Origin of the sequence: Burkholderia sp. Ac-20392, assembly GCF_017104585.1 — a bacterium.
GTDB lineage: Bacteria > Pseudomonadota > Gammaproteobacteria > Burkholderiales > Burkholderiaceae > Burkholderia > Burkholderia lata.
The window spans coordinates 1-57003 of record NZ_JAAGPB010000013.1 but is presented as its reverse complement, the minus strand read 5'-3'; the positions used below and the strand labels follow the sequence as shown (position 1 = coordinate 57003).

Sequence of the window (57003 nt, the reverse complement as noted above, 5' to 3'; positions counted from 1 at the left end):
CGATCCCCTCTCATCGAAGCTGGCCGGGCGCGTGTCGCCGCACACGCGCCGGAAGCCGGGCGAGTCGATCGTCGCGCCCGCTGCGTGCGCACGCAGGCGGCCACGCAATGGACGTACTTGAAAGCCGGATATTTCTGGAGGCGAACGTCATGATCGATTCGGGAGCGCATCCGCCGCTGCGGGAGGGCGGCGTGTCGTGCTGGTCGGAGCAGATCCGGCATCGGTTCTTTCCGCTGGAGCTCAATGCCGGCGCGTCCGGCGAATTCGACGCAAACGTCGACGTGTTCGATCATGCGCGCTGCCGCGTGGCGCGCATTTCGGCAAGCGCGCATAGCGCCTCCATCGGGCGCGACGCGTGCAAGACGCTGAAGCACCGCTACGTCAAGGTGATCTGGCAACTGAGCGGCGTGGCGAGACTCGAGCAGGGCGCGAGCGAAGTGATCGTGCCGCCAGGACATTTCACGCTGTACGAGGCGAGCAGCCCGTACTGGATTCAAAGCGACGCACACGGCGAATTCGTGACGATGCTGTGCGAAGTGGCCGACCATGACGCGCTGCTGGCGTTGGCCCGGCACGCGATCGGCCGTGCGATGCCGACGACGGGCGGCGCGGCCGTGGCGCTCGCCAGCCTGCAGGCGATGATCGCCGAGGGCCGGCGCATGAATCCGCGCAGCCGCTTCGGCGTGCTGGAACTGGTGGCGACGTTGCTCTCCGAGGCGATCGATTTCACGGACGGCACGGCGCCCGCTTCGCGGCGCAAGATCCGCGAGACGTTGCTGCGCGACGCGCAGCAATACATTCATCGGCATCTGGACGACGGCGAACTGTCGCCCGATCGCATTGCCGCGGCATTGAAGGTGTGCCGCCGCACGCTCTACCAGGCGTTCGAATCGATCGGCGAGCGGCCGCAGGCGATGATCCAGCGGCTGCGGCTCGAGAAGTGCCACGAAGTGCTGTCGCAGACCGGTGCCGACGGGGCGAGCATTACGCGCCTCGCGCTGCAGTCGGGTTTTTCCGATCCGGCGTATTTCGCGCGCCTGTTTCGCCGGCGCTTCGGGGTCACGCCGTCGCAGTGTCGTGATGCGGGGATGCAGGTCGGGGGTGGTGCGGATTCGTCGGGTTAGTCGCGGTTGCATGCATTGGTCGCGATCCGATCCGATCGGAGGATGGCCGATGGCCTGTGACGACGAAGGCGGCAGAGCGGCCGGCTCCGCGCCCGCGTCGTCAGGCGATCCGGGCCCAGGATCGCCGACAGGATTCGCTGGGGCAGCGACCTAGAACCGCGTGCTGAACCCGACCCGCGCAATCGACTGCAGCGCGCCGCTCGACGCGCCGTTCGCATCCATCACGCCGTTGATCTGCGCGTTGCTGCCGTGGTTCGCGCGCTGATGCACGCCCGCCACGTACACCATCGTGCGTTTCGACAGCCAGTACTGGACGGCGGCCAGGAACTGATGCGCGTGCGCGTTGTCGAGCGTGTCGTTGCCTTTCATGTACGTGTAGCTCGCGCCGATCACCCACGCCGGCGACGGTCGCCACGCGGCGCCGGCTTCCGCCGACCACGCGCCCGCGCCGTTCTGTGCGTTGTGTACGGTCGTGACGAGCGCTTTCCCCGTGACCGTGCCGAGCGTGTAGTGCACACCCGCGCCCCAGTTGCGCACGCTGGTTGGCGGCAGCCCGTCCGTCGCACCGTACTTCTGGTTCGTATAGGCCGCGCCTGCGCCGAACGGGCCGTTGTCGTAGCTTGCGCCGACGCTCACCGTGTTGTTCGCGCCGACCGACCCGGCGACGTTCCCGAAGCCGTACAGCGCGCCGAAGGTCAGGCCCGACAGCGACGGGCTCGTGTACTTGACCGAATTCGCGACACGATTGCTGCCCGCGACGCGATCCCAGTCGAATGCGCCGGTCGGGTTGTTCGGCAACGCGAGCTTGTCGAACGGGCCGTTGCGAAAGCCGTACAGGCCGACGAGATCCTGCGCGATCTCGTTGCCGCTCGCGGCCAGCGCGTCGACCATGAACTCGTACTGGTTGCCGAGCGTCAGCTTGCCGTAGCGGTCGTTTTCCACGCCGACATAGGCCTGGCGCGCGAACAGCCCGCCGCCGATGATCGAGCCGTTGCCGAGCGAATACTGGTTGACGAGCCGGAAGATCGCGCGCGTGCCCGCGCCGAGATCCTCCTTGCCTTCGAAACCGAGCAGGTTCGGGAAGAAGATGTTGTCGTCGAACTTCGCGGCGCCGTGGCCGCCCTGATTGCTGACATAGCTGATGCCGGCGTCCATCAGCCCGAACATCGTCACGCTGCTCTGCGCGAACGATACGGCGGGAATGGCGCATGCCGCGAGCGCCAGAAGGGTCTTTTTCGTCATCTCCAATGTGCTCCTCACATGTTTCCGATCGGATCGGATATTTTTGATTGGACTACTGATTGATATGAACAAAGCTGAACCGGATGAATCCCGGGTCAGTGGCAACCTAAGAAAGTCGGTATGTGATGGGCATCGGCAGAAATCGCGAGCGAGCCTGCCGATGCTCGTCCAGCAGCGCGCTAGACCGTCGAATACCCGCCATCGACCGGCACGACCGCGCCGGTCACGAACGATGCACCGGGCGAGCACAGGAACAGGATCACGTCCGCGACTTCGTCGGCCGTGCCCCAGCGCCCGAGCGGCGTGCGTTCGAGGATGCGCCGCGACGCCTGCATGTCGGCCATCAGGCCGCTGCTGAGGGGCGTGTCGATCCAGCCGGGTGCGACCGCGTTCACGCGAATGCCGCGATCGGCCCACGCCTGTGCGAGCGAGCGCGTGAGCTGCGCAATGCCGCCCTTGCTCGCGCTGTACGCGGGACGGTCCTTGCTGCCGAAATACGTGTACATCGACGCGACATTGACGATGCTGCCGCCGTGCGCCGACAGCGCCGGCCGTGCGGCGTCGGACGCCCGCATCACCGACGTCAGGTTCACGTTGAGCACGAGCTCGAACTGGTCCATCCGGTATTCGTCCGCGTGCCGGCTGATGCCGACGCCGTTGACGAGCACGTCGAGCCGCGGCAGGGCCGCGATCGTGCGGGTCAGTGCATCGCTGTCGGTCACGTCGAGTTCCACGCAGCGGATGCCGGCATGCACGGGTGCGTGCGGGCCGGCCGCGTCGAGCCCGAGCGCGACGACCGACGCGCCGGCTTCCGCGAACCGTATCGCCGTGCGCGCACCGATACCCGACGTGCCGCCCGTCACGACGACGGACTGGCCCTCAAACGCCCACTGACGACTCATGCTCGACGCTCCCGATGGTGTGTGCGCGACGGGCCGGCCGTCGCGCGGGTGAAACGAGGATCTTGATCTGCGCGCGGTCGGCGAGCAGCGCGTCGAAGCCGTCGGCGACGGCGTCTTCGAGCGACACGGTGCGCGTGACGATCGACGTGAGGTCGAGCGCGCCCGACGCGACGATGCGCAGCAGATCTTCGTACGCATGCCGGTAGCCGACGCTCGCCGTGAAGGTCAGCTCGTCGTTGACCGCGCGGAACGCGTCGAAGCCGGCATGCGGCATCAGGCCGACCATCACGACGCGGCCGCCCTTGCGCAGCGCCTGCATCGCCGATTCGAACGTGGCCGGCAGGCCGGCCGCTTCGAAACTCGCGTCGACGCCGAGCCCGCCCGTGGTCGCCCGGATCGCGTCCTGCAGCGCGGGTGCACCGAGTGCGCGTGCATCGAACGTATGCGTTGCGCCGAAGCGCGTGGCCGCCTCGAGCCGTTCGGGCGACACGTCGACGGCCACGATCGTGGTCGCCCCCTGCAGCTTCGCGAGCATGATCAGCAGCAGCCCGATCGGCCCGAGCCCGAATACCGCGCAGGTCTCGCCGAGCCGCAGTTCGCCACGCCGCAACGCGTGCAGTGCGACGGCCGCCGGCTCCATCACCGCGGCCTGTTCGAGACTCACGCCGTCAGGCAGGCGATGCAGCATGTACGCGGGCACGACCGCGAAGTCGGCCATGCCGCCGTCGCCCATCAACCCCGCGAAGCCCATCGACACGCACAGGTTGTACGACCCCGTGCGGCAATACGCGCACTGGCTGCAGCGATACTCGGGCTCGACCGCGACGCGATCGCCCGCGCGCAGCGCCGTCACGCCTTCGCCGACTTCGACGACGGTGCCGCAGAACTCGTGGCCGAGCGTCAGCGGCGCGGTGCGGCGCGACAGCGGATGCGGCGTGTCGACCGGTATCGCGTGCGGGCCGTCCGCGTATTCGTGCAGATCGCTGCCGCAGATTCCGCAATACGCGACCGCGATGCGCACGTCGCCGGGGCCGACGCGCGGCGTGTCGATTTCCACGAGACGGACGTCGCGCGGGCCATGCCATTGAAGTGCCCGCATGTCAGCGACCTCCGAGGTTTTGTGCATCGAGACGGCTCGCGGCGGTGCCGGCGAGTGCGCGCTTGCGCAGCACGGCAGGCGCGGTTTCGACGAGGCCGAACGACAGCACGCACGCGAGGATCGCGCCGGCGGCCGACGTCCACATCGCGAACTGCAGGCCGTACCTGTCGGCCGCGAAGCCGGCGACGGTCGGCGCAACGAAGCCGCCGATCAGCTCGCCCGCACCCATGATCAGGCCGAGCGCGCTGGCGATCGCGCGCGGCGGCACCGTTTCCGCCGGGATGGTCGCCATGAACAGCGTGAAGCAGCCGAGGCCCGTGTACGTGGCGAACACGAGCGCGCCGAGCGCCCAGAGCGAGCCGGCATGGATCAGCACGACCGGGCACACGGCCGCGACCAGTGCGAACACGATCATCGTCGGCTTGCGGCCGATCCGGTCGGAGATCGCCGGCACCGCGAAGCCCCAGAACACCCATGCGGCGCCGAGGCAGGTCATCACGACGCCCATGTCGGACGGCGACAGATGGCGGCTTTCCACGAGGAACACCGGTGCGAACGAGATGATCACGATGAACCACGTGAGGAAGAAGCAGCTGATCAGCATGCAGAGCAGGATGTTGCGTTCCTTCAGCAACGCCCAGCGGCTGACTGCCGCGCCGCTTGCGGCCGGCGCGCCGGCGGGATCGGCCTGCGCGTGCCGCACGCCGCCGGGCGGCACTTCGCGCACCCAGCGCCAGATGCAGAACGCGATCAGGAAGCCCGGAACGCACGACACGTAGAATGCTTCGCGCCAGCCGTATGTGGTCGCGATGCCGATGACCACCGGCGGGCCGATCATCGCGCCGAGCAGGCCGGCGGCGGAGCCTTGCAACAGGCCCATGTTCAGCCCGCGGCGGCTCGGCGTCGAGCTTTCGACCATCAGCGATTGCGACAGCGGCAGCACGGGGCCTTCGGCGATGCCCATCAACGCGCGGAACGCGATCAGGCTCGCGAAGCCGCCGACGAGCCCCGACAGCGCCGAACACACGGAAAAACCGAGCACGGCCGCGATCAGCAGCGGCTTGCGCGTGCCGCGCGCGTCGGACCACGCACCCGTCGCGGCGCCGGACAATGCCCACGTGAGCGCGAGCGCGGACGACACCATGCCGAGCTGCGTATTCGTCAGGTGCAGCTCGGCCGACATGAACGGGAACAGGAACGACAGCGCGAGGCGGTCGAAGAACACGAAGCCGAACGTCATGAACAGGATCAACAGCAGCCTGTTCTCGTACGTCCAGGCGGATCGGGAGGAGGAAGGGGATGTCATGGTGAGCCTCGCCGCGCGTCAGCGGAACAGCTTCTCGATCGCTTGCGCGCCGAGGCCGACCTTCTCGTAATGCGCCTTGCACATCGCGATGTACGAGTGCACGTCGAAGTAGCCGTCGGGATTCCCTTCCTCGTCGAGCCAGATCAGCGGCCCCTTGACGATGAAGAACGCGCGCATCGGCTCCGGGTGATCGAACGCGACGAGCGTGTGACCTTCGCCCGGCGTCTCGTACACGAAATCGCCGCGCGTCGCGGTCCATTCGTGCTCCAGATAACCCCACTTGCCCGACAGCGTGTAAGCGAACACCTCGTGCGGGTGATAGTGCCGGTTCACGAGCCCGGCTTCCTTGGCCATCAGGATGTCGCACCATTTGTTCTGCGACGGCGAGATCCACAGCGGCCGTGACGAAACCGTTTCGGTGAACGGAACGTAATAGCGCTCGTCGTCGGTGGCCGCGTTCGCGATGTACGCTTCGGGCAACGCATCGGGCTTGAACGGATTGGCAATCGGTGGAATGTTTTGCCAGAATTCGGCTACGGCTTTGTCGACCACGGTTTGTCTCCTGGTGTATGAGTTGTCGTGGGCTCGACTTTAGCCAGCCGGTGCGCGCCGCTCTTGACTGGGTTGGCCGAATTGCTTGACCGCGCCGGACATTGCATCGCACCAAAATCCAGACGAACCATCCCCCAATCCGTGCTGCTCCGCACGACAGGCGCCAGCAGGAGGCGACGTGACGAATTCGACCGTTTTTTCCCGCACGCGAGGCTCGACGGCCGACGTGCCGGCGCGCGACAGGATGGCGTACTGGGACGCGTTCAATGCGGCGACGCTGGTCGGGCTGCGCTGTTCGTCGCTGTCGCCGGCCGGGCTCGAGGTCGAGAAGACCGATATCGCGCTGCCGGGCCTCGGCATCGCGGACATCAGCGGCCAGGATCACGTGATCGAGCGCAGCCCCGCGCTGGTGCGCCAGTTGCCGAAGGAGTCGCTGTTCGCGTGCCAGATCCTGAGCGGGCGCGCGTATTTCATCCAGCGCGACCGCTGCCTGCTCGCGGACGCCGGCGATGTCGTCGTCTACGACACGCGCGTGCCCTATCTGTTCGGATTCCTGACGCCGATGCGGCAGCTGCTGATCGATATTCCGATCACCACGTTCGACGACCGGCTCGATGCGGAACTGGCCGCGCTGCCGCTGCGGATCGCGCCGAAGCCGGGCGCGGGTGCGATGCTCGGCGCGACGTTGCGCGCGAGCGTCGAGCGCTTCATGAAGGATCCGGTCGAGCGTGACGCCGCGCGGTTCGCCGAACACACGCGCACGCTGATCGCGGAACTCATCGATGCGGAGGTGAACGGTGCGGGCGCGTCGCGTGCGTCGCTGTCGTATCTGCTGACCGCGAAGCAGTACATTACGACGCATCTCGGCGACCCGGAACTCGGGCCGCAGGCCGTCGCGGACGCGGTCGGGCTGTCGCTGCGGCATCTGAGCCGGCTCTTCGCGGCCGAAGGCGAGTCGATCACGCAGCACATCTGGTCGGAGCGGCTGTCGCATGCGCATCGCGAGCTGACCGATGCGCGGCTGCGCAAGACGAGCGTCGGCGAAATCGCGTTCCGCTGGGGCTTCTCGAGCCAGGCGCACTTCAGCCGTGCCATTCGCGAGCGCTACGGGGCGTCGCCGATGGCGCTGCGCGACGCGGCGCGCACGGCCGGGAGTTGATTCCGGCAAACGATGCGGATGGAGTGGCGGCGCGTGAAACACGCGCCGTTTTTTTATTGTCGTGAACGAAAGCGCCCGCGCGCCGTGTTGCGTTACTCCGCCAGCAGGAACTCGGCGCAGCGCTCCGCGATCATGATCGTCGGCGCGTTCGTGTTGCCGGACACGATGCGCGGCATCACCGACGCATCGCAGATCCGCAATCCGTCGACGCCTTGCACCGAGAGGCGCGGCGTGACGACCGCATGCTCGTCGTTGCCCATGCGACAGGTGCCGGCCGGGTGATAGACGGTTTTCGCGCGGTGCCGCACATAGTCGGCGAGTGCCGTGTCGGTCAACGTCTCGGCTTCGCGCACGATACGTGCAAGCGACGGCGCACGGATGATCTGCCGCGCGAGCGCGACGCCGCGCACGAGGCCCTCGACATCGGCCGGATCGGACAGCGCGCCGCTGTCGAACAGGATCGGCGCGGCCGGATCGTTGCCGCGCAGTTGCACCGAGCCGCGCGAGCGCGGCCTGAGCAGGCACGGGTTGATCGACAGGCCGTGGCCGGGCAGCGGCTCGCGATCGACGTCGCCGACGAGCGTCGGCAGCACATGGAACTGGATGTCCGGGCGGCCGCTGCCGGTGGTGTCGACGAACGCGCCGGATTCGACGACGTTCGACGTCAGCAGGCCCGTGCGGGACAGCATCCACTGCAGCCCGTGCCGTAACGCTTTCAGTCCGCGATCCTCACCCAGCAGGCTGACCGGCGCGTGGCTGCGGCCGTAGATCGAGACTTCGAGATGATCCTGGTAGTTCGCGCCGACGTCGCGGCTGTCGTGCAGCACGTCGATGCCGTGCGCGTGCAGGTGTGCGCCGGGCCCGATGCCCGACAGCATCAGCAGCTTCGGCGTGCTCAGCGCACCGGCCGCGAGCACGACGTCGGCGCGCGCGGCGGCCGAACCCGTCGCGCCGCTCTCCGTCCGCCACTCGACGCCGGTCGCGCGCCGGCCGTCGAACCGGATGCGCGTGACGCGGCAGCCGGTCAGCACGCGCAGGTTCGGGTGGCCGATCGCGTCGGCGAGATAGGTGGCCGCGGTGCTGCCGCGCTGTCCGTCGAAGATCGTCGTGTGGTAGAAGCCGACGCCATGTTGCGCGGCGCCGTTGAAATCGTCGTTGTACGCGATGCCGGTTTCCTGTGCGGCCTTCACGAACGCGAGGCTCAGCGGATGCCGGAAGCGCGTGTCGCCAACCTTGAGTGGCCCGTCGATGCCGTGAAACGGCTCGGAGAGCCGCAGGTGCGATTCGGCGCGCTTGAACACGGGCAGTACGTCGTCCCAGCCCCAGCCGGTGCAGCCGAGCGCGGCCCAGTCGTCGTAGTCGTCGCGCGTGCCGCGCACGTACAGCATCGCATTGACCGAACTGCCGCCGCCGAGCGTGCGGCCCTGCGGCACGTAGGTCTTGCGTCCCGCCGCACCGGCTTGTGGCTCGCTCTCGAACGTGACCGTGCGCCGCGTGCCGAGCACGCGGATGAACGTCGCCGGAATCCGGATGAACAGGCTGTCGTCCTTCGGGCCGTCCTCGAGCAGCAACACGCGCCTGCCGGCCTTCACCAGGCGGTGCGCAACCGTGCAACCGGCCGAACCGCCGCCGACGACGATATGGTCGTACGTCTCCATCCCGCTTCTTCTCCTCGCTGTCGGGCGGCGAAACGAGTGCCGCCGCGCAGGAAGTCAGCTTAGCGACCGCTATGCGGCCCCATTTGACCGGGACGGACGCCGTGCTTGCCTCGCAGGGACACGGCGGCGGGTGGCGGGTGGCAGATGGCGGACTAGCGCGCGTCGGCCGGCGCCGGCGCGCGGGTATCGCTCGGCGTCTCGCCGAAGCGTGCGCGATAGCTGCGGCTGAAGTGCGCGCTGTTGTTGAAGCCCCAGCGGAATGCGATCTCGCTGACCGTCAGGTGCTTCAGCGAACGGTCGCGCAGGTCGGCGCGGCAGCGTTCGAGCCGCCGCGCGAGGATGTAGCGCGTGAGCGGCATCCCTTCGATTTCGAAGACGCGCGCGAGCTGGCGCGGCGACAGGTTGATCGCGCGGCTCACCGACTGGCTGTCGAGATCGTCGTCGGCGAGATGGCTGTCGATGAACGCCTTGGCGCGCGACAGCGTGTGGACGGTCGACTTGGTCGGCGATGCGTCGCCGTCGCGCAGCCGCAGCATCGACTGCACGAGATCGAGGATCGCGGCGGCGCGCCGTTCGCGTGCATCGGGCGTCGGCTCCTGCGGCGCGGCTAGCAGCGCATAGACCTGCCGCACGGCCCACGATGCGACGCCGTCGTCGCGATCGATCTTGACGAGGCTGCGGTAGCGCCACGGACCGACGCGCGCCTCGAACACGTCGCGCGGCACGTCGAGCACGGTCATCGCCATGTCGGCGGGAAAGCCGTGGCCGTACGGCATCGACGTGTCGTAGAGGACGAGGTCGCCGGGCCCGTGCTGCATGCAGTCGACATCCTGGAACGTATAGCCTTGCCCGGCGTGCATCAGGCAGATGAACACGGCGTCGCGCTGGTCCGCGTGGATGTTGTGCGACGTGCGCACGACCGCGTGCCGGTTCGCGACGATGTCGCAGGCGCCGAACAGCCCGAGATCGCGCCTGCGCAGCGATGCGTCGATGCCTTCGGACGACTTGCCGCTGCATTCGATCCGCACGAGCGTGCGAGCGACGTGGTCGACCCAGAAGTCGACGCGTTCGTGGCCGCGTACGGCGCGCGTCGAGATCGTGGCGATCTCCGTGCTGGTGTCCGGCATGACGTTCTCCCAATGACCGCCTGAGCGGCGCAGTCTCGGGCAGGTCGAATGGCGCGGTCAATCCGTGAAAGACCCGGGACAGGCGCGTGACGCGCTTGCAGCGGGGCGTTGCGGCGGCAAGCGCGATCGATGTCCGGCTGAGTCAACACGAGCGGCCGTGCCGGTCAAAACGCGAGGGCGGTTTTCGGCTATGCGGCGTGCATTTCGCTACGCACGGGAGACAGGTGACGCCGGCTTACTTTGACGAAGACGACGTCAGCCCGAGCGGCACGTCCTCCTCATAACCCATCTTGCCGCCGCGGTACTCGACGCTGACGTAGCCGGCCCGCCGCGCGTCGGCGACGTTCGCGTAGATCGACGTCATCACCATCCCCGCGTCGCAGTCGAGCGGAATCGTGCGGTCGATGCGGCCCGTCGCGATGTTGATGGCCCGCAGCGACTGCATCGCCATGCCGCACTTGTCGGACAGCGCGTAGACGCCGACCAGCATGTGCGTCTTCGTGCGATACCACATCGGAATATCGACGGTGCCGTCGAGCTGGAGGTGATCCTGATCGTTGTCGTTCAGCCGCCCGACTTCGTTCAGCGTGATCGGGAATGTCTTGCGGCCGTCGTCCCAGGCGCCGGTGGCCGTTTTACCGGAGACGTTCAGCGCGATCGGGCAGGGCTTCGGTCGCGACGGCGAGGCGGCCGGTACGACCGGCGAGTCGGCATTCGATGCGGGCGGCGATGCTTCGCACAGCGTCATGCGGCCGTCGGGCTCGCGGTGGCCCTGCAACGGGATCGGCTTGCGATGCGCGTCGTAGTAGTAGCTGCCGTCGACGCGCCAGCGGCCCGCGTCGTTGCGGTTGATTGCGTCGTAGGTCTGCAGCGACACGTGGACGGGGGCATTGCCGATCGTGCCGGTGTAGTTCGCGACTTCGTACCAGCCTGCGTAAGACGCGGCCGGCGCGCACGCGAGCAGTGTGGCGAGCATGGCGGCGAACGGGGGAACGTAGCGGGCGCGATGGGTGTTCCGGGGCATGGGCGGTCTTTGTGCGTGATGTGGGTTCGGGCGTCACGGATCTCGGTGCGACCGTGTCGTGCCGTGCGGCGGGCCGCCCGGACCCGTGCCATTGTATTCACCCGCCACTCACGAATGACCCGCCCCCGCGAATGCGGTGACAAGAGCGCGCACATGACACAGGCCGGTCGCGGAACCGCGCAGACTGCGCGATCCGACCGACCGGCCTGCTGCCACCGACTTCAGCCCGCACTCGCCTCGTCGATCCGGCGGATGTCGTCCTGATCGAGCTGAACGCGGATCGCTTCGCCGAGCGATGCCAGCTGCGCCAGCGACGTCGCGCTCGCGATCGGCGCGGTGATCGTCGGCCGCGCGATCTGCCATGCGAGTGCGATCGTGGCCGGCTGCGTGCCGTGCTTCTCGGCCACCGCATCGAGCGCCGCCAGAATACGCAGCCCGCGTTCATTGAGATACCCGGCGACGCGATCGCCGCGCACGCTCTTCTTCAGGTCGGCCTCGCTGCGGTACTTGCCCGACAGGAAGCCGCTCGCGAGCGCGTAGTAGTTGACGACGCCGAGCTTCAGGTCGCGCACGACCGGTTCGAGATCGCTTTCGTAGTCGGCGCGGTCGAGCAGGTTGTACTCGGGCTGGATGACCTGGTACGCGGGCAGGCCGTCGCGCTGGCTGATGTCGGCCGCTTCGCGCAGGCGCGCGCCGCTGTAGTTCGATGCGCCGATGATCCGCACCTTGCCCGCGTCGATCAGCGTTTGATAGGCGCCGAGCGTTTCTTCGAGCGGGGCCGTATCGGCAAGGTCGCGATGCGAGAAATACAGGTCGATGTAGTCGGTCTGCAGGCGGCGCAGCGACTCGTCGGCGGCTTTCAGGATGTTGTCTTTCGACAACCCCGCGCGCGCGCCCAGCAGGCCGACCTTGGTCGCGATCACGACCTGCTCGCGCTTGCCGGTACGCTTGAGCCACTTGCCGATGATCGTTTCCGATTCGCCGCCGTGGTTGCCGGGTACCCAGGCCGAATAGACGTCGGCCGTGTCGATGAAGTTGATGCCGGTGTCGGCGAGCGCGTCGAGCAGTGCAAACGATGCGTTTTCGTCGACGGTCCAGCCGAAGACGTTGCCGCCGAACGCGAGCGGCGAAACCTGGATGGTCGACGTGCCGAGAGTGCGGTATGCCATGTTCTGCTCCGATAGCTGCGGGTGAAGGGATGGGACTGCGGGAGGTGAAGCCGGTCGCGTTGAGACGGCGAAGCGCAGCACGAGGTTCCTCCCTCGGCACGCGAACCGACGTGTTTCGAGGCCGTGTGCCGGGATGCCGGACAAGGCGACGTCATGACGGTGCCGACATCCGTTCGAGCGTCGTACCCGGCATGGGTAAGGTGCTGTATTTATTACCGATTTTCCTGGCGGCACTAGGGAAATGACGCAGGACGTCAATGTTGTCGCGGTGCGTTGTCTACGATATCCTTTCATCCCAAAAATATGGGAGGCAGCGGGCCGCTGCCACACGAACGAAAAATCATTCTGAGGCGGTCATGGCTGACCTTGCGGCATTTATTCGGACCCCGTTTTTCCTGCAAGACAAGCGCCTGCTCACGCTGTCTTTCCCTCACGACGACGCACCTTCGGTCACCGACTCGTATGGCCGGCACCGTCCGGCGCGGCTGGTCGTCGAGCGGCTCGTCGCGCACGAAGGGCTCGGGATCGACTTCACGTTCGAACTGACGCTGCTGTCCGGCGAGGCGGGCGCCACGCTGGACGACATGCTGGGCAAGCTGCTCGCGGTGTCGATGGTGCGCCCGGATGGCGGCCTGCGCCATTTCACCGGTTATTGCACGGAGTTTGCGCTCGTCCGCAACGACGATTCGGTCGCGGAATATCGTGCCGTGCTGCGTCCGTGGAGCCACTTCCTGCGGACGCGCGTGAACAACCGCCTGTTCCTCGGCCAATCGCTTCAGCAGCAGATCGGCACGCTACTCGCCGATTACCAGGGGCTCGCGCCGTCCTGGGAGTGGCGTGTGCGCGGTGACGATCCGGCGCGCACGATGAACGTCCAGGGTGGCGGCCTCGGCGAAAGCGACTGGAACTACCTCGTTCGCCATCTGGAAGCCATCGGCTACCTGTACTGGTGGGAGCATGACGAGAAGGGGCTGAAGCTGGTCGTCGGCGACGACAGCACGGTGCAGTGTCCGGCCATCGACGGCCGATCGCCGGAGATCCGCTTCCAGACGCACGACGGCCCGATGGCCGCGGACGCCATTTCGCAGTGGTCCGCGGTACGGTCGCTCTCCGCGGGCAGCTACAGCGCGACGGCGTTCGACTTCAAGACGCCGCATGCCGCGAGCGCGCAGATCCCCACGCTTCATCCGCCGGGTGTCGCGCCGCAAGTCGAGCACCATGAGTACGTGGGGCACTACGGTTTCGTGAAGGAAACGCGTTCCGGCGATGCGCTGGCGCGTGTGCGGATGGAAGAGATCGAGGCCGCGGCTTCGCGTTTCGACGCGGCCGGCAACCATCACGGCATCTTGCCCGGACGCTGGTTCCAGCTGTCCGACCACTTCAGCACGTCGTCGGGCAGCCCGGAGGATCATCGGTACCTGATCCTCGAGGCCCGTCACGAAGCGGCGAACAATTATCTGCAGGCCGACGGCAAGCCCGAATATCGCAACCGCTTCGTCGCGGGCCTCCGGCATACACCGTGGCGTCCGGGCCGCGGCTTCAACAGCGAGCCCGTGCGGGTGCTGGCGCCGCAAACCGCGACCATCGCGGGCGCGAAGGGCACCGGCAGCGTCGACGTCGACGAGTACGGTCGGGTCTGCATCGTGTACCACTGGGATCGTGCGGCGCAGACCAGCGCCCGGATTCGCGTGGCTGCCGGCTGGGCCGGCGGCGAGAAGGGCATGATCGCGCATCCCCGCGTGGGCAGCGAGGTGGTCGTGATGTGCCTCGACGGCAATCCCGACCGGCCGATCGTGGCGGGTACCACGTACAACGCGGAACGGATGCCGCCGTGGGCGCTGCCCGACCAGCAGATGCTGACTGGGCTGCGCAGCCGCGAGTTGTCGGGCGACACCGGCAACGCGGCGGGCGGCCGCTCGAACCACGTGCTGCTCGACGACACGCCGCAGCAGCTCCAGCTGAAGCTGCGCAGCGATACCGACGCCAGCGAACTGACCCTGGGACACAACGTCCGCATCGACAATACGCAGGGACGCACCGATCAGCGCGCACGCGGTTTCGAGTTGCGTACCGACGCGCACGGTGCGGTTCGGGCGGCCAAGGGCCTGCTGGTGACCAGCGAAGCGCGCTACGACGCGCGCGCCCATGCGACGGACATCGACGAAACCGTCGCGCGTCTCGACAAGGCGCACGACCTGCACGAATCGCTGTCGGGTTCCGCGCACGACGTGAAGGCGCAGGCGTCCGGCGACCAGGATGCCGTCCACCAGGCGCTCAGGACGCAGAACGAAGGTCTCAAGGGCAGCGGCGGCAATCCGCAGCAGGGCGAGTATCCGGAGTTCTCGCAGCCGTTCCTGGCGCTCGCCAGCCCGGCGGGCATCCTGGCCACGACGACGGGATCGACCCACGTCGCGAGCGGCCAGCACGTCGCGCTGACGAGCGGAGCCCACACGAGCATCGGTGCGGGCAAGAGCATGCTGGTCAGCGCGCAGGAGGCCGTGCGCGTCGCCGCGTTCGAAAAAGGCATCCGGCTCGTGGCGGCTGCCGCCGACATCGACATCCAGGCGCTGAAGGACAGCATCAACGTGCTGGCCAAACTGGACGTGAAGGTCGATGCGAACCGCATCACCATCACGGCAAAGGAAGAAGTCCTGATCAACGGCGGCACCAGCTATACGCGCTGGAACGGCAGCGGCATCGTCCATGGGACCAAGGGCGCATGGACGGCGCATGCCGCATCGCATGCGTTCATCGGGCCGGACAGCCTGCCGGTGCCCGCGCAGGCGTTCCCGGGCACGGCGTGCGCGCCGTGCATGGTCAACGCGGCATCGATGGCGTCGCCGTTCGCGGCCAAGGCTTGAGGCAGGGCAACGCATGACGAACGAGTTGAAGGCCGCACAGGCGGTCGATGCGCTTCAGGCCGCCTTGTCGTCACAGGACGGGCTGCGCGCTTACGTCCTGATCGACGGTGCGTTGCTGGCGACGTTGCCGGATGAGGAACGGGCATCGTGGCCGGCGTTTGTCGCCGCATCGCTGCTCGACAACGCCGACGACGACGCGCGGATCGTCGGGCCTCTGCTGTTCGAATGGCAGCCGGCCGGCGACAGCGCCAACGACAGCGCCGATGCAGCGGACGACACCGATCCGCGGGACATTCCGTGGCCGGCGGCGAGCGTGCTCGTTTCACAGCTGACGCTTGTGCAACTGGCTGCGCATCTCGCGCCGATGGTGGATGTTCAGCTCGAGCAGATGGAAAGCGCGATGCTGATGCGGTTCTTCGATCCGCGCGTGCTGCCGTTCTGGCTCGACATGCTGCCTGCGGCGCATCGCGCGTATCTGGCGCAAGGCGTGCGGCACTGGATTCATCTGGATGCCGAACTGACGATCCGGACGACGGAAATCACCGCGCCTGCGAACGTCAAGCAGGTTGCCGAGTTTCCGCTGCAGTTGTCCCAGGCACAGGAGGACGACCTGCTGGCGGCCTGTTATCCGTACACGCTGATCGAGCGGCTTCGCACCGAGAAGCCCGCGCTGCTGGCGTCGTTGCCGGCCGCGCAGCACTACGGTTTCGTGCGCGATCAGCTGGCGCGGTGCCAGGCGCATGGCGCGGAAAGCGCGGTGTCGCTGCTGATCTACTGCGAACTGGCGCTGCGGTACGGCCCGCGCTTCGACGAGCATCCGGAGATGGCCGCCGTGTTCGACGCGGTGGCGCAAGGGGAAGACTTTCCGCAGGCGCTGGCGCTCGTGCCGGCCGAGGGCTGGCAGCAGATGCAGGGCGTGGCGGAGTGACGGGCGCGCGCGATGAGTCGTCCCGACCGGACATGCGTTCCGGATGTCGCGGGCGGCACGAAGAAATCGAATGGAAAAGAAGGATGTTCAATATGAACCGCGGCTGGATTACGTTGCTGTCCGTGATGGTTTTCTCCACGGCTGCATGCAGCAAGACCACGGGCGATGCCGAAAAGGACAGCCTCGCGCCCGGCGAAGTGAATAAATGGAACGACCCGAACTACGACATCATTACCGCCGGGTCCTTCAACTATACGGATTACGACATCTACGGCGTCTATCTCCTGCCGCCGGACAAGAGCAGCCTTGACGACGCGGCAAGCGCCGACGGCGCGCGCGCCACGCCGAGGAATGCGAAGTACTGGTCCGGTGGCGGCGGATCGCGCGCGAGCCTCGCATGGGATTTCCGCTGGAAGACGCCGAAGACGTTCAAGGTGTGGTGGGAGCGTGTAGTCGACAAGCGGGCGATGGAAGCGTCGTCCGCGAATTACGACCCGTACACCCATCGGGAAACCCAGCCGGGGATGGCGTGGTGCGAAGGCGAGATTACGGTCACGCGCCCGCCCGTCAAGGACAAGAGCGGCGGCATCGTGCTGCACTTCTTCCCCGACGGCCGAGTGGAAGGCGACATGGATCTCGAAGCCGACGGCCCGGACCCGAAGGTGGCGCTTGCGAAGCGCGACGAGCAGCGCAAGCTGGCCGGCCGCGCTTGCGTGAAGGAAGTTTCCAATCCGTTTTATGGGCGCAAGAAGCCGGCCCAGTGGAATTGACACTGGACACCTAGCCGGAACAGGAGCGTAACTGTCATGAGCAATCCCCCTCTCATTCGACGCATCACCGATATCACGCCGGTCGAGGACGCCGTCCGGAACGGATTTCGCGAAGCGCTCGATCCGTTGCGTGTCGAGCAATGCAAGGAGTGCCCGAAACCCGTGTGGTTCACGGCGTTCTTCGATGGCACGGGCAACAATTTCGGTGCGGACGGCAACGGTTCGACGGACGTCGCGAAGACCAAGTACAGCAATATCGCCAAGCTCGCGATGTTTGCCCACGTCCCGTTCAACAAGGCCAATCCACGCACGATGGGCCGCTATGTCGAGGGCGTCGGCACGCCGTGCAGCAAGGTCGGCGATTCGGGGGAGGGGCTCGACGGTGCGTTGGGCATGGCCGCCGCGAGCAAGGGCGAGGCACGCATTCGCTGGATGCTCGGCGAACTCGAAAAGCACGTGGCGAGCCACATGCCGGCCGTGAGCCAGATCAACGTGGCCGCGTTCGGTTTCTCGCGCGGCGCCACCGAAGCGCGGGCGTTCGTTCGCATGCTGACCGAGCGACTGGCCGAGAACATCGGCGGCAGGCTCTGGTGGAACAAGAAGAACATGAAGGATATGCGCCCCGAAGTGGTCGTCTACTTCGTGGGCATCCTGGATACGGTGGCGTCGACCGGCTTCGGCGGCAGCCGCCTGGAGAAGGCGGCGCCCTACATCGTCGGCGCGGTCCTCGGGCCGGTCGCCGGCGGCCTGCTCAGCAGCATCGACAAGGGCGGACACGCCGAGTGGGCGAACGACATTCGCATTCCGGACTACGTACGGCAATGCGTTCACTATGTCGCTTCGCATGAAGTTCGCGAGAAATTCCCCGGCGACTCGGTGCGGGAGGACCAGAAGCTTCCGTCGAACTGCCGCGAGGTGTACTACCCGGGCATGCACTCCGACGTGGGCGGCGGTTACGAGCGCAACTACCAGGAAGGGCGAACCAACGAACTGGCCAACATTCCACTGAACAATCTCTACATCGAAGCGTGGAAGGCAGGGGTGCCGTTCCGCCCGCCGAAGGACGTGATGGACGATGCCGGCGGGTTGTTCACGATTTCCAGGGAGCTGGAAGCGGCCTGGAACGTGTACATGGGCCAGGGCAACGAACGACGCGCGGGCGTGGCGCTGAACAGTGGCAGGCTCGAGCCGCAGGTCATCTGGCACATGAACCGCTATTACCAGTGGCGTGCCAGCCGCAGCCGGCGTCTGCACGACGGCCGGCTGAAGCCGCCTGGCGGCGTGAATTCCTACATGGCCATTACCGACAAGGAATGGAACGCGGATGCCCTGAGCATTCGGGAAGATGCGGGGGGCTTCGTGAGGAGCTACGTTTCGGAGCAGCACAAGGCTATCGATGCGGCCACGCGGGTCAAGGACAACTGGCTGGGTGGCATCGATGCGACCGCGCGCGCGACGTTCGACCAGTTCTTCGATCACTACGTGCACGATTCGATTGCCGGTTTCAAGAAGCAGATGGAAGACGGTCACGTCGGCTTTGCCGAATCGAGCCGCTGGTCGGTCAACCGGCAGTATTTCATGGGCAAGCGCGGCAAGAAGTACCTGTACTGGCGCTACGAAGGCGACAGGGCGGAACACGCTTCCACGCAAGTGGCCAAGGCCGATCCGGCCAAGCAGCAGGACCCGATGGCGGCCAACGAGCCTCAGCTTGCCAGCAACCAGCCGGCGAAGACCGGCGGCGATGCGACGTCGACCGCCTGACGCCGTACGCGACACCGCTCGCGACAGCGAGCGGGCGACCTGACGTCGCGGCAGACCGGATCTGCCGCGACACTTCCCTCCTTACCGCAACTGCACGGCCGCGAGAAACAGCACCATGCTGCCGATCGCACCATCCAGCACGCGCCACGCCACCGCCTTGCGGAACCACGGCGCCAGCAGTCGCGCACCGTAGCCGAGCCCGAGGAACCACACGACGCTGACCGACATCGCGCCGATCGCGAACGCGAGCCGCGCGCCTTCCGGCTCGCGTGCGCCGGCCGTGCCGATCAGCAGGAACGTGTCGAGATACACGTGCGGGTTGAGCCACGTGAACGCGAGCGTCATCAGCACGATCGCCAGGCCGCTCTGCGGCGGCGGCGCAACCGCGTCGCCGCGCACGTCGAGCGTTTCGTGGCCCGGCTTGAACGCGCGGCGCAGCGCGTTGATGCCGAACCACGCGAGATATGCGAGGCCGACGTACAGCACCGCGTGGACGAAGGTCGGAAAGCGTTCGACGAGCACCGATGCGCCGCCGACGCCCGCGCCGATCAGGATCATGTCGGACAGCGCGCACAGCAGCACGATCTTGCCGACGTGCGAGCGCATGATGCCCTGCCGCAATACGAATGCGTTCTGCGCGCCGATGGTGACGATGAGCGATCCGCAGAGTGCGGCGCCGTGGGAAAAAGCGAGCCAGTTCATGGTGGGTGACAGCAGTGGAAGCAGTAGACGGATGAATCGGGTAGCGCTAGTCTGCGATCAGCATGAAAATAAGAGAAGCTAATTCACCTAATGCAGATTAAGGAAATCTAATGCTCGACTACGCGTTGCTCGATGCCCTCGCGGCCGTGATCCGGCACGGCTCGTTCGAGCGGGCGGCCAAGGAGCTGAATGTCACGCCGTCGGCCGTGTCGCAGCGCGTGAAACTGCTGGAGGAGCGGGTCGGCAGCGTGCTCGTCAAGCGCGGGCAGCCGTGCGTCGCGACGACGTCCGGTGCGCTGCTGTGCCGGCATACCGAGCGCGTGCAGCTGCTCGAGGCCGAGCTGGGCGGCCGGATGCCGGCGTTGCCGGGCCAGATCGCGAGCGCGTGGCCGACGCTGCGCGTGGCCGTCAACGACGACAGCGTCGCGACGTGGTTCATCGACGCGGTCGGGCCGTTCTGCACGGAGCGCGAAACGTTGCTCGACCTCGTGATCGACGACCAGGATTACACCGCTTCGCGCATTCGCGACGGCAGCGTGCAGGGGGCCGTAACCGCGCAGGCGGAGCCGATCCAGGGGTGCCGGTCGGAGCGGCTCGGGCGCATCCGCTATCGCGCGGTGTGCTCGCCGGCGTTTTACGAACGCTACTTCGGCGCGGGCATCACGCGCGATGCGCTGCGCCGCGCGCCGTGCGTGATGTTCAATCCGAAGGACGGGCTGCAGGCGCGCTTCATCCGGCGCGTGACGCGCGCGGATCTCGATCCGCCGCAGCACTGGATACCGCACGTCGCGGGCTACCTGCGTGCGTGCGAAACGGGATTGGGATGGGGAATGTGTCCGGACCGGATGGTCGACCGCCAACTGGCGGCGGGCGAACTGGTCGACATGTCGCGCGGGCGAACGATCGACATCGACCTTTACTGGCAGAGCTGGCGTTTGTCGATCGGCTGGCTCGACGATTTCAGCGCGGCGCTGAAGGCGCGCGCCGCGCTGTTTCTCGATTGACCGATCGCGTGCCGTGCGGCATCACATCAGAGGTGATGCAGGCCGTCGAAATCGACGATCTGGACGTGGCGGCCCTGCATTTCGATCAGGCCGCGCTTCTGGAATTTCGACAGTGTGCGGCTGACCGTTTCGAGCGTCATGCCGAGGTAGCTGCCGATGTCTTCGCGCGTCATCCGCAGGTTGAATTCCGACGGCGAGTAACCGCGCTTCAGGTAGCGCGACGATACGTCGAGCAGGAATGCGGCGACACGTTCTTCGGCATTGAGCGAACCGAGCAGCATCGTTTGCGACGTTTCGCGCACGATCTGTTCGCTCATCAGCTTGTGCATGCGCAACTGCATCGAACCGGCTTCCGAGCACAGCGTCTTGAGCGCGCTGTACGGAATCACGCAGACCGAGCTGTCTTCCAGCGCGACCGCGGTGCGCGGATGCGTGTCGTCGCAGATGCCGTCGAGGCCGAGCGCTTCGCCGGCGAGATGCAGGCCGGTGACCTGCTCGCGGCCGTCATGGCGCGTCGCGACGGTTTTCAGCGAACCCGAGCGCACCGCGTACAGGTTGTCGAATGCGTCGCCTTCGCGGAACAGCGCTTCGCCGCGCTTGACCGGGCGCGCCGCGCAGATGACCGACTCGAGGCGACTGAGCGCTTCGGGCGCCAGGCCCTGCGGCATGCACAGGTGCCGCATTGCGCACGACGAGCAGTGTGCAGCCTGGCGAGGAGCCCAGCTACCGGCATGAGGCGTGGCGGCGGGACGTGTAGCGACGGGCGTCAGCATGATCGTTTACTCCGGCGTTGAATCGACGGAATCATTGTCCCACCGCAACTTGCCGCTGTCGGGTGACAAAACGTCGCGACCGCCCGCGCATGCCGAACGCCGCTTACGCGGCCGGTTCGTCGACGTTGGCGGCCGCCGGAATCAGCAGCACGGGCAGCGTTGCGTGGCGCACGCATTGCTCGGCGATGCTGCCGAGCACGAGACGGCGGAACCCGCGGCGGCCGTGTGTGCCGAGCACGAGCAGATCGGCATCGAATGCTTTCGCGCCGTCGAGGATCAGCGACGATACGTCGTTGAGTGACGTCGCTTCGCTCAGCTTCGTCTCGCCCTTCACGCCCGCTGCCTGCATCAACGCGGTGAAATCCTTTGCGAGTGCGTTGCCCTGCGCGACGAGCTGGTCGCGCAGCACGGACGGATCGTAGCCGGGCACGTTGTAGTAGATCGCGGCGTTCTCGACGACATAGAACGGTTGCAGCTCGGCGCCGTGCGATTTCGCAAGCGCCAGTGCGGCATCGAACGCATGGCGGGACGTGTCGCTGCCGTCGACGGCAACCAGAATTCGCTTGTACATAGTGTCTCCGAGTGGCGGGTTGAAACGAAGTCGGCCGGATGGCCGATCGGGCTGGGCAATGCGCAATGCTGCGAGGCAGAGTAAACCAATGGCCGGGACTTTGCAGTGAGGTGCCGGTCGTGCCGCGCGGCGACGAGCGATGAACTTGGCGCATGCTGCGCCGCGCGACGCGTGTCGTGCGGCGTGGTGGTCGCTGTCGTCTGCATCGGCGGCGGGAAGGCATGCGTGCGCATCGGTGGCGCGTGTGGCACGCGCACGCGCATCACCGCGCACGCCGATCGCATCGATACGAGGCGGCACGGCACGACACGACACGGCACGACACGACACGACACGACACGACACGACACGACACGAGACGAGACGAGACGAGACGAGACGAGACGACAGTCACGCGGATGCATCGCCCGCATCGTCATTCAATCGCAACCGCGCCGTTTCGACATGACCTCGATCAATGCATGCGCGTCAGTGCGATTCACGGCGTGCATGGCGCCGCCGGGGCCGCTGCGCGGAATCATGCGTTCGTGCATCGTGCGGTTGGCGATGCACGGTCGGCGCACGGTCGCGTACGCCGATCCCCGGCCATCGGCTGTCGGCCGATACCGGTTCGCAAACGAACGATCGATTCAAACGCCGCGCCGGCTATCTCGGCACGGCCGTCAGTTCGAATACGCGCTCCGGCCGCCGCTGGTGGCCGGGCCAGTACGCGCTGCCGTACATCCGGTGGACGGGGCCGAACAGCGCGTCGCTCATGGGCGGCGGCGCGTCGAAGCCCTTCTCGATCACCATGTAGCCGGCACGCAGCGCGAACGCCGGATGATTGCCGCCGGGGCGGCTGTCGAAACCCGCGAAGCCGTCGCCGGCTTCCGGCATCGCATTGACGAGCGACGCGTTGCTGCGCGTGATTTCGTCGGGCGAGATCGGCCCGCCGCCGGCGAGGCGCGCCGCCTCGCGGTTCTTGCCGTCGGTGTCGACCGTGCTGTCGTGGGTGTCGTCGTTGTCGAGCTCGATGCTGCGGGGATGCGAACGATCGATTTGACCGGATGATTCCATCGCGGCTCTCCTCGCGGCGAAGCGTTCCGGATCGAAGCAAATCCCGTTCCGGGCGTGACGGGAAAAGGCGCGCGGGCGATCGCCGCGGTCGCGCGACGCGCACTGATTTGTCGTGATTTATTTCAGCTAGAAGACGCGTTTTCTACAGAGTATGATTCTTTTCCTGCGAAGCGGCGACAGGGGATTCAGTCGCGCCGCCTCTGCCCGCGCCGGGGGGCCGCAGCACCCTTAAAGACGGGTAGTGAACAACAAAGCAAGGGACTAGAGGTGGCGGATTCATGCAAGCGACTACTGCCTTCACGCACCGCGGTTATCTGTTGAACTGCGCGCCCGCGCGCGCCAGTGACGGTTCGTTCAAACCCTACGTCGTGATCTCCCGATCGAGCGATGGGGAACTCGTTGCGAACCGGTTTTTTCCGATCGAGCTCCAGTTCAACGACGAAGGCGACGCAATCGCGCACGCGCGCGATTGGGCCGTGCGCTGGATCGACGCGAGCAGCATCACGATCTGACGCCGCCGCGCTTCCGCGCCATCGGCCGTCCGGCCGATTCCCGGTGTGCCGCTCCCGGACAAAAAACGCGGTAATCTTGCGGAACCCGTCACTTTATTAGCGGCCGTGCGACCGAGCGCGGCCGCCTGCATTGGCATATGTCGACATCACCCGCCCGTCAGTGGGGCCTTGAAGAAATCGTTGCCGGCTTGCGCGAGTCGCGCGAGGAACTCCATCGCACGCGCCATCCGCGCGGCATCCGCGAGCTGCCGTCGCGCGATGCAATCTGCAAGATTGTGACCGGCCTGCGCGCGTCGATGTTTCCGACGCACTACGGCGCACCGGATCTGACCGACGAAAGCGTCGACTTCTACGTCGGCCACACGCTCGAAAGCACGCTGCGCATTCTGTCCGAACAGATCCGCCGTGCGCTGCCGTTCCTGCCCGAGCATGCCGATACGCCGTTCGCCGAGCTCGACGAACGCGCGTTCGAAATCGCGCGCGATTTCGGCCGGGAGTTGCCGGCGGTCCGCGCGCTGCTCGTCAGCGATATCCAGGCCGCGTATGCGGGCGATCCGGCCGCGCAGCACATCACCGAGATCCTGCTGTGCTACCCCGGCGTGCTGGCGATGATGCATCACCGGCTCGCGCACGCGCTGCACCGGCTCGGTGTGCCGCTGCTCGCGCGATTCATCAATGAAATCGCCCATTCGGCCACCGGCATCGACATCCACCCGGGCGCGCAGATCGGCCCGAGCTTCTTCATCGACCACGGCACGGGCGTCGTGATCGGCGAGACCGCGATTATCGGCGAGCGCGTGCGCGTGTACCAGGCCGTCACGCTCGGCGCGAAGAGCTTCCCGGCCGATGGCGAAGGTGCGCTGGTCAAGGGCAATGCGCGGCACCCGATCGTCGAGGACGACGTGGTGATCTACGCGGGCGCGACGATTCTCGGCCGCGTGACGATCGGGCGCGGCTCGGTGATCGGCGGCAACGTGTGGCTCACGCACAGCGTGCCGCCCGGCACGAGCGTCGCGCAGGGCAAGGTGCGCGAAGGCGGGAGCGCCGACAAGCCGTAACGCGGCGCGCGGCCGACGGCTGCCGCCGCGCGCGTCGGTCAGTGCTTGCCGTCGGGCGCGCGGTGCTTGTACAGCACGTCCTGGTCGACGCGGATCAGGTTCTGCCCCGCATCGACGACGAAATCCACGCCGTTGTACGCGTTGCCCGTCAGCATCAGGATCGCGCTCGCGACGTCGTCGGGGCCCGCGATGCGCGCGAGCGGCGTCGATGCGCGGCTCGCGTGTTCGAAGTCGGCCTGCGTCTGGTCGTCGCTCGGCAGCATCAGCCCGGGGAATACCGCGTTCACGCGCAGCACCGGCGCGGACGACAGCGCGAGCATCTGCGTGAGGTTGCCGAGCGCGGCCTTCGCGACCGTGTAGCTGAAATGGTCGCGGTGAAAGTTTTCCTTGATCTTCTGGTCGACCACATTCACGACCACACCCTGCGTACCGGCCGCGCGGGCCCGTTCGTAGAACGCGCGCGTGAGCAGGATCGGCGCGCGGCAGTTGACGGCCCACGCCTGGTCGAACGCCGCGAGGTCGAAGCTCGGGAAATGGTCCTGCCAGAACACCGATGCGTTGTTGACGAGCACGTCGAGGCGTCCGAAGCGCGCATAGACCTGGTCGATCAGCGCGGCGATCTGCGCGGCATCCGACAGGTCGGCCTGCAGCGCGACCGAATCGTGTCCGCCCTCGGCGATTGCGCGGGCTGTTGCCTGCGCCGCATCGGCCGAACGGTCGTAATGCACCGCGGTGCGATAGCCGTGCGCGGCGAAATACTCGGCGAACGCGCGCCCGGCCCGGCGCGCGGCGCCGGTCACGAGCACGACGGGCGCGTGCGCCGTTTGCTTCGTCTGCTCCATTACGTATTCGTCAGGTTGACTGAAGAAGGATTGGAGACGATCGACAGGAATTCACGCCGCGTCGACGGATCGGTGCGGAACGTGCCGAGCATGCGCGACGTGACCATCTCGACGCCCGGCTTGTGCACGCCGCGCGTCGAGATGCACTGGTGCGCGGCTTCGAGGATCACGCCGACGCCCTTCGGCTGCAGCACGTCGAACAGCGTGTCGGCGATCTGCACGGTCATCTTTTCCTGGATCTGCAGGCGCTTCGCGAACGCGTCGACGAGGCGCGCAAGCTTCGAGATACCGACCACGCGATGATTCGGCAGATACGCGACGTGCGCGCGACCGATGATCGGCACCATGTGGTGCTCGCAGTAGCTCTCGAAGCGGATGTCCTTCAGCACGATCATTTCGTCGTAGCCGTCGACTTCGCTGAACGTGCGCGCGAGGATGTCGCGCGGCTCCAGCGCGTAGCCGGCGAAGAACTGCTCATAGGCGCGCACGACGCGTGCGGGCGTGTCGATCAGGCCTTCGCGCGCGGGATCGTCGCCGGCCCAGCGCAACAGCACGCGAACTGCGTCTTCTGCTTCTTCACGGCTCGGGCGGGATGCGGCCGGCTCGGGCCGTGCGGACTTCTTTTTAGCCATCTATCTGCTCCATCGAATGCCGCCGCCGGGGCGGCGCGGAATCCGGGCATTGTTTCATGCTTTCGCGGGGCGCGTGCGAGGGCTGGCACTCACTTCGGCCATTCGTCCTGCTCGTCGTTGAACAGCGACGCGACCACGCCGCGCAGCCACGCGGTGCGCGGATCGTTGTGGTACTTGCGATGCCAGTGCTGCTTCAGGTCGAAGCGCGGCAGCGCGAGCGGCGGCTCGACGGGCACGATGAACGCATGCTCGGCCGCATATGCATAGCCGATCGCATGCGGCACCGTCGCGATCAGGTCGGTGCGGCTCAGGATGAACGGCAGGCTCATGAAGTGCGGCGTCTCGAGCACCGCGCGGCGCTGCATGCGCTGCTTCGCGAGATATTTCTCGAGCACCTCCTGGCTGCGGCCTTCGGCGCGCACCACCGCGTGCCCGCACCCGAGGAACTGCTCGACCGTGAACGGCGGCGCCTGTTCGAACGGATGGCCGCGCCGCATCAGGCACACGAACCGGTGCGTGAACAACCGCTGCTGGAAGAAGTTGTTGCCGTCGAGATCGGGGAAGTAGCCGACCGCGAGATCGATCGACCCGGCTTCGAGGCCGCGACCGACTTCGTCGTGTGCGAGCGAGACCGAGCGCAGGTTCGCGTGCGGCGCGCGCGTCGCGAACGCCTGCAGCAGCTTCGGCAGGAACACGATCTCGCCAACGTCCGACAGCGCGATCGAGAACGTATGCGTGCTCGCGGCCGGGTCGAAGTCGTGCGTCGCGACGAGCCCGCGCTCGATCTGCGCGAGCGCGTCGCGGGCGGCCGGCAGCAACGCGAGCGCGCGCGGCGTCGGTTCCATTCCGCGCGACGTGCGCACGAACAGCGGATCGCCGAAGTACTCGCGCAGGCGGCCGAGCGCCGTGCTCACGCGCGGCTGGCTGACGCCGAGCAGGTCGCCCGCGCGGCTCACGTTGCGCGTGTCGTCGAGCGCGACGAGGTAGGGAATGAGGTTCAGATCGAGCGCATCCATCGCCAGGTCAGTATCTTAAAAACGTATACAACATATCTCCTGAATCGCGTTGCCGCATAGTCGGGAAAGCGCTCAAATGTGTTCGACGATTCGAACCAATTAGCTTTGCATGGGACCGGAGTAAGTGCTGAAGCACTAACTCCGGTCGACCGCACAAGGCATGGGACCGGAGTAAGCGCTGAAGCGCTAACTCCGGTCGACACAGGAGACAAACAATGCGCACCCAAGTCGCCATCATCGGCGCCGGCCCGTCCGGCCTTTTGCTTTCCCATCTGCTGCGCCTGCAAGGCGTCGATTCCATCCTCGTCGAAGCGCGTTCGCGCGAATACTGCGAGAACCGCATCCGCGCCGGCGTGCTTGAACAGGGCACGGTCGACACGCTGAACGAAGCCGGCCTCGGCGACCGGATGCGCCGCGAAGGGCTCGAACACCACGGCATCGAGCTGCTGTTCTCGGGCCAGCGCCATCGCATCGACCTGTCCGCGCTCACCGGCGGGCGCGCGATCACCGTCTACAGCCAGCACGAAGTGGTGCGCGACCTGATCGCGGCCGGCGTCGAGCATGGCCATGCGATGCACTTCGAGGTGAGCGACGTCGCGTTGCACGACGTCGAAGGCGAGCACCCGTTCGTCACGTTCAAGCACGCCGACGGCCGCGAAGACCGCATCGACTGCGACTACATCGCCGGCTGCGACGGCTTCCACGGCATCGCGCGCCAGACGATTCCGGCCGAGCGGCTGAACACGTTCGAGCGCGTTTATCCGTTCGCGTGGCTCGGCATCCTCGCCGACGCGGCGCCGTCGCTCGACGAGCTCGTCTACGCGCATCACGACAACGGTTTCGCGCTGTTCTCGATGCGCTCGCCGACGGTCACGCGCCTGTACCTGCAGTGCAAGCCCGACGAAGACCTCACCGAATGGTCCGACACGCGGATCTGGGACGAATTGCACACGCGCTTCTCGAACGACACGGGCTGGACGCCGACCGAGGGCCGGATCACGCAGAAAAGCGTGACGCCGATGCGCAGCTTCGTGTCCGAGACGATGCAGCACGGGCGCCTGTTCCTCGCCGGCGACGCCGCGCACATCGTGCCGCCGACCGGCGCGAAGGGGATGAACCTCGCGGTGGCCGACGTCCGCGCGCTGTCCCGCGCGCTCGGTGCGCGCTACCGCACCGGCGACGCGACGCTGCTCGACACGTATTCGGCGACCTGCCTCGAGCGCGTGTGGCGCGCCGAGCACTTCTCGTACTTCATGACGAACATGCTGCATTCGTCGCCGGAAGACTCGCCGTTCGTCAATCGCCTGAAGTTTGCGGAACTGAAATACGTGACGCGCTCGCGGGCCGCCGCGCAGGCACTCGCCGAAAACTACGTCGGGCTGCCGTTCGACGATGCGACGGCCCCCGAGGCAACCCGCCTTGACAACGCGCTGTGCGCGACTCTATGATCGGCCCATCGTTCGCTAATCGAATCTAGGTTCGAATAGCGAACAAAACCGGAGTCGATATCGGCCCCGGCGCGGCACGCGGCACGCGCGTGTCCCCTCGACAGGCCGCGCATCGAGCCGCGGGTTCGTATCAGGAAGAGACATGGTCAACAAGATTTTCGAATCGCTTCAGTCGGCGGTGGCCGACATCCACGACGGCGCGACAATCATGATCGGCGGCTTCGGCACGGCAGGCATGCCGTCCGAGCTGATCGACGCGCTGATCGAACAGGGCGCGCGCGACCTGACGATCGTCAACAACAACGCGGGCAACGGCGAGACGGGCCTCGCGGCGCTGCTGAAGGCGAAGCAGGTGCGCAAGATCATCTGCTCGTTCCCGCGCCAGAGCGATTCGCAGATATTCGACGGGCTGTACCGCGCCGGCGAGATCGAGCTGGAGCTCGTGCCGCAGGGCAACCTCGCGGAGCGCATCCGCGCGGCGGGCGCCGGCATCGGCGGCTTCTTCACGCCGACCGGCTACGGCACCAAGCTCGCGGAAGGCAAGGAAACGCGCGTGATCGACGGCAAGCCGTATGTGTTCGAGACGCCGATCCATGCCGATTTCGCGCTCGTGAAGGCGTACAAGGGCGATCGCTGGGGCAATCTCGTGTATCGCAAGACCGCGCGCAACTTCGGGCCGATCATGGCCAGCGCCGCGAAGGTCGCGATCGTGCAGGTGTCGGAAGTCGTGCCGCTCGGCGCGCTGAACCCGGAACACGTCGTGACGCCGGGCATTTTCGTCCAGCGCATCGTCGAAGTGCCGCAAGCCGCGCATGCGGCCGAGCTGGCCGCCGAACGCGCATCGCAAGCCGCCTGAACTTTGTATGGGATCGGAGTAAGCGCTGAAGCGCCAACTCCGGTCGACCGGAGACCCGACATGAAACGACTGACCCGCGATGAAATGGCCAAGCGCGTCGCCCAGGACATCCCCGAAGGCGCGTATGTGAACCTCGGTATCGGCGTGCCGACGCTGGTGGCGAACCACCTCGACCCGAGCAAGGAAATCTTCCTGCACAGCGAGAACGGGCTGCTCGGCATGGGCCCCGCGCCCGCGCCCGGCGAGGAAGACGACGAACTGATCAACGCCGGCAAGCAGCACGTGACGCTGCTCACCGGCGGCGCGTATTTCCACCATTCGGATTCGTTCGCGATGATGCGCGGCGGCCACCTCGACTACTGCGTGCTCGGCGCGTTCCAGGTATCCGCGACCGGCGACCTCGCGAACTGGCATACGGGTGCGCCCGATGCGATTCCGGCGGTCGGCGGAGCGATGGATCTCGCGATCGGCGCGAAGCAGGTGTTCGTGATGATGGAGCATCTGACGAAGCAGGGCGAAAGCAAGATCGTCGCGCAGTGCTCGTATCCGGTCACCGGCGTGCAGTGCGTGAGCCGCATCTATACGGATCTCGCCGTGCTCGACGTGACGGCCGACGGCCTCGCGGTGAGCGAGATCTTCACCGACCTGTCGTTCGACGAACTGCAGAAGCTGACCGGCGTGCCGCTGATCGACGCGACGCAAAAGGCCGCTGCCTGAACCGCGAGCGTGCCGGCGCGTGCGCTTGCGCGCATGCCGGCACGCTTGGGTGGACAATAGGCGCACGCCGTTTCCCCAATCTGATGCCATGCTCGAAGACAGCGCCCGCCTGACCTCCCTCATCTGCGGCACCGAGCCGCTCAACCGGATCTGGTCGCCCCGCGCGACGATTCAGCGGATGCTCGACGTCGAGGCCGCGCTCGCGCGTGCGCTCGCCGCGCAGCAGGTGATTCCCGCCGCCGCGGTTGCGCCGATCGAACGCGCGTGCGATGCCGGCCGGCTCGACGCCGACGCGCTCGCGCACGGTGCGGCGCTCGGCGGCAATCTCGCGATTCCGCTCGTCAAGCAGCTCACCGCGCAGGTAAAGGCCGACGATCCAGAAGCAGCGAAGTTCGTGCACTGGGGCGCGACGAGCCAGGACATCATCGATACCGCCAGCGTGCTGCAGTTGCGCGACACGCTCGACGTGCTCGAGCCGATGCTCGACGAAGCGTGCGCGTCGCTCGCGGCGCTTGCGCGCACGCACCGCGCGACGCCGATGATCGGCCGCACGTGGCTGCAGCAGGCACTACCAATCACGCTCGGCCTGAAATTCGCGCAATGGCTCGACGCGCTGCTGCGCCATCGCGCACGCTTCGCCGAATTGCGCGAGCGTGCGCTCGTGCTGCAGTTCGGCGGCGCGGCCGGCACGCTCGCGAGCCTGCGCGAGCACGCGGCCGGCGTCACGGCCGCGTTGGCGGCTGACCTGAAGCTCACGGCGCCGGCCGTGCCGTGGCACACGCAGCGCGACCGTATCGCGGAAGCCGCGTCCTGCTTCGGAATGCTGACCGGTACGCTCGGCAAGATCGCACGCGACGTGTCGCTGCAGATGCAGACCGAAGTCGGCGAGCTCGGCGAGCCCGTTGCCGCCGGCAAGGGCGGCTCGTCGACGATGCCGCACAAGCGCAACCCGGTCGGCTGCGCAGCCGTGCTGACGGCTGCCGTACGTGCGCCGAACCTGGTCGCGACGGTGTTCGCGGGGATGGTGCAGGAGCACGAGCGCGCGCTCGGCGGCTGGCAGGCCGAATGGGATGCGTTGCCCGATCTCGCGCGCCTGACCGGCGGCGCGCTGGCGCAGATCGCGCAGATCGTCGCGGGCCTCGACGTGAACACCGAACGCCTGGCCGCGAACCTCGACCTGACGCGCGGGCTGATTCTCGGCGAGGCGGTGATGCTCGCGCTCGGCGACAAGATCGGCCGGCTCGACGCGCATCACGTCGTCGAACATGCGTCGAAGGAAGCCGTCCGCACGGGCGCGACACTGTTCGACGTGCTCGCCGCCGATGCGACCGTGTCGGCGCACCTGTCGCGCGACGCGCTCGCGCGGCTGCTGGATCCCGCTCATTACGTCGGCGAGGCGCAGGCCTACGTCGACGCCGTGCTCGCGCTGCACGCGGGCGCGCAATCACCAGGAGAACATTGATGCCTTTCGCCACTGTCAACGGCGTGAAACTGCATTACCGGATCGACCGTGCCGCGCGCGACGACGCGCCGTGGCTCGTCTTCTCGAACTCGCTCGGCGCCGACCTGCAGATGTGGGCACCGCAGATCCGTCCGCTCACGCAGCACTTCAACATCCTGCGCTACGACACGCGCGGTCACGGCCATTCCGACGCGCCGGCCGGTTCGTACACGATCGAGCAGCTCGCCGGCGACGTGATCGGCCTGCTCGACCACGTCGGCATCGCCCGCGCCCACTTCTGCGGGATCTCGATGGGCGGCCTGACGGGTGCGGCGCTGGCGGCACGCTTCCCGTCGCGCATCGTGCGCGCGGTGCTGTCGAACACCGCCGCGAAGATCGGTTCGCCGGAAGTGTGGGCGCCGCGTGCGCAGAAGGCGCGTGCCGAGGGGATGGCCGCGCTCGCCGACGCCGTGCTGCCGCGCTGGTTCACGGACGCGTTCGTCGAACGCGAGCCGCGCCTGTTCGATGCGATCCGCGACACCTTCGTGCATACCGACAAGGATGGCTATGCAGCGAACTGCGACGCGCTGAACGCGGCCGACCTGCGCGAAGAGGTGAAAGGCATCGCGCTGCAGGTGCTCGTCGTGACCGGTGCGAAGGACATGTCGACGCCGCCCGACCAGGGCCGCGCGCTGGCCGCCGCGATTCCGGGTGCGCAGCACGTCGAATTCGACGCCGCGCATATTTCGAACATCGAGTGCACCGACGGCTTCAACCGCGCGCTGCTCGATTTCCTGACCGCGTGAGGCACCGGCGATGGATGACCAGGAACGTTACGAAGCAGGGATGAAGGTGCGTCGCGCGGTGCTCGGCGACGCGCACGTCGACCGCTCGATCGAGAACCGCACCGAGGTGACCGACGAATTCCAGAACCTGATCACGCGCTATGCATGGGGCGAGATCTGGACGCGCGACGGCTTGCCGCGCCATACGCGCAGCCTGCTGACCATCGCGATGATGGTGGCGCTGAACCGTGGCGAGGAACTGGCGCTGCACCTCCGTGCCGCGCGCAACAACGGCGTGACGCGCGACGAGATCAAGGAAGTGCTGCTGCAGACCGCGATCTACTGCGGCGTGCCGGCTGCGAATTCCGCGTTCCATTTGGCAGACAAGATCTTCAAGGAACAAGACGGGGCCGCCGGTTAAGCGCCGGGCGTAGTCCGAGCTTGCTTCGAGGCCCGCTGATGGTGGGCGGCCCCCGATGATGAATGAACGCGCCGGCAGAGCATCGGCGCGCGGCGCACCGGATGGCCGGTGCGCGAACAAAGGCAAGACGCGGTTCCGAGGCCGCGTCGCTTATAAACAAATGAGCTTTGCATGGGATCCAGGCAAGCGCTAAAGCGCTAACCTGGATCGACCGCGAAGCATGGGATCCAGGTAGGCGCTAAAGCACTAACCTGGATCGACATAGGAGACTAGCGATGAATCGCACACCCGTGGTCGATGTCCAGACCTTCATCAACGAGCAGCCGTTCGGCGGATTTCAATGGCTCGTATTCCTCATGTGTTTCGTGATCGTGCTGCTCGACGGCTTCGATACGGCGGCGATCGGCTTCATCGCGCCGTCGCTGCTCGGCGAATGGAACCTCACCAAACCCGATCTCGCACCGGTGCTGAGCGCCGCGCTGTTCGGCCTCGCGTGCGGCGCGCTCGTGTCGGGCCCGCTGTCCGACAAGCTCGGGCGCCGCTCGCTGCTGATCGGCTCGGTATTCCTGTTCGGCGTTGCATGCCTGATGTCCGCATTCTCGACGACGATCGGGCACCTGACGATCCTGCGTTTCATCACCGGCGTCGGGCTGGGCGCGGCGATGCCGAACGCGGTCACGATGATGGGCGAGTTCTGCCCGGACAAACGCCGTGCGACCGTGATCAACCTGATGTTCTGCGGCTTCCCGCTCGGCGCCGCGTTTGGCGGTTTCCTGGCTGCATGGATGATTCCGCATTTCGGCTGGCGCAGCGTGCTGATCCTCGGTGGCGTGACGCCGCTGCTGCTCGGCGTGCTGTTGCTGCTGAAAATGCCGGAATCGGTGCGCTTCATGGTCGCCAACAATCACGCCGTCGACAAGGTCCGTGCGACGCTCGCGCGCATCTCGCGCGATGCGCTGAACGCCGGCTCGTTCGCGATGACCGAAGCCGCGCCGCAGACCGGCAGCAAGGGCCTCGGCGTCGTGCTGTCGCGCTCGTACATCGTCGGCTCGGTGATGCTGTGGCTCGCGTACTTCATGGGGCTCGTGATCTTCTACGCGTCGATCAACTGGATGCCGATCCTGCTGAAGGATGCCGGCCTGACGCCGAAGAGCGCGACGCTGATCTCCGCGCTGTTCCCGCTCGGCGGCGTCGGCGCCGTGCTGTGCGGCGTGCTGATGGACCGCTTCAACGCGAACCGCGTGATCGCCGTGTGCTATGCGCTGACGGCGGTGAGCGTCTATGCGATCGGGCAGGCGGCCGGCAACGTCGGGCTGCTCGTGCTGGTCGTGTTCGTGGCCGGGGTGCTGATGAACACCGCGCAATCGTCGATGCCGGCGCTCGCCGCCGCGTTCTATCCGACCGAAGGGCGTGGCACGGGTGTCGCGTGGATGCTCGGCGTCGGCCGCTTCGGCGGGATTGCGGGATCGTTCCTCGTCGCCGAGCTGACGCGCCGGCATTTCTCGTTCGCGGGCGTGTTCGCGACGATTGCCGTCGCGGGCTTGCTCGCGTGTGTCGCGCTGCTGGTCAAGCAGATGGCGCGGCCGCATGGCGTGACGCAGCCGGCAGGCAAGATCGAATCGCTCGGGCATTGAGCGAAGCGCGGGCCGGTGCGATGCGCCGGCCCGCGAATACGGCGGCCGGCGGGCCGCCGGCTATTCTTCCGCGTCGTGGTCCTTCACGAAGTTGCGCAGATACGCGCGCAGCGCGGCCTCCCGGCTGCGATGATCGGCGAGGTTCGCGGCGCCCATGTCTTCCTCTTCGCCGAACATCGTCGGCGGCGCGCTGTAGATGCCGATCTCGATGTCTTCGCGCAGCACGCGGATCTCGTGCGTGAGCGGGCGATACTCGGCGATCCAGTGCATCCCCTCGATGTGTTCGCCCGCCCTCAGCAGTGGCTTCATCGACACTCTCCCGGCAGCAGCGGCGCAACCGGCCAAGCGATTGCGCGCGCCCGTAACAAAAGGGTACGCCTGCATCGGGCGAATCTCAACGGGCGCGCGGTGAGTGCTCACTACGCCAGCAGGTGCGCGACCAGCGGATACAGCGACAGGATCAGCAGCACGGCCATCGTCACGTTGAAGATGCGCAGCGCGCGGGGGTTCGACAGGAAGCGGCGCAGGCCGAGCCCGAACGCGGCCCACAGGCTGATGCACGGGAAGCCGATCAGGATGAACACGACGGCCATCCATGCGGCGTTCATCCCGTAGTCGGCGGACAGGCGGACTGTCGTCGCGGCGGTCAGCACCATCATCCATGCCTTCGGGTTGATCCACTGGAACGCGGCGGCTTCGATGAGCGTCATCGGACGCGGCTTGCCGCCGTGCGCCTTCACTTCGCCCGACGTGCCGATGCGCCATGCGAGGTACAGCAGGTACGCGACGCTCGCGGCTTCGAGGATCGTGTACAGCAGCGGCATGCGCCTGAACGCTTCGCCGAGGCCGAAGCCGACGCAGAGCATCAGGATCGCGACGCCGATGCTGATGCCGAACAGGTGCGGCATGGTGCGGCGGAAACCGAAGTTGACGCCGGATGCGAGCAGCATCGTGTTGTTCGGGCCGGGCGTGATCGACGTGACGAGCGCGAACAGCATGCCGGCGGGCAACGCGCTCAGGGTGAGGAATTCCATCGCGGATTCTCCATTCGGTTCGGGACTGGGATGGAGGTCAGTTTAGCGACGGTAGTCTGTACAGTACCGGTACAGTTTGGTTGACGAATACCGGTACGGGGAGAGAAGGGGTGGATGGGGTTGCTGGCTGGTGTTGCTGACTCTCAGAAAAGATGTCAGCAGTCTCGATATGTTGCCTTTGAATAATAATGATTTTCTCGGCGTTGTGTGTTATTGGTGAAATAAAGTAAAAAACTCAATGAAATATGCGACATATTTGATGTATGCGCAATCTATGGTCGCGTTGGGGGTTCTGGCTATATGTCGAATATGGAGTAAGTGAATATTCACTATCGAATGATATATCGATCAGGATGGAAGAGTGCTCCGGCAATCGATATGAGGGAAAGAGCTGCGCTCGCCGAAAGGATGGGCCGTCGGAGATTCTCGATGTTGAGTCGTGTAACAGTTTGCGTGGATTTCGGTGAATTCGATTGATCCGTTCGACGTTGCGATCAGCCGCATCGTGATCGTTGGGTGGTAAGAGCCACTGATCGATCCACCCACTTTGCAAAGTCTGTTCGTGCCAAAGGCACTGATCTACCGTCGGCGCGTTACGCTACAGTGGATGCTCGACTGGCAGCGGCTTAATCTGTTGCGAGATGTATTTACGTCGTCGCGTGATACAAACATATGGAGCTTAACGGGGGAGCAAGGGAATGGACGTTGATGTTGATTTTTATGGGAAGAATGAGATTTACAGGAGCTGGGCCGACAATCGCATTAACTTTGGCCTCGCAACCGAAGCTAATGAGGGGCGTGGATTCAGGCCACCGCAGCGAGCGGCAGTCTTTGCCGTTCTATCGCATCTCGACATGGAACCCACTAAACCAGCAACAGTCGTCATGCCCACTGGAACTGGCAAGACTGATACGATATTCGCTCTTGTCTTAGCTGGGTTGTTCAAGCGAACACTGTTGGTGGTTCCGTCCGACACACTGCGAACGCAGATGAGCGAGAGGCTGCGGTCGCTTCAGACGCTCAGGACCATCGGGGCTGTGTCGGACAGCGTGCAATCACCGGCTGTGCATGTAGCCGAAGGGTCAGACAGGGCCTCGGATACAGCCGCAATTGAGAACGCCAACGTGACGGTTGCAACGCCGGCAACACTGGCAACGCTGGATACGAATACATTAGAAAGCGTTCTGGCGCTATATACCCACATCGTATTCGATGAAGCTCATCACGTAGTGGCTGAAACTTGGGGGCGAATCCGGACCGGTGCCGAAGGTAGGCCCATGCTTTACTTCACTGCTACGCCATTCCGTCTCGATGAACAACGCTTGGGCAGCAAGATCGTGTTCAACTACACCTTGCGGCAGGCCCAGAGAGATGGCTACTTTCAACAAATTGAATTTCACCATGTACGCGAGTACCGCGACGAACTGGCGGATGAGGCCATTGCCGAGAAGGCGCTGGAGCTACTGCAAAAGGACCTTGCGGAGGGGTTCGACCATATCCTGATGGCCCGATGCTCATCGATTGCGAAAGCCAAGACTATTGCAGCCATCTACGAGCGTCTCTCGGAAGGAACCGAACTCAATCCGGTGCTCCTGCATAGTCGAACTGGCTATCGCCGTGAGACGTTGAACACAGTCCTTGAACGTCGGAGTCGGGTCGTAATCTGCGTGAACATGCTGGGGGAAGGTTTCGATCTACCTCAACTGAAACTGGCCGCGATTCACGACCAACATCGTAGCCCTGCGGTGACGCTTCAGTTCATCGGACGGTTGACTCGCGTGTCATCCAAGCTTGGTCCCGCCAAGTTTATTGCGAATATTGCCAACCAAAGAATTGAGGGGGAGATGCAAGGGCTCTACGAGTCAGACGCCGATTGGGGCATGGTCATTCGCGAAGTCAGCGAGAACAAGATCCGCCGGGAGGTTGAGCAGCAGGAATTCGAGGCGAAGTTTGAGGGCAATGACGATGCCGAAAAGATCGTAGCTCTCAATCCTCGGCCACACACTAGTGCTGTCGCTTACCGAGTCGATCGATCCGGGTGGCGACCTGCCAATGTAAGCATGCTTCGCGGTCGAGGCGAGTCACTGGAGCTGGAGTCAGTCAGCGATGATGAGCGCATCGTGATGGCTGTCACAAAGGAGAGCATTCCGGTCGACTGGGCCAAGAGCGCTTCGGTAATGACAACCAGTTGGCAGCTTTATCTTGCATACTACAGGCCGTCGGACAGGACTTTGTTTGCTACTTGCACCGGTGACGAGATTCAACTCGGGCGATTCGTGAAGCTAATCGCACCTTCGGCTTCCCGCGTCCGAGATGAGGCAGTCTTTCGGATTTTAAGTGGTATCGATCTACTGAAGCTGCAGAACGTCGGCCTGATCAGAGGGGGGCGTGAGGTTCGCTTTACTATGCATGTTGGCCATGATGTAAACACGGTCATGGCCGATCTAGAGAATGGAACGTCGGCCAAGTCCAACATCTTCGCCGTAGGGCACTCCGAGGGCGAGCGAACGTCAGCGGGATGTTCAGCCAAAGGAAAGCTGTGGAAGATGGACTCTACTGCAGTGAATGAGTGGATCAGCTGGTGTGACGAGGTAGCCGTCAAGATCAACGATGAGAACATCGATACGACAGACATCCTGAAAAATGTACTTCGCTCCGACAGGATCAAGGATGCTTGGCCACAAGGGCTGTTTTTCGCAGACTGGCCAGATCAAATGTTTATCGACACGGAGACGAAGTGTGTGGTCACTGTGGAGTCGGAGTCTTATGCAATAACGGATCTGGTCTTGGGGCCGCCATCCATCGAGTCGGCCACGACGCTTGCGGTGCCGTTGATCGCCGCACGCGAGAGCGAGTCGGAGCGGGAGCTATTGAAGATCAGGATCCATCTGCGCGGCGATTCTTATTCCTACTCCGCGCCAGGTGCTCGCTTCACGGTCGGCAGTAGAGAGTGCGCGCTTGCGGAGTACCTCGACCGTGATCGACTGAGACTACTGAGTGTCGATGGCTCCATCGTGATCGGCAACTACCGAATCTACTCCCCAACGAGCCTAAATGTTCGATTACCCCAAGAGCTGATGCAGAGTTGGTCATGGGACGGGGTTGATATCAGTCGGGAATCTATGGCAGATCGAAGCGATCTTGCGAGCGTACAGGGCTATACGTTCAGCAAGATCGAAGACGACTACGACATCATTTTCGACGACGATGGCGCTGGCGAGGTCGCGGATCTGGTTGCAGTGCGTGTACGGCAACATTGGATTGAGGTTGACCTCTACCACTGCAAGTATTGCAAGTCTGGGCAAATGCCTGGCGCTCGGGTTGATGACGTATACGTCGTGACCGGCCAAGCCAGCCGGTCAGTGAAGTGGCATACACGAGGGCCAGCGTTGTTCCAGCGTCTGCTGGATCGTTATAGCAAATCCCAAAGCAAGGGGCGAGATCGCATCCTCAAGGGCTCACCCGAGGAAATAGACGTATTGCGAAAGAAGGCGAGGGACATGGAAGTTCGACTGGGTTTCATCGTGGTACAGCCTGCAATTTCTGCAAGGGGCAACCTAGATGAGGTTCTCTCGGTTCTCGGCACAAGCTATCTGTACATCAAAAGCGTCGCCAATGTGAATCTGCTCGTGATCGGCAGCCCCTGAACACTTCAATCGGTTCTTGATGTAGCGGGGCGCTAGCTGGCGCCTCTACTAGCTAAACCTCACTTCTGTACAAGGGGACTAAGAAACCAGGAAACGCTGGTAAGGCAACTAACGTAAGGGGGATACCCGCTCAGAGGTCAAACGCGATCCCCAAGTACGCCGCGGAGTGCTTGCCCGTGCACACGGCTGTGAGCGAGTTGGTGGCGGCCAGACGCAGCGCTATTCGGGGTTCCTGGATGTGCATCACATCCTCGGAGTAGAAAAAGGAGATCGTATTTGGAACTGCGTTGCGTTGTGCCCCAATTGTCATCGAGACGCCCACTATTCCCCTGACAAGCCGGAACTGAACCGTCAGTTGCTTGCGTACGCCGAGCAGTTCCAGTCGCCGTGCAATTACGAATAGGAAAAAACCGGCTCGCCCGGCACCATGAAAGACAGAACCATGAGTATTATGCAACGCCCGCCATCCGGAACTTTCAAGTCATTTCAAGACGAACTGAACTCACGAATTTGTGGAGACTACGGCCGCTGGGTGCTCGTCAAGTTGTATTCAGGACGTTGGGCTCCGGTGTGGTACGCGTGCCTCGATATGGAAGACTATTGCGAATTGATACTTGAGGAGGACGAATTTTTCCATGACGAGCCGCGCTTCGATGGTGACACGGAAAATCCATCGTACCCCATCGCTCGGGAGGCATTGTCCGCCATCATCGAGAGCCTACGAAATGAAGTCGCAGAGTATCCACTTATGGCAGAAGCGTTTGAAGAAGATATTCAGAAAGCTACCCGTGATTTGAAAGGCTGTCTCGAGTCCGTTACGCCTACCGTAGGCGACTGTCGCCCAACCATCTCGATGCGGTACTCGAAAAATGGGGAAGCTAACTACTGCTTGGAAGTGCAAGTCACCGGGTTAGCGTCTGAACAGCACGCCAAGGCTGCTGCCGCTCACATTCAGAGATTGCTCTTCGATGATTCCACTTCTGACGAAGTGAAGGGAAAGTGATGGCGCGAACGTTCAGGGTCATTGGTGTGTAACTGGTCGATCGCAGGATCGAGGAGGTAGCCGAGACGGCTGACGAACTGGCGCGCGAGCGAAGTTTCGAAACGCGAGCAGCTTGCGATCTGATCGAACAGAGGATGCTGAGGGTAGGCAACGAGCCCCCGGCTCGACGTTGTTTTGAAAGCCGTTGACCGAGTTGGCTAGGAGGGGCGGTTGACACTAAAAAACAGGAATCGTTGAGATTATTTGTCGCTCGGTACTACAGGGGCACTCGGACGCACGAGGGCGCGCCCCAAAGACAGCTTTTCTGAGGATTTCTGTGCCCAAGGACATTTTCTTTGAGATGGGTCGCATGCAGTCGTCTCAAAAAAGATGTCCAAGTCCTTGATCTGTCTAGGGGCCCAAAGACACCTTTTCTGAGAGCCCACATTGTGTTCTCTCGGAAAGGATGTCCGCAGTCTCAACATGTTGTCTTTGAATAAAAGGCGACATATCAGTGGCTGCCAGTCCAATTTATGTCATCCCGAGCGGATGCGAGGTCAATCTTTGCACTCGAAGAACTTTTGCGCAATTTTCGATCGATAGCATCGTATCGTTGACGTCTCATTTGACAGTGAGCGCAGCAGTTTCTGCCCCCCGATGCGTGTGCAAGGTTCCGGGGCTGCCTTCACTGCAGGTTGTCGGTGCAGTGGGGTTCGGCGCACGATCCTGGGAGTTCGATCTTTCTCGACACGAGATAGCGCGTACTCGTGGCGGCGCCTACGCTCCGCGAAATCTGCCAAATACTTGGTCAAGAAAGACGGCGACCTCGCCAATCAGAACCGTTGACTCAGGAATCAGGCCACCCATCGTCAGAAAGCCATGTATCTGACCTGGATAGTGCTGATGACGAACCGGGACACCCGCATCGCGAAGTCGGGCGGAATATGCGGCGCCTTCGTCACACAACGGATCATGGCCACAAGTCACGACATACGCTTCCGGCAAGGTGGCAAAAGTGGGAGCCCTGAGCGGTGACGCTTTCCAGTCGAGGCGATCTTCGCCTACCGGCAAATATTGATCTGCGAACCAATCGAGACTTGCTTTTGTCAACGTCGGTCCAAGCGAGAACTGCTCGAGTGACGCTGTATTCGCCGCGAAGTCGGTGGCGGGATAGAGGAGTACTTGCGCGATCGGCTGATGCCCGCCCGCGTCGCGCAACAGGTGTGTGAGAACCGCCGCGAGGTTGCCACCCGCACTGTCACCACCCACGGCGATCTTTGTCGCATCGATGTTCAATGACGACGCGTGTTCAAGAATGTAAGCGTACGCAGCTTGCGCGTCCTCGATTGCCGCCGGAAACGGATGCTCAGGAGCGAGTCGATAATCGACCGCCATCACCGAGATTCGCGCCGTGCTGGCTATCGCTCGGCAGGCGTTGTCATGGGTGTCGAGATCACCGGACACCCAGCCGCCGGAATGGAAGAAGATCAGGCATGGAAGCTGGGATCCGTCGTCCGTTCCCCACCCGCGATAACAGCGGAGCCCGAGTTTTCCGTCCGGGCGCACGACTTCGAGATCCCGAACCGAGGAAACCTGAACCGGCTGCGACGCAAGCGCTTTGCGACTTGTGCGAAATGCAGCGCGCGCCTGCTCGGGGGACCCGGCTTCCGGGCCCGAAGCCCCACTTTCGCGCGCGAGCGCAACAACGCGTGCCGCGCCCGGGTCCAGCGGAACGTGACTCATGCGCTACCTCCCGACCATGCCACCGCCTCGATCTCGACAAGTGCCTCGGGGACAGTCAATCCACATACCACCGTCGATCGCGCCGGTCGATGCGTCCCAAACACGCTCGCGTATGCGGCGTTGAACGCATCGAAATCTGATGCACGGCGAAGCCAGACCGTGGTTTTACCGATGTCCGTCAAGCCAAGGCCCGAAGGTGCGAGCAGCGATGCAATGCGTTGCAGTATGACGCGAGTCTGATGCACCACGTCTCCCTCAATATGCCCTTCAGCATCGAATGCGAGTTGGCCGGAAGTGAAAATTAGTTCTCCCGATCGGACGGAAGGTGAAAGGTGTGGTCGAGTCAATGGAATAGTCCCGATAGTTCAAGCGAAGATCCAGCGGAAGTTGTTCGACTCCCGCTTCACGTAACCTGCTGAATTCGCGCCAAAGTGCGCAGGCAAAACCAGTGCACCGGATTCAGCCGCATATTCGAGCATCCAGTGCCTCGACTTGCGTGCCGCATCCTGGTTCTCGCAGAAGGCGGAGTTCCATTCCGGTCGGTAAATCTGAATCGGGTTGTGGATGACGTCGCCACTAAAAAATGCTTCGCCTCCACCTGACCGGATACTGATCGACATATGGCCGGGAGTGTGCCCAGGAGTGGGGTGAAACCTCACGCCTTCGATCACTTCTGCACCAATGTCGGGAACAACATCGACAAGACCCGCATCGACAATCGGACGCACGCTGTCTTCGTAGACGCCAGGAGAGACGATATTCCTGAAAGTATCTCCGGCAGCCCAGTCATGCTCGCCGCGAGACCAGAGATAACGCGCAGACGGAAACGTCGGAACCCAGACTCCGTTCGAGAGATGGGTGTTCCAGCCAACGTGATCGCTATGAAGATGAGTACAAAATACAAAATCGACGGCATGCGGATCTATGCCGTTAGCCTTCATTCGTTCGAGGTATCCGGTATTAAGGTTGTTGAATGCTTCGATGTGACGTACTCGACCATCTCCGATTCCGGTATCGACGATGAACAACAGATTGGGTGTTCGGACGACCCAGGAGTTCACATAGACGATCGCACTTCTGCGATCAGGCGTTAAAACACCTTCGTGCAGATTTTGGAGTTGTGCTTCAGTCAGATTGTCCTGCCATTCCGGAAACAGAAAGGTCACCGGGAATTCGAATGAAATTTCGGTGATACGTGTGATTTCCATATCACCCACGAGAAATCGGGGTGCTGAAATTGTTGAGATATCGACGCTCATCTGACTCTCATAGTGATGGCTGAACGAATCTACTATACTCAGGCTACGCTAATACATCCAATCGATACCAGGCATGGAAACTATCGATCATTTCGATCTACGTTCGTTCGATATGAATCTGTTGATCGCGTTCGATGCGCTGATGCAGGAACGCAGCGTGACGCGCGCAGCCGCAAAACTACGGATCCAGCAACCGGCAATGAGCCACTCGTTGTCCACGTTGCGTCTGCTGCTCAGAGACGAACTGTTCATCAGGGTTGGGCGGACATTACAGCCGACCCCGCGAGCATTATCGTTGCAGCATACGGTCCGGAGTTCATTGCTGCAGTTGCAGGAAGCATTGAAAACGGAAGAGTCGTTCGATCCGTCGAACGCACGGCGAGACTTCCGCGTTGCAATGACAAACGGAATCGAATCGCTGCTCCTGCCGGATATGGTTGCCCGCTTCCGGACCGACGCTCAAGGCATGACGTTGCTGGCGCGTTCGGTCGATCCGCAGGACATGCCCGACATGCTCGATCGTGGTGAACTGAATCTGGCTATCGGTTGCTACGAAAGCACCCATCCCTGGATACGACGACACGAGCTATTTAATGAAACACTGACCTGTTGTTTCAATCCTGATCTGATTCCGATCAAAACGCCGATTGACGAACAAACCTATGTCGAAACGCCGCACGTAGTTGTATCAATGCGAAATACAATATTAGGTTGCCTCGAAGATGCATTGCGCGATGCGCGCGTCGAACTCAATATAGTTTCTGCCGGTCCCAATTTTCTCGCAGTGCTAATGATGGCGGCGGACACTCCCGTTCTCACGACCTTGCCATCACGCATTGCACATCGGTATGCGGATCGTTTTGGTCTTTCGACCTGCCCCGTTCCGATTTCATTCTCCGCAAATCCGATCGCAATGGTATGGCATGCCCGTGAAGATCGGGAGCCGGGGTGCGAATGGCTGAGACAGCTAGTTAGAGAACTGTGCCCCTTCGAGCGAGCTGCTTGAACGTGAGCGGTTCGCATGCCGATCAAATCAAATTCCCTACCCGGGCTCACGGCATCAATTGATCGAGTGCCAGGCGCCCACCTGGCAACGCCAACTGATGCAGGCCTGTCCATGGCGCTGCTTGTCGCCAAATTCCGTCGAGGAACGTCGGTCTAGGGGGCCAAAGCCCTCTTTTCTGAGAGCCCACACTTGTTCGTTGATTCCCAGAAACGATGCTCGCGGTCTCAATAGCGTTGTTGGCCGGCCTTCGGCTGGAATTAGTCTCCCACAGTGACGCGCTAGATGTCAGGCGAGCTTTACCCGGCGGTGGGCCGCTGTCGTTGTGGGTTCGAGTTTTCGTCACTCCTTGCGTTCCCAGTCCTCCTGAGGTGGTCAGGACTATCGAGGCGATGGATCAATCGTCGCTGAGGGCGTGCGTCGGGATGAAGCCGATTAAGGTGCGCTCGAGAATTGTTGAGATTGTGTGGCGTAGTTTTTTGGCTACTGTCAAGGCGTTTGTATAAGAAAATCGCGGCAAAGATACCGTGTGAGTATTCGCGGCGGTACGCAACAAAATCATTTAATAACAATGGGTTGCGTATCTTTGTGGGTTTGCTGTTGCGAAAAGAGAAATACACAATTTCGATTTCATCGTGGAGCTCGTCGCTTTCACCGCTCTTACACTCGCGATTCCCAAACGGGCATCTGTCCGGGCATGACCAACAGAACGAGGTCCTCCGGGCGGTTGCAGACCGTTTATGAACAAGGTCGCGAGACCTGCCTCTTTTTAGAAGGGAGCTCCACGAATGAACAAGACTCTGATCGTCGCAGCCGCTGCGGCATCGTTTGCTACCGTCGCTCACGCGCAAAGCAGCGTCACGCTGTACGGCGTGCTGGACGCAGGCATCACCTACACGAGCAACGTCCAGACCGCATCCGGCCAAGGCAAGTCGCGCTTTTCGATGGGTTCGGGCATTGACCAGAGCCGTTTCGGCCTGCGTGGCTCGGAAGACCTGGGTGGCGGCCTGAAGGCAATCTTCACGTTGGAAAGCGGCTTCAACATCGGTAACGGCAAGTTCGCGAACGGCAACGGCGGCATGTTCAACCGCCAGGCATTCGTCGGCCTGTCGAGCCAGTACGGCACGGTCACGCTGGGCAAGCAATACGACGCAACGCAAGATTACCTGGCGCCGCTGACGGCAACGGGCTCGTGGGGCGGCACGTACTTCGCACACCCGCTGAACAATGACCGCCTGAGCACGAACGGCGACGTCGCGCTGAACAATACGATCAAGTACACGAGCGTGAACTACGCTGGCCTGCAATTCGGTGGCACGTACTCGTTCTCGAACAGCACGAACTTTGCCAACAACCGTGCATACAGCGCCGGCCTGTCGTACCAGTACCAAGGCCTGAAGCTGGGTGCGGCGTACTCGCAAGCGAACAACGCGGGCCTGTCCACGTCGGGCGCGGTGAACCCGAGCGTCGATACGAACGGCAACGCATTCGGCATTCAGGGCCGTACGCGTACGTATGGTATTGCAGCAGCCTATGCATTCGGTCCGGCTCAAGTCGGCGCGGCATGGACGCAATCGCGTCTCGACAACCAGACGAACGGCCTGGGTACGCTGCGCGCGGACAACTACGAAGTCAACGCGAAGTACAATCTGACGCCGGCTCTCGGCTTGGGCGCTGCCTATACGTACACGAATGCGAAGCAGAACGGCAACAGCACGCACTGGAATCAGTTCGGCGTGCAAGCTGATTACTTCCTGTCGAAGCGTACGGACGTCTACGCTCAGGCGGTGTACCAGCGTGGTACGAAGGGCGCCGGTTTGGGCGCATCGATTTACAACGGCGACATCAACGCGTACCCGAGCTCGAAGGTCAGCCAAACCGCCGCAACGGTCGGCCTGCGTCACCGCTTCTAAGCGTGACGGCTGGCTAGTCGGTTCCGAAAAAGCGCCTTCGGGCGCTTTTTTTTGATGCGTGAATTCAAGTCTGGATAATTATAAGTATTGCGAAACGACGGCGAATCGTCGAATTTGATAGCTGGCTTTTGTAAGCGCTGTCGGTAGTGTGCGCCCGTGTGGATGCGAACTCTGCTGTTCGCAGTGACTCATGTAAAAGATGGTGGGGCTTGAATTTCTCGCAGCGCCTTGGGCGCCTCGTGTCGCTGTTGATTCAGGCGCCAATGCGGCGGGATTGTGGTGGCGAAGTGAGGGAGCATGCTTGAGAGGTTGCGACAGTGCGCTGCTAAATATGGTTGGCAATGTTTGTCGAGCGAGTGGAGGGGTGTCAATTCACGTCATCAGTTCGCTTGTGCTCGTGGGCACGCTTTCGAGCGTGTGGCCTTGACCTTGCTTTATCGAAATGGCGGTGCACCGGTATGCGTGTTCTGTCAGCAAGAAGATATACGTGATAGATGGTTGGGGAAGTTGGCAGAACGAGGGGGGACGCTTCTGAGTGGCCCGTTCATCGGGCTATTTGCACGCTACCAAATTCGTTGCGCAGAGGGGCACGAGTGGAGCGTGGAGGGAAGAAAGATCAGTGAGGGGCGTTGGTGTCCGAGCTGCGCGCATGGTGACGCGACGCGGCGACGCTGTTGCTCGGATGGTTTAGCCCGGCTTCACGCGAAAGCACGAGAGAGAGGCGGAAAATGTCTTTCGACCAGCTATACGATCGAAAGCCGTCTATATGGATTTGAATGTGCAAAGGGGCATCGCTGGGAAGCCCGGGCCAACGATATCTTCCGTGGAACCTGGTGTGGTCGTTGCGCAAAATCAACCTCCTCCGGGCAGGTTGATCCCAATGGATTGGCACGTCTGCAGGCGGCCGCCCGAGAAAAGGGTGGCGTTTGTTTGGCAGAGGCTTATGTGGGTTCAGCCGAAAAATACCCTTTCCGTTGCGCAGTGGGTCACGAATGGTTGGCAATAGCGAGTCAAGTGTGGCTCGGACACTGGTGTCGGCAATGTGCAGGCCTCAAATTGCGTCAAACAATCGATGACATGCGAGGGCTTGCGACCGCTCGTGGTGGGTTGTGTCTATCAGCAGCGTATCAGGGGAGGCGGACCAAGTTGACTTGGCAATGCCATCGCGGTCACGTCTGGGAGTCTCGGCCAATCAACATAAGTGCGGGAACATGGTGCCCCCAATGTGCGATTACCAACCGAACTCGCCGTAGAGATCATTGAGCGCGATACCGGCCTTAAAGCCTCAGGGTGTGCGTATCCCGTTTCGCAATAGTACGGATCCCGCACCGCCCACCATTACCGAGAAGTGCCGCTGCGTCGACCAGACGGTTCCCTGCACGATGCTCATCTTCCCCCGCAAGCCACCAATTGGCAGCGTAAATGCCGTCGGGACCGAACTGCCATTTTGCGGCGTACAGGTGGTGCCGTCGACGATCGGGCCGACTGCAGCGAAATTGCGCCGTGTGACGTGACGGGCGGAACGCGCATGTCATTTCGTCGCACGCGCGTTCGCCAGGCGTCGACGAACCGCTCAGTAAGCGTTGTTGTCGTAGTACGCCTCGTCGTAGCGATGCTTGTTGCGACGCATCCTGCGCGTGTTGTCGCGGTCCCGTGCATCGTCGCGCTCCCGCGCGTTGCGGCCGAGGTTGCCCCCCAGTGCCGCGCCGCCGCCACCGCCGAGCGCCGCACCCAGAAGCCCGCCGTTGCGGCCGCCCATCGCGTGGCCGGCCGCGGTGCCTGCGCCGCCGCCGAGTGCGCCGCCAATGATTGCACCCTCGCGCTCGTCGCGGTTCGCTGCGATTGCGCCGCCGGCGCCACCACCGATCGCGCCGCCCACCACCGCGCCGGTGCGGCCGCCGAGGGCGTCGCCGACCGTAGCGCCGGCGATACCGCCCAGCGCACCGCCGAGCGCGTTGTCCCAGTTGTCCGCCGCGGCCGGCAGTGAAATCACTGCAGCCGCGGTGACGATGAATGCGGAGGCGATCTTCTTCAACATGCGAATGCTCTTCCTTGTGCTCAATCTGAAGTCCGGTTTCTTGCGTTGCTGCCAATTCGTTATAACGAGTCTTTTCAACGAAAGGCCGGCGAAAGATAGCACTCCGATCAAACCAAGGTTCGCCATTGTCGTAACAGAATGTGTGGGCCCGGAAAGCCGACTGGGCGTTGCTGATTTTTTATCTCGGCTCCATTATTTCTCCATCGAATCGCACAAAAACGTCCATCGACGCCGAGCTCTTTCGGCAAGTCTTTCTATGGAATGCCGCTTCTGGATGGAAATCATCGATTGACGAGGATCATGCCGGTCAGGATGAACGCGGAAAAGGAATCGAGCCTGGCGGCGCCCGGCGCTGAAATCGTGCGCACGCCGGCGGTGGCATGGGACGACCCGGAAAGTCGTATCGAGGTCACCCGCAAGCTGCACCGCGAGATTCCCGATGCGCACATCCCCGATCAATGCGGCAGTCGATACCGACTGCCGGACGAGGCCCTGCTCGACGGGCAAATTGAAATCAACATGCTGCCCCGCATGTCTCGCGGGATTTCGCTTAATGAGAGAGTCTTCAAATGACGGTTTTCAAGGAGCCGGAATTCAATGTGGTGACCTGCACCTCCGGTGCGCGCACCTTTCTCACCAACGCGTTCTTGATCGAGCTGTCGAACGGTGTCGTGGCCATCGACGCGATGATGACCGTATCGGACGCGCGCCAGGTGCGTCACCGGCTGGATGCGCTGCGCAAACCCTTGCTCGCGGTGCTGATTACGCACGGGCATCCCGATCACTACAACGGTGTCGGCGAGCTGATCCGCGGTTTCGACGAGGTGCCGGTCATCGCCACGCGAAGTGTCGACGAGGCCATGCGCCGTATCGACGATGCCAAGGCCGTCCAGTGGCAGTCGGTGTTCGGCGACGATTGGCCGGCACTGCGCACCTTCGCCAATCGCTTCGTGCGCGACGGCGACGTGCTGCATTTCGATGGCGTGCCGTTCGAGGTCAGGGAGTTTGGCCCGGGCGAATCGCACTGGGATTTGGTCTGGACCGTGGGATGTCACCGGCGTGTCGCCTTCGTCGGTGACATGGTTTTCAACGGCGTCCATTCCTTCATGAACGACGGCCATACGGCGGACTGGTTGCGCAGCCTCGACGCGCTCGAGCGTCTGTCCGGCGACATCGCATTGTTCTATACGGGCCACGGCCCAGCCGGCGAGCCAACCGCCATTATTGCCGCGCAGCGTGCTTACATCGGGTGCTATCGCGCGGCGGTGGCGCGGCTCGCCAACGGCAATCGCAGCCTGGACGATGCTGGGAAGGACGAGCTGGCGGCCGTCATGAAGCACTTCCTGCCCACGGCCGACCTCGACGTCTTCATCAAAGCCGGGGCGGATGCCGTAGCGGCGGAGCTGGCGCTGCAGGTATCGGACAAGGCCTTTCCCGCCGGCCCGCAAGCTCACGTCGACGCAAGATGAGGAGACCATGACAGATGACGCTTGCTGCTTGGCGTAACGGAGCATCGCGCACGCCCCGCGGGCCGCTGGACGCTCCGTTGATGCAGCGCTACGTCGCGTAATTGAAGAACATCAACGCACCGGCCGAGCGCTCGCCAGGCCTCGTCTGGCGATTGCAGACGTCCGAGGGTGATGTCACGGGAGTTCGCGGGTTTGACGATCCGCTGATGCTATTGAATATGTCTTTATGGGAATCGGTCGATAGTCTGCGGCGTTTCGTCTACCAAAGCGGTCACGGCGTACCGTTCAGGAACGCCGCCGAATGGTTTCATCATCCTGACGGCCCTAGGACGGCGTTGTGGCGGGTCCCTCAGGGCTGCATTCCGACGCCGCATGACGATCCCGCTTACAACCCGGTAATCGTCGATCGGCGAATTGGTCGGCGAGATGGCGCGGGATTGTTTCCGCCGGGGCGAGAATCGCGCGAATGATATTTTCTGCGACTCAATCGATTGCCGAAAATATATTGGACGTCTCGGAATGGATGCTGCATTGTTCACGCATTCGTCGTGATCACGGAAATTGTGCCGAAGGGCCGGTGACACGAGAGAACGCCATTCACGATTGCGGTCGCGGCTCCTGTTCCCGGAGTCGTGGCGCTGGTCCGCCGGGACATTGCAAATCATGTCCGTGTGTCAGGCCGGGGCATCAAAGAAAGAAAAGCGGCGAAAAGGACCTGAGACGATGATGGAGATGCATTGGACGCGGGCGGGATGGCGGATCGGGCACGAGCCCGACCCGGCTTCGCCGCTACGCCCAGACCGAGATCTGCTCGACCGACAACGCAGTCGCGACGGCAGGGCGGCGGAGCATGCGCTCCGTGTGCTCCGCCCAGTGCGCGAACCCGCGCATGTCGAGCTTCAGCATGTTCCCCCATTTGAAGAAGATCAGCAGCATCGGATCGACGATCGAGTAGTGGTCGCCGAGCGCCCAGTCGCGCGCGGAGAGCCGCTCGTCGATCTGCGCATACGCAGTGAGGATGCCCGCGCGGCCTTTCTCGCGGATGCCGTCATGCGCGGCCGTGTCGTCGCTGAAGCGCGACGGATGGAAATTGAGCGCGACCGTCCCGGGCAGCACTGACGCGAGCCAGTTCATCCATTCGACGGCGCGTGCGACGCCCATCGCGGTATCGGGCACCAGCCGCGCCTGCGGAAATCGCAGCGCAAGATAGAGCAGGATGGCAGACGACTCGGTCAGCACCTCGTCGCCGGTATGCAGCACGGGCACCTTGCCTTTCGGGTTGAGCCGCCGGAATTCGGCGCTCTGCGTCGCACCGTCCTTGATCGAGACGAGCGCGAGTTCGAAGGGTTCACCCAGCTCGCGCAGGATGACGTGCGGTGCAAATGAGAGATGGCCGGGGCAGTAGAACAGCGTATGAGTTTTCATATTGATTAAGTCTCCTATTTATCTCTGATGGAGATGCTGGCCGGGTTTGTCGGGTCGACGCGTCGCATGGTGCATGACGCCCGATCGAAAGTCAAAAGCGAAAGACGATGTGAAGGACTCTGCGGTTCGATGAAGACGGTGCTCGCAGCGCGCGGCGCGCGGGCCGGGATGAACGAGTGTTTCTGGAGCGTGATCGTGATGCGGATGATGAGCCTCGACGAATTGATCGACAACGTGAAGACGTTTCTGGCGGGTATCGACCCGGGCGCACCGGCGCGCGTGACCGCGCAGACGAACCTGCTCGACGCCAACCTGCTCGATTCGCTGTCGCTCGTGCATTTCGTCCTGTTCATCGAGCAGACGTTGCGGATCGAGATTCCGATCGGCGACTTCGTGCTCGACTCGATCGCATCGGTTGCGGCGATCTACGATCACTACGTGCTCGGTACGCCGCGCACCGCGGGTGCGTTGCTCTGATGCGCCCGGACGCGATCACGGTCACGGGCGCCCGTATCGGGCGTGCGACGCGATGACGGCGGACGACCTGCTGCGCGGCGAGCATTTCACGTACTTCGCGTATGGCTCGTGCATGAACCTCGCGAGCCTGTCCGCATCGCTCCGCTGCGACGCGGCGCCGTATTTCGAGGGGGCGGCGCGGCTCGACGGGCACCGCCTGGCGTTCAACTACGCGTCGCTCAACGAGCCGGTCTGCTGCGCGAACATCGAGCCGGCCGCCGGCGCGATCGTCGAAGGCGCGCTGTACCGGTTGCCGATGCGCATGCTCGATGCGCTGGAGCGCCGCGAAGGGGTGCATCTCGGCCGCTACGTGCGCTACGCAGTCGAGGTGCGGGAGTCGGGCGGGATGCGCGTGCATGCGCTCACGTATCGCGGCGCGGTCACGCTCGATTGCGAAGCGGCGCCGAGCGTGCGCTATCGCGACCTGCTGGTGCGCGGGCTGGCGGACGCCGGCGTGTCGGCGGCGTATCGCGACCGGACGGTCGCGTACATGGCCGGGCTGCGCGATCGTCCGCCCGAAATGCAGTGACGGCCGCCGCGTGCGGCCAGATGGGATCAAGGCATCGAATGCTCCACAAGAGCGCTCGGTCCAGCGGTGCGTTCCCGACTTCGAACGTCGATGAACGTCTTAAAGGCGCCCTAAGCGGGCATGTGAGCAAAAGGCGAAACATGAAGAACGCTTTCGACTACCCGCGCGCCACGCGCGCGCTACGCCTCGCCGGCGACGCAGTTCCCGGGCACAACGACGTACAACGAGCCCCCGGACGCACGGCCAGGCCGCCATCGGCCCCCGCAAGGCCGATGCGCACCTGATTCGCGGCACACGACCCGGATCCGACGCACCGCCTGACGAATGCCGCGCGCCTGCGTGCGGCCCGCGGCATCCCGCGCACACGAACGCGCCGACCGTAGGAGGACGGCCCGCCGACGTGCGCGCCGGATGACGAACGTGATCGTCGGGCGCAGCGTGCAGGACGCAGTGCGCAACGAAAAACAACCGATCGCAAGAAAGGAAAAAAATGATGGAGACGCTCGTATCGACCGTATCGCCCGCTTTGCGGGTGTCGGAGGAAGCCGCTTATCGCAAGGTCGCGTGGCGGCTGATGCCGTTGCTGCTGTTGTGTTACCTGGTGTCCTATCTCGACCGCGTGAACGTCGGCTTCGCGAAGCTGCAGATGGCCGGCGATCTCGGGCTGTCCGACGCGGCCTACGGGCTCGGCGCCGGCATCTTCTTCTTCGGCTATTTCATCTTCGAGGTGCCGAGCAACCTGATCCTCCACCGCATCGGCGCACGCGTGTGGATCGCGCGAATCATGGTGACGTGGGGCGCGGTATCCGCGCTGACGATGTTCGTCACGACGCCGACGGCCTTCTACGCGATGCGCTTCCTGCTCGGCGCCGCGGAGGCCGGCTTCTTTCCGGGCGTGATCCTGTACCTGACCTACTGGTATCCGGCCCATCGGCGCGGGCGGATCACGACGGTGTTCATGACGGCCGTCGCGCTGTCGGGCGTCGTCGGCGGACCGATCTCGGGCTACATCCTGAAGGCGTTCGACGGGGCCAACGGCTGGCACGGCTGGCAGTGGCTGTATCTGCTCGAAGGGCTGCCGTCGATCGTCGCGGGGCTGCTCGTCTACACGCTGCTCGACGATCGCATCGCGCATGCGAAGTGGCTGAGCGAGGACGAGCGCGCGCTGCTCGAACGCAACGTGAATGCCGAGGAAGCGGTCAAGTCGCACTTGACGCTCGGCGCGGTGCTGGCGAATCCGCGCGTGTGGCTGATGTGCGCGATCTACTTCTCGTTCGTGATCGGCCTGTACGGCGTCGGCTTCTGGCTGCCGACGCTCATTCATGCGACGGGCGTGGCCGATCCGCTGACGATCGGGCTGCTGTCGACGGTGCCCTACGCGCTGGCGGTGGTCGCGATGATCGCGATCGCGCGCAGCTCGGACCGGCATCGCGAGCGTCGCTGGCATCTCGCGGTGCCCGGCGCGATGGGCACGATCGGGCTCGTGCTGGCGGTCGGCTGGGCGCATCAGACCGGGCTGGCGATCGCGGCGCTGACGCTCGCGACGATGGGCATCCTCACCGCGATCCCGCTGTTCTGGAGCCTGCCGACCGCGTTCCTCGGCGGCACCGCGGCCGCGGCCGGGATCGCGATGATCAATTCGATCGGCAATCTCGCGGGCTTCCTCGGCCCGTACCTGATGGGGCTGCTCAAGCAACTGACCGCATCGAACGACGCGGGCCTCTACATGATGGCCGGCTGCATGGCGCTGGGCGGGCTGCTCGCGCTGTCGTTGCCGAAGGCGCTGGTGAACCGGTAGCGCGATGCGCGGCCTTTTCCCCCATGCACGGAGACAGGACATGATCCACAACGAACCCGCACGGTTCCCCGACCAGTCGATCGGCGCGTCGCCGCAGCGCTTTCGCGATGCGATGTGCCGCGTGGCGTCGGCCGTTCACGTGCTCACGAGCGACGGGCCTGCAGGTCGCTGCGGCATGACGGCGACCGCCGTGCTGTCGGTGTCCGATGCGCCGCCGACGGTGCTCGTGTCGGTCAACCGCGGCAGCGTGTCGGCGCAGCGGCTGATCGCGAACGAGGTGTTCTGCGTGAACACGCTCGGTGCGGCCGACCGTTTTCTTGCCGACGTGTTCGCGGGCCGCACCACGCACGAGCGCGACGCGCGCTTCACGGTGGGCGACTGGGGCGAGCTCTCGACGCGCGCGCCGGTGCTGTCGAGCGCACGCATCGCGCTCGACTGCCGGCTGGTGGCGTCGATGAGCGCGGCGACCCACGAGCTGCTGGTCGGTGAAGTGGTGGCGCTGCACTGCGCAGAGCCCGATGACGAGGCGCTCGTCTATCTGCAGCGCGAATTCCGCGTCGTGTGACGACGCGTGCCGACAGGATGATCGACATGAAACGCGAAATCGTACAAGCCACCAACCGCTGCCGCGGCGAGATTCTCGCCGGCGGTTTCCGCACCGACGTCGCGCGCATCGCGCAATGCGCGCGCACGCATCTCGGCGACTACGCCGACAACCCGCACGTGCGCGCGCTGCTCGTGACGCTGGAGAACCGCTGCCTCGCATCGGGGCGCCTGCTCGACCTCACGTACTCGGTGGACCCGAGCTTCATCCTCGGGTTCTTCGACGTGCCGTACAACGCCGACGCGTTCCTCGAAGCGGCCGCGATCGCGCCGGTGCCGATTCCGCCGAGCGTGCTTGCGATCGCGCCGGACGGCAACGCGCTGCCGGTGCAGATCCGCATGTGCACGGACGGCTTTCGCAACCCGCTCGCGGTCGCGGTGTTCGGCGAGAACTTCATCGACGCCGACCTGCGCGCGTATCACAAGGCGTACTACTTCATCGACAAGTTCGTCGAGCGCTTCAAGCGTTACACGCGCCCGGCGATCGAGGCGAGCTGGTCGCCGACGGCGTTCCCGGACCTGCTCGCGGCGGACGACGCGCTGCTGACGCAGGCAAGCGCGATCTGGGTCCACCTGCACGAGTACCACCATCGCACGGGTTTCCTGCCGATTCCGGAGCACCTCGATGCGAAGAGCACCCGCAACGGCGCGGGCGCGGAGGAGCTGCGGGTGGACATCCTGTCGATCCTCGCGCTGTTCCGGCTGCGCTCGGACGACCGCGTGCTGCGCGCGTCGATCCAGTACATCCTGGCCGAGCGCCTGATCCGCTATCCGCTGCAGGCGCCGCCGCTCGACAACTACGACGCGCGCTCGTCGGTCGCGCTGTTCCATTACCTGTCCCGCCACGGCGTTATCGCGCAGCGTGGCGGCACGCTCTATTTCGAAGGGGGCTACGAACGTCTGACCCAGGCGCTCAGGTCCATCGTGATCAAGCTGACGGCGCTCGAATACAAGCTCAGCATGTCGTCCGATCTCGACCGGAGAAAGATCCTGTCGTTCGTGCTGCCGACGCTCGCGAAGAACGACAACAACTGGGGCGCGGCCGGACGGCCGCACTGACGGCGGCCCGCCGGCCGCCCCGCCCGTCTTTTCGAACCGAATCTATCGAGGATCAGGATGCCTACCTACCGTTCACGCACTTCCACCCACGGCCGCAACATGGCGGGCGCACGCAGCCTGTGGCGCGCCACCGGGATGACCGACGCCGATTTCGACAAGCCGATCATCGCGGTCGTCAATTCGTTCACGCAGTTCGTGCCCGGGCACGTGCACCTGAAGGATCTCGGCCAGCTCGTCGCGCGCGAGATCGAAGCGGCCGGCGCGGTCGCGAAGGAATTCAACACGATCGCGATCGACGACGGCATCGCGATGGGCCACGACGGCATGCTGTACAGCCTGCCGTCGCGCGAGCTGATCGCCGACAGCGTCGAGTACATGGTGAACGCGCACTGCGCGGACGCGATGGTGTGCATCTCGAACTGCGACAAGATCACGCCGGGGATGCTGATGGCCGCGATGCGCCTGAACATCCCGGTGATCTTCGTGTCGGGCGGCCCGATGGAATCCGGGAAACTGACGTTCCGCGGCAAGCACCGCGCATTCGACCTGATCGACGCGATGGTGGTGGCCGCCGACTCGCAGGTGACGGACGACGAGGTGCGCGCGGTCGAGAATGTCGCATGCCCGACCTGCGGCTCGTGTTCCGGGATGTTTACCGCGAACTCGATGAACTGCCTCGCCGAAGCGCTCGGGCTCGCGCTGCCGGGCAACGGCTCGGTACTCGCGACGCATGCGGATCGCAAGCGCCTGTTCCTCGAGGCCGGGCGCGTGATCGTCGATCTCGCACGCCGCTACTACGAGCAGGACGATGCGAGCGTGCTGCCGCGTTCGATCGCGACGCGCGATGCGTTCGAGAACGCGATGACGCTCGACATCGCGATGGGCGGCTCGACCAACACGGTGCTGCACCTGCTGGCCGCCGCGCACGAAGGCGAGGTGCACTTCACGATGGCCGACATCGACCGGCTGTCGCGCCGCGTGCCGGTGCTGTGCAAGGTCGCGCCGTCCGTGCAGGACGTGCACATGGAGGACGTGCACCGTGCCGGCGGCGTGATCGGGATCATGGGCGAGCTCGATCGCGCCGGGCTGCTGAACACGACGCTGCCGACCGTCCATGCGCCGAGCGTCGCCCATGTGCTCGCACGCTGGGACGTGATGCGCAATCGCGTCGATTCGGTGTCGCGCTTCTATCGCGCGGCGCCCGGCGGCGTGCGCTCGCACGTCGCGTTCAGCCAGGAAAACCGCTACGACGAGCTCGATCTCGACCGCAAGACCGGCTGCATCCGCGATGCCGAACATGCGTTCTCGCGCGACGGCGGGCTCGCGGTGCTGTTCGGCAACATCGCGCGCGACGGTTGCATCGTGAAGACCGCGGGTGTCGATGGCGGGATGCTGAAGTTCACCGGCACCGCGCGCGTGTTCGAAGGGCAGGAGGAAGCCGTCGAGGGCATTCTCGGCGGCGCGGTCGGCCCGGGCGACATCGTGATCGTCCGCTACGAGGGGCCGCGCGGCGGGCCGGGCATGCAGGAGATGCTCTATCCGACCAGCTACCTGAAATCGAAGGGGCTCGCGAAGGAGTGTGCGCTGATCACCGACGGCCGCTTTTCCGGCGGCTCGTCGGGGCTGTCGATCGGGCACGTGTCGCCCGAGGCGGCGGAAGGCGGCGAGATCGGGCTGCTCGAGAACGGCGACACGATCGAGATCGACATCCCGAGCCGCTCGATCAACGTCCTGGTGTCCGACGACGAACTGCAGCGCCGCCGTGCGGCGATGGCAGAGCGCGGCGAGCGCGCGTGGCAGCCGGAGAAGCGGCAGCGCCGCGTGTCCGGCGCGCT

At 64.2% G+C, this 57003-nt stretch carries 53 protein-coding genes; 30 read left to right on the top strand and 23 right to left on the bottom strand.

Annotation, left to right across the window (positions count from 1 at the left end):
* Window positions 1-149 precede the first annotated feature (149 nt).
* Window positions 150-1124, top strand: coding sequence for a helix-turn-helix domain-containing protein (locus G3N99_RS03550; protein ID WP_206121675.1), 975 nt, complete (start codon window positions 150-152; stop codon window positions 1122-1124).
* A 150-nt stretch (window positions 1125-1274) separates the two neighbouring features.
* Here the strand turns inward: G3N99_RS03550 and G3N99_RS03545 are convergent, their stop codons facing one another.
* The 5 genes from G3N99_RS03545 to G3N99_RS03525 all read right to left on the bottom strand — a co-directional run bounded on the left by G3N99_RS03545 (window position 1275) and on the right by G3N99_RS03525 (window position 6225).
* Complete coding sequence (locus G3N99_RS03545) at window positions 1275-2366, bottom strand: porin (RefSeq protein ID WP_206121674.1); 1092 nt, start codon at window positions 2364-2366, stop codon at window positions 1275-1277.
* A 179-nt stretch (window positions 2367-2545) separates the two neighbouring features.
* Window positions 2546-3268 (bottom strand): SDR family oxidoreductase, encoded by a 723-nt coding sequence (locus G3N99_RS03540; protein ID WP_206121673.1) that lies wholly within the window; start codon window positions 3266-3268, stop codon window positions 2546-2548.
* Entirely contained in the window at window positions 3246-4367 is a 1122-nt protein-coding gene (locus G3N99_RS03535) for a 2,3-butanediol dehydrogenase (protein WP_206121672.1), read from the bottom strand. The genes G3N99_RS03540 and G3N99_RS03535 overlap by 23 nt, the downstream gene beginning before the upstream one ends.
* A gap of 1 nt (window position 4368) precedes the next feature.
* Window positions 4369-5673, bottom strand: a complete 1305-nt coding sequence (locus G3N99_RS03530) for an MFS transporter (RefSeq protein ID WP_206121671.1) — start codon at window positions 5671-5673, stop codon at window positions 4369-4371.
* Between the two features lie 18 nt (window positions 5674-5691).
* On the bottom strand, window positions 5692-6225 hold the full coding sequence (locus G3N99_RS03525) for a 2,4'-dihydroxyacetophenone dioxygenase family protein (RefSeq protein ID WP_174940407.1): 534 nt from the start codon (window positions 6223-6225) through the stop codon (window positions 5692-5694).
* A 178-nt stretch (window positions 6226-6403) separates the two neighbouring features.
* Between G3N99_RS03525 and G3N99_RS03520 the strand changes: the two genes are divergently transcribed.
* Window positions 6404-7384 carry a helix-turn-helix domain-containing protein gene (locus G3N99_RS03520; protein ID WP_174940405.1) on the top strand — a complete coding sequence of 327 codons (981 nt, stop codon included), beginning with the start codon at window positions 6404-6406 and terminating at the stop codon, window positions 7382-7384.
* Between the two features lie 92 nt (window positions 7385-7476).
* Here the strand turns inward: G3N99_RS03520 and G3N99_RS03515 are convergent, their stop codons facing one another.
* The 4 genes from G3N99_RS03515 to G3N99_RS03500 form a co-directional block, all read right to left on the bottom strand.
* A complete protein-coding gene (locus G3N99_RS03515; protein ID WP_206121670.1) occupies window positions 7477-9042 on the bottom strand; it encodes a GMC family oxidoreductase N-terminal domain-containing protein in 1566 nt (521 codons plus the stop codon).
* A 152-nt stretch (window positions 9043-9194) separates the two neighbouring features.
* Window positions 9195-10169, bottom strand: a complete 975-nt coding sequence (locus G3N99_RS03510) for a helix-turn-helix domain-containing protein (RefSeq protein ID WP_174940401.1) — start codon at window positions 10167-10169, stop codon at window positions 9195-9197.
* Between the two features lie 235 nt (window positions 10170-10404).
* Entirely contained in the window at window positions 10405-11193 is a 789-nt protein-coding gene (locus G3N99_RS03505) for a hypothetical protein (RefSeq protein WP_206121669.1), read from the bottom strand.
* A 221-nt stretch (window positions 11194-11414) separates the two neighbouring features.
* Window positions 11415-12362: an aldo/keto reductase gene (locus G3N99_RS03500; RefSeq protein ID WP_206121668.1), complete on the bottom strand. Its 948-nt coding sequence runs from the start codon at window positions 12360-12362 to the stop codon at window positions 11415-11417.
* Window positions 12363-12718: 356 nt separating this feature from the next.
* Here G3N99_RS03500 and G3N99_RS03495 point away from each other — a divergent pair, with 356 nt between their 5' ends.
* The 4 genes from G3N99_RS03495 (at window position 12719) to G3N99_RS03480 (ending at window position 18682) form a co-directional block, all read left to right on the top strand.
* Complete coding sequence (locus G3N99_RS03495; RefSeq protein WP_206121667.1) at window positions 12719-15223, top strand: type VI secretion system Vgr family protein; 2505 nt, start codon at window positions 12719-12721, stop codon at window positions 15221-15223.
* Between the two features lie 13 nt (window positions 15224-15236).
* Window positions 15237-16151 carry a DUF4123 domain-containing protein gene (locus tag G3N99_RS03490; protein WP_206121666.1) on the top strand — a complete coding sequence of 305 codons (915 nt, stop codon included), beginning with the start codon at window positions 15237-15239 and terminating at the stop codon, window positions 16149-16151.
* 83 nt (window positions 16152-16234) lie between these two features.
* Complete coding sequence (locus tag G3N99_RS03485) at window positions 16235-16921, top strand: DUF3304 domain-containing protein (protein WP_241011448.1); 687 nt, start codon at window positions 16235-16237, stop codon at window positions 16919-16921.
* 36 nt (window positions 16922-16957) lie between these two features.
* Window positions 16958-18682, top strand: coding sequence for a DUF2235 domain-containing protein (locus tag G3N99_RS03480; RefSeq protein ID WP_206121665.1), 1725 nt, complete (start codon window positions 16958-16960; stop codon window positions 18680-18682).
* Window positions 18683-18763: 81 nt separating this feature from the next.
* Here G3N99_RS03480 and G3N99_RS03475 read toward each other — a convergent pair whose 3' ends face one another.
* Window positions 18764-19384 (bottom strand): LysE/ArgO family amino acid transporter, encoded by a 621-nt coding sequence (locus G3N99_RS03475; RefSeq protein WP_174940390.1) that lies wholly within the window; start codon window positions 19382-19384, stop codon window positions 18764-18766.
* A gap of 110 nt (window positions 19385-19494) precedes the next feature.
* Between G3N99_RS03475 and G3N99_RS03470 the strand changes: the two genes are divergently transcribed.
* Entirely contained in the window at window positions 19495-20388 is an 894-nt protein-coding gene (locus tag G3N99_RS03470) for a LysR family transcriptional regulator ArgP (RefSeq protein ID WP_039344521.1), read from the top strand.
* A gap of 26 nt (window positions 20389-20414) precedes the next feature.
* Here the strand turns inward: G3N99_RS03470 and fnr are convergent, their stop codons facing one another.
* The 3 genes from fnr to G3N99_RS03455 all read right to left on the bottom strand — a co-directional run bounded on the left by fnr (window position 20415) and on the right by G3N99_RS03455 (window position 22788).
* On the bottom strand, window positions 20415-21161 hold the full coding sequence (gene fnr, locus G3N99_RS03465; RefSeq protein WP_174940388.1) for a fumarate/nitrate reduction transcriptional regulator Fnr: 747 nt from the start codon (window positions 21159-21161) through the stop codon (window positions 20415-20417).
* Between the two features lie 103 nt (window positions 21162-21264).
* Complete coding sequence (locus G3N99_RS03460; protein WP_011356725.1) at window positions 21265-21732, bottom strand: universal stress protein; 468 nt, start codon at window positions 21730-21732, stop codon at window positions 21265-21267.
* Between the two features lie 645 nt (window positions 21733-22377).
* Window positions 22378-22788: a DUF3005 domain-containing protein gene (locus G3N99_RS03455; protein WP_206121664.1), complete on the bottom strand. Its 411-nt coding sequence runs from the start codon at window positions 22786-22788 to the stop codon at window positions 22378-22380.
* Window positions 22789-23066: 278 nt separating this feature from the next.
* Between G3N99_RS03455 and G3N99_RS03450 the strand changes: the two genes are divergently transcribed.
* Both G3N99_RS03450 and epsC read left to right on the top strand, forming a co-directional pair.
* Entirely contained in the window at window positions 23067-23300 is a 234-nt protein-coding gene (locus G3N99_RS03450) for a hypothetical protein (RefSeq protein WP_011356723.1), read from the top strand.
* Window positions 23301-23437: 137 nt separating this feature from the next.
* Window positions 23438-24358 carry a serine O-acetyltransferase EpsC gene (epsC, locus tag G3N99_RS03445; protein ID WP_174940384.1) on the top strand — a complete coding sequence of 307 codons (921 nt, stop codon included), beginning with the start codon at window positions 23438-23440 and terminating at the stop codon, window positions 24356-24358.
* A 38-nt stretch (window positions 24359-24396) separates the two neighbouring features.
* Here the strand turns inward: epsC and G3N99_RS03440 are convergent, their stop codons facing one another.
* From G3N99_RS03440 to G3N99_RS03430, 3 genes are all read right to left on the bottom strand, one after another.
* Window positions 24397-25200: an SDR family oxidoreductase gene (locus G3N99_RS03440; RefSeq protein WP_206121663.1), complete on the bottom strand. Its 804-nt coding sequence runs from the start codon at window positions 25198-25200 to the stop codon at window positions 24397-24399.
* A complete protein-coding gene (folE, locus tag G3N99_RS03435) occupies window positions 25200-25832 on the bottom strand; it encodes a GTP cyclohydrolase I FolE (protein WP_174940380.1) in 633 nt (210 codons plus the stop codon). The genes G3N99_RS03440 and folE overlap by 1 nt, the downstream gene beginning before the upstream one ends.
* 89 nt (window positions 25833-25921) lie before the next feature.
* On the bottom strand, window positions 25922-26848 hold the full coding sequence (locus tag G3N99_RS03430) for a LysR family transcriptional regulator (RefSeq protein WP_206121662.1): 927 nt from the start codon (window positions 26846-26848) through the stop codon (window positions 25922-25924).
* A gap of 215 nt (window positions 26849-27063) precedes the next feature.
* Here G3N99_RS03430 and pobA point away from each other — a divergent pair, with 215 nt between their 5' ends.
* From pobA to G3N99_RS03395, 7 genes are all read left to right on the top strand, one after another.
* A complete protein-coding gene (gene pobA, locus G3N99_RS03425; RefSeq protein WP_174940378.1) occupies window positions 27064-28296 on the top strand; it encodes a 4-hydroxybenzoate 3-monooxygenase in 1233 nt (410 codons plus the stop codon).
* Window positions 28297-28438: 142 nt separating this feature from the next.
* Complete coding sequence (locus tag G3N99_RS03420) at window positions 28439-29152, top strand: 3-oxoacid CoA-transferase subunit A (protein ID WP_206121661.1); 714 nt, start codon at window positions 28439-28441, stop codon at window positions 29150-29152.
* Between the two features lie 60 nt (window positions 29153-29212).
* Entirely contained in the window at window positions 29213-29869 is a 657-nt protein-coding gene (locus G3N99_RS03415) for a CoA transferase subunit B (RefSeq protein ID WP_124456744.1), read from the top strand.
* Window positions 29870-29957: 88 nt separating this feature from the next.
* Complete coding sequence (locus tag G3N99_RS03410; protein WP_206121660.1) at window positions 29958-31331, top strand: 3-carboxy-cis,cis-muconate cycloisomerase; 1374 nt, start codon at window positions 29958-29960, stop codon at window positions 31329-31331.
* Window positions 31331-32116: a 3-oxoadipate enol-lactonase gene (gene pcaD / locus G3N99_RS03405; RefSeq protein WP_206121659.1), complete on the top strand. Its 786-nt coding sequence runs from the start codon at window positions 31331-31333 to the stop codon at window positions 32114-32116. The genes G3N99_RS03410 and pcaD overlap by 1 nt, the downstream gene beginning before the upstream one ends.
* A 10-nt stretch (window positions 32117-32126) precedes the next feature.
* A complete protein-coding gene (gene pcaC, locus G3N99_RS03400) occupies window positions 32127-32516 on the top strand; it encodes a 4-carboxymuconolactone decarboxylase (RefSeq protein WP_011356714.1) in 390 nt (129 codons plus the stop codon).
* Between the two features lie 275 nt (window positions 32517-32791).
* Window positions 32792-34150 carry an MFS transporter gene (locus G3N99_RS03395; RefSeq protein WP_174940370.1) on the top strand — a complete coding sequence of 453 codons (1359 nt, stop codon included), beginning with the start codon at window positions 32792-32794 and terminating at the stop codon, window positions 34148-34150.
* Window positions 34151-34210: 60 nt separating this feature from the next.
* On the opposite strand, the gene G3N99_RS03390 is transcribed toward G3N99_RS03395, so the two are convergent.
* A complete protein-coding gene (locus tag G3N99_RS03390) occupies window positions 34211-34459 on the bottom strand; it encodes a hypothetical protein (protein ID WP_174940368.1) in 249 nt (82 codons plus the stop codon).
* A 110-nt stretch (window positions 34460-34569) separates the two neighbouring features.
* Complete coding sequence (locus G3N99_RS03385; RefSeq protein ID WP_174940366.1) at window positions 34570-35184, bottom strand: LysE family translocator; 615 nt, start codon at window positions 35182-35184, stop codon at window positions 34570-34572.
* 698 nt (window positions 35185-35882) lie between these two features.
* On the opposite strand from G3N99_RS03385, the gene G3N99_RS03380 reads away from it, so the two are divergent.
* The 3 genes from G3N99_RS03380 (at window position 35883) to G3N99_RS03370 (ending at window position 39834) form a co-directional block, all read left to right on the top strand.
* Entirely contained in the window at window positions 35883-38831 is a 2949-nt protein-coding gene (locus tag G3N99_RS03380; RefSeq protein ID WP_206121658.1) for a DEAD/DEAH box helicase family protein, read from the top strand.
* Window positions 38832-38997: 166 nt separating this feature from the next.
* The gene (locus G3N99_RS03375; protein WP_206121657.1) at window positions 38998-39234 is read left to right on the top strand and encodes an HNH endonuclease signature motif containing protein; all 237 of its coding nucleotides are present in this window, start codon (window positions 38998-39000) and stop codon (window positions 39232-39234) included.
* A gap of 24 nt (window positions 39235-39258) precedes the next feature.
* On the top strand, window positions 39259-39834 hold the full coding sequence (locus G3N99_RS03370; protein ID WP_206121656.1) for a hypothetical protein: 576 nt from the start codon (window positions 39259-39261) through the stop codon (window positions 39832-39834).
* Between the two features lie 756 nt (window positions 39835-40590).
* On the opposite strand, the gene G3N99_RS03365 is transcribed toward G3N99_RS03370, so the two are convergent.
* From G3N99_RS03365 to G3N99_RS03355, 3 genes are read right to left on the bottom strand one after another with little or no spacing between them, the layout of a single operon-like run.
* The gene (locus tag G3N99_RS03365; RefSeq protein ID WP_206121655.1) at window positions 40591-41556 is read right to left on the bottom strand and encodes an alpha/beta hydrolase; all 966 of its coding nucleotides are present in this window, start codon (window positions 41554-41556) and stop codon (window positions 40591-40593) included.
* Window positions 41553-41903, bottom strand: a complete 351-nt coding sequence (locus G3N99_RS03360) for a RidA family protein (RefSeq protein WP_206121654.1) — start codon at window positions 41901-41903, stop codon at window positions 41553-41555. Before G3N99_RS03360 ends, G3N99_RS03365 begins: the two co-directional genes overlap by 4 nt.
* Before the next feature lie 18 nt (window positions 41904-41921).
* Window positions 41922-42815: an MBL fold metallo-hydrolase gene (locus tag G3N99_RS03355; protein ID WP_206121653.1), complete on the bottom strand. Its 894-nt coding sequence runs from the start codon at window positions 42813-42815 to the stop codon at window positions 41922-41924.
* A 73-nt stretch (window positions 42816-42888) separates the two neighbouring features.
* Here G3N99_RS03355 and G3N99_RS03350 point away from each other — a divergent pair, with 73 nt between their 5' ends.
* Entirely contained in the window at window positions 42889-43821 is a 933-nt protein-coding gene (locus G3N99_RS03350; protein WP_206121652.1) for a LysR family transcriptional regulator, read from the top strand.
* A gap of 785 nt (window positions 43822-44606) precedes the next feature.
* Complete coding sequence (locus G3N99_RS03345) at window positions 44607-45731, top strand: porin (protein ID WP_206121651.1); 1125 nt, start codon at window positions 44607-44609, stop codon at window positions 45729-45731.
* A 1573-nt stretch (window positions 45732-47304) separates the two neighbouring features.
* Here G3N99_RS03345 and G3N99_RS03340 read toward each other — a convergent pair.
* On the bottom strand, window positions 47305-47769 hold the full coding sequence (locus G3N99_RS03340) for a glycine zipper domain-containing protein (RefSeq protein WP_206121679.1): 465 nt from the start codon (window positions 47767-47769) through the stop codon (window positions 47305-47307).
* 300 nt (window positions 47770-48069) lie between these two features.
* Between G3N99_RS03340 and G3N99_RS03335 the strand changes: the two genes are divergently transcribed.
* The 3 genes from G3N99_RS03335 to G3N99_RS03325 all read left to right on the top strand — a co-directional run bounded on the left by G3N99_RS03335 (window position 48070) and on the right by G3N99_RS03325 (window position 49708).
* Window positions 48070-48342 (top strand): hypothetical protein, encoded by a 273-nt coding sequence (locus G3N99_RS03335; protein WP_206121650.1) that lies wholly within the window; start codon window positions 48070-48072, stop codon window positions 48340-48342.
* A complete protein-coding gene (locus tag G3N99_RS03330; protein ID WP_206121649.1) occupies window positions 48339-49238 on the top strand; it encodes an MBL fold metallo-hydrolase in 900 nt (299 codons plus the stop codon). Before G3N99_RS03335 ends, G3N99_RS03330 begins: the two co-directional genes overlap by 4 nt.
* A 101-nt stretch (window positions 49239-49339) precedes the next feature.
* On the top strand, window positions 49340-49708 hold the full coding sequence (locus G3N99_RS03325) for a DUF3291 domain-containing protein (RefSeq protein WP_174983956.1): 369 nt from the start codon (window positions 49340-49342) through the stop codon (window positions 49706-49708).
* A 319-nt stretch (window positions 49709-50027) separates the two neighbouring features.
* Here the strand turns inward: G3N99_RS03325 and G3N99_RS03320 are convergent, their stop codons facing one another.
* On the bottom strand, window positions 50028-50663 hold the full coding sequence (locus tag G3N99_RS03320) for a glutathione S-transferase N-terminal domain-containing protein (protein ID WP_174942615.1): 636 nt from the start codon (window positions 50661-50663) through the stop codon (window positions 50028-50030).
* A 129-nt stretch (window positions 50664-50792) separates the two neighbouring features.
* Here G3N99_RS03320 and G3N99_RS03315 point away from each other — a divergent pair, with 129 nt between their 5' ends.
* From G3N99_RS03315 to ilvD, 6 genes are all read left to right on the top strand, one after another.
* Window positions 50793-51140 (top strand): acyl carrier protein, encoded by a 348-nt coding sequence (locus G3N99_RS03315; RefSeq protein ID WP_174939483.1) that lies wholly within the window; start codon window positions 50793-50795, stop codon window positions 51138-51140.
* A gap of 52 nt (window positions 51141-51192) precedes the next feature.
* Window positions 51193-51708, top strand: a complete 516-nt coding sequence (locus tag G3N99_RS03310; protein ID WP_206121648.1) for a gamma-glutamylcyclotransferase family protein — start codon at window positions 51193-51195, stop codon at window positions 51706-51708.
* Window positions 51709-52201: 493 nt separating this feature from the next.
* On the top strand, window positions 52202-53506 hold the full coding sequence (locus G3N99_RS03305; RefSeq protein ID WP_206121647.1) for an MFS transporter: 1305 nt from the start codon (window positions 52202-52204) through the stop codon (window positions 53504-53506).
* A 40-nt stretch (window positions 53507-53546) separates the two neighbouring features.
* Entirely contained in the window at window positions 53547-54071 is a 525-nt protein-coding gene (locus G3N99_RS03300; protein ID WP_174939486.1) for a flavin reductase, read from the top strand.
* 26 nt (window positions 54072-54097) lie between these two features.
* Window positions 54098-55168 (top strand): DUF6421 family protein, encoded by a 1071-nt coding sequence (locus G3N99_RS03295; RefSeq protein ID WP_241011447.1) that lies wholly within the window; start codon window positions 54098-54100, stop codon window positions 55166-55168.
* 57 nt (window positions 55169-55225) lie between these two features.
* Window positions 55226-57003: dihydroxy-acid dehydratase (gene ilvD, locus G3N99_RS03290; RefSeq protein ID WP_206121645.1), on the top strand; the 1778-nt coding region annotated here is incomplete at its 3' end.

Excerpts from the sequence above, each read along its gene's own strand:
- G3N99_RS03550 (WP_206121675.1), top strand. The coding sequence starts at position 150 with ATGATCGATTCGGGAGCGCATCCGCCGCTGCGGGAGGGCGGCGTGTCG.
- G3N99_RS03545 (WP_206121674.1), bottom strand. The coding sequence starts at position 2,366 with ATGACGAAAAAGACCCTTCTGGCGCTCGCGGCATGCGCCATTCCCGCC.
- G3N99_RS03540 (WP_206121673.1), bottom strand. The coding sequence starts at position 3,268 with ATGAGTCGTCAGTGGGCGTTTGAGGGCCAGTCCGTCGTCGTGACGGGC.
- G3N99_RS03535 (WP_206121672.1), bottom strand. The coding sequence starts at position 4,367 with ATGCGGGCACTTCAATGGCATGGCCCGCGCGACGTCCGTCTCGTGGAA.
- G3N99_RS03530 (WP_206121671.1), bottom strand. The coding sequence starts at position 5,673 with ATGACATCCCCTTCCTCCTCCCGATCCGCCTGGACGTACGAGAACAGG.
- G3N99_RS03515 (WP_206121670.1), bottom strand. The coding sequence starts at position 9,042 with ATGGAGACGTACGACCATATCGTCGTCGGCGGCGGTTCGGCCGGTTGC.
- G3N99_RS03510 (WP_174940401.1), bottom strand. The coding sequence starts at position 10,169 with ATGCCGGACACCAGCACGGAGATCGCCACGATCTCGACGCGCGCCGTA.
- G3N99_RS03505 (WP_206121669.1), bottom strand. The coding sequence starts at position 11,193 with ATGCCCCGGAACACCCATCGCGCCCGCTACGTTCCCCCGTTCGCCGCC.
- G3N99_RS03500 (WP_206121668.1), bottom strand. The coding sequence starts at position 12,362 with ATGGCATACCGCACTCTCGGCACGTCGACCATCCAGGTTTCGCCGCTC.
- G3N99_RS03495 (WP_206121667.1), top strand. The coding sequence starts at position 12,719 with ATGGCTGACCTTGCGGCATTTATTCGGACCCCGTTTTTCCTGCAAGAC.
- G3N99_RS03490 (WP_206121666.1), top strand. The coding sequence starts at position 15,237 with ATGACGAACGAGTTGAAGGCCGCACAGGCGGTCGATGCGCTTCAGGCC.
- G3N99_RS03485 (WP_241011448.1), top strand. The coding sequence starts at position 16,235 with ATGTTCAATATGAACCGCGGCTGGATTACGTTGCTGTCCGTGATGGTT.
- G3N99_RS03480 (WP_206121665.1), top strand. The coding sequence starts at position 16,958 with ATGAGCAATCCCCCTCTCATTCGACGCATCACCGATATCACGCCGGTC.
- G3N99_RS03475 (WP_174940390.1), bottom strand. The coding sequence starts at position 19,384 with ATGAACTGGCTCGCTTTTTCCCACGGCGCCGCACTCTGCGGATCGCTC.
- G3N99_RS03470 (WP_039344521.1), top strand. The coding sequence starts at position 19,495 with ATGCTCGACTACGCGTTGCTCGATGCCCTCGCGGCCGTGATCCGGCAC.
- fnr (WP_174940388.1), bottom strand. The coding sequence starts at position 21,161 with ATGCTGACGCCCGTCGCTACACGTCCCGCCGCCACGCCTCATGCCGGT.
- G3N99_RS03460 (WP_011356725.1), bottom strand. The coding sequence starts at position 21,732 with ATGTACAAGCGAATTCTGGTTGCCGTCGACGGCAGCGACACGTCCCGC.
- G3N99_RS03455 (WP_206121664.1), bottom strand. The coding sequence starts at position 22,788 with ATGGAATCATCCGGTCAAATCGATCGTTCGCATCCCCGCAGCATCGAG.
- G3N99_RS03450 (WP_011356723.1), top strand. The coding sequence starts at position 23,067 with ATGCAAGCGACTACTGCCTTCACGCACCGCGGTTATCTGTTGAACTGC.
- epsC (WP_174940384.1), top strand. The coding sequence starts at position 23,438 with ATGTCGACATCACCCGCCCGTCAGTGGGGCCTTGAAGAAATCGTTGCC.
- G3N99_RS03440 (WP_206121663.1), bottom strand. The coding sequence starts at position 25,200 with ATGGAGCAGACGAAGCAAACGGCGCACGCGCCCGTCGTGCTCGTGACC.
- folE (WP_174940380.1), bottom strand. The coding sequence starts at position 25,832 with ATGGCTAAAAAGAAGTCCGCACGGCCCGAGCCGGCCGCATCCCGCCCG.
- G3N99_RS03430 (WP_206121662.1), bottom strand. The coding sequence starts at position 26,848 with ATGGATGCGCTCGATCTGAACCTCATTCCCTACCTCGTCGCGCTCGAC.
- pobA (WP_174940378.1), top strand. The coding sequence starts at position 27,064 with ATGCGCACCCAAGTCGCCATCATCGGCGCCGGCCCGTCCGGCCTTTTG.
- G3N99_RS03420 (WP_206121661.1), top strand. The coding sequence starts at position 28,439 with ATGGTCAACAAGATTTTCGAATCGCTTCAGTCGGCGGTGGCCGACATC.
- G3N99_RS03415 (WP_124456744.1), top strand. The coding sequence starts at position 29,213 with ATGAAACGACTGACCCGCGATGAAATGGCCAAGCGCGTCGCCCAGGAC.
- G3N99_RS03410 (WP_206121660.1), top strand. The coding sequence starts at position 29,958 with ATGCTCGAAGACAGCGCCCGCCTGACCTCCCTCATCTGCGGCACCGAG.
- pcaD (WP_206121659.1), top strand. The coding sequence starts at position 31,331 with ATGCCTTTCGCCACTGTCAACGGCGTGAAACTGCATTACCGGATCGAC.
- pcaC (WP_011356714.1), top strand. The coding sequence starts at position 32,127 with ATGGATGACCAGGAACGTTACGAAGCAGGGATGAAGGTGCGTCGCGCG.
- G3N99_RS03395 (WP_174940370.1), top strand. The coding sequence starts at position 32,792 with ATGAATCGCACACCCGTGGTCGATGTCCAGACCTTCATCAACGAGCAG.
- G3N99_RS03390 (WP_174940368.1), bottom strand. The coding sequence starts at position 34,459 with ATGAAGCCACTGCTGAGGGCGGGCGAACACATCGAGGGGATGCACTGG.
- G3N99_RS03385 (WP_174940366.1), bottom strand. The coding sequence starts at position 35,184 with ATGGAATTCCTCACCCTGAGCGCGTTGCCCGCCGGCATGCTGTTCGCG.
- G3N99_RS03380 (WP_206121658.1), top strand. The coding sequence starts at position 35,883 with ATGGACGTTGATGTTGATTTTTATGGGAAGAATGAGATTTACAGGAGC.
- G3N99_RS03370 (WP_206121656.1), top strand. The coding sequence starts at position 39,259 with ATGAAAGACAGAACCATGAGTATTATGCAACGCCCGCCATCCGGAACT.
- G3N99_RS03365 (WP_206121655.1), bottom strand. The coding sequence starts at position 41,556 with ATGAGTCACGTTCCGCTGGACCCGGGCGCGGCACGCGTTGTTGCGCTC.
- G3N99_RS03355 (WP_206121653.1), bottom strand. The coding sequence starts at position 42,815 with ATGAGCGTCGATATCTCAACAATTTCAGCACCCCGATTTCTCGTGGGT.
- G3N99_RS03350 (WP_206121652.1), top strand. The coding sequence starts at position 42,889 with ATGGAAACTATCGATCATTTCGATCTACGTTCGTTCGATATGAATCTG.
- G3N99_RS03345 (WP_206121651.1), top strand. The coding sequence starts at position 44,607 with ATGAACAAGACTCTGATCGTCGCAGCCGCTGCGGCATCGTTTGCTACC.
- G3N99_RS03340 (WP_206121679.1), bottom strand. The coding sequence starts at position 47,769 with ATGTTGAAGAAGATCGCCTCCGCATTCATCGTCACCGCGGCTGCAGTG.
- G3N99_RS03335 (WP_206121650.1), top strand. The coding sequence starts at position 48,070 with ATGCCGGTCAGGATGAACGCGGAAAAGGAATCGAGCCTGGCGGCGCCC.
- G3N99_RS03330 (WP_206121649.1), top strand. The coding sequence starts at position 48,339 with ATGACGGTTTTCAAGGAGCCGGAATTCAATGTGGTGACCTGCACCTCC.
- G3N99_RS03320 (WP_174942615.1), bottom strand. The coding sequence starts at position 50,663 with ATGAAAACTCATACGCTGTTCTACTGCCCCGGCCATCTCTCATTTGCA.
- G3N99_RS03315 (WP_174939483.1), top strand. The coding sequence starts at position 50,793 with ATGAAGACGGTGCTCGCAGCGCGCGGCGCGCGGGCCGGGATGAACGAG.
- G3N99_RS03310 (WP_206121648.1), top strand. The coding sequence starts at position 51,193 with ATGACGGCGGACGACCTGCTGCGCGGCGAGCATTTCACGTACTTCGCG.
- G3N99_RS03305 (WP_206121647.1), top strand. The coding sequence starts at position 52,202 with ATGGAGACGCTCGTATCGACCGTATCGCCCGCTTTGCGGGTGTCGGAG.
- G3N99_RS03300 (WP_174939486.1), top strand. The coding sequence starts at position 53,547 with ATGATCCACAACGAACCCGCACGGTTCCCCGACCAGTCGATCGGCGCG.
- G3N99_RS03295 (WP_241011447.1), top strand. The coding sequence starts at position 54,098 with ATGAAACGCGAAATCGTACAAGCCACCAACCGCTGCCGCGGCGAGATT.